The sequence below is a fragment of the Kordiimonas sp. UBA4487 genome (genome assembly GCF_002389025.1).
In the GTDB taxonomy this organism is placed as follows: Bacteria; Pseudomonadota; Alphaproteobacteria; order Sphingomonadales; family Kordiimonadaceae; genus Kordiimonas; species Kordiimonas lacus.
The window spans coordinates 453,750-510,255 of sequence record NZ_DGNR01000015.1; the positions used below are offsets into that span (position 1 = coordinate 453,750).

The 56,506-nt window shown below is 55.6% G+C and carries 59 protein-coding genes and 2 tRNA genes (2 of these 61 only partly in view); 45 read left to right on the plus strand and 16 right to left on the minus strand.

The window, feature by feature from the left end; translation table 11 throughout:
- The 6 genes from der to cutA form a co-directional block, all read left to right on the plus strand.
- Positions 1–223, plus strand: the 3' portion of a protein-coding gene (der, locus tag B3Z17_RS18520; protein WP_068306416.1) for a ribosome biogenesis GTPase Der. The gene continues 1,229 nt to the left of window position 1, outside the view; 223 of the gene's 1,452 nt are visible here — the last part of the coding sequence; its start codon lies beyond the left edge, outside the window; it ends in the stop codon at positions 221–223.
- 74 nt (positions 224–297) lie between these two features.
- Positions 298–1,278 (plus strand): ABC transporter substrate-binding protein, encoded by a 981-nt coding sequence (locus B3Z17_RS18525; protein WP_286831300.1) that lies wholly within the window; start codon positions 298–300, stop codon positions 1,276–1,278.
- Complete coding sequence (locus B3Z17_RS18530) at positions 1,278–2,012, plus strand: ABC transporter ATP-binding protein (RefSeq protein WP_286831302.1); 735 nt, start codon at positions 1,278–1,280, stop codon at positions 2,010–2,012. Before B3Z17_RS18525 ends, B3Z17_RS18530 begins: the two co-directional genes overlap by 1 nt.
- Positions 2,005–2,757: an ABC transporter permease gene (locus B3Z17_RS18535; protein ID WP_286831305.1), complete on the plus strand. Its 753-nt coding sequence runs from the start codon at positions 2,005–2,007 to the stop codon at positions 2,755–2,757. The genes B3Z17_RS18530 and B3Z17_RS18535 overlap by 8 nt, the downstream gene beginning before the upstream one ends.
- A gap of 62 nt (positions 2,758–2,819) precedes the next feature.
- Positions 2,820–3,833 (plus strand): COX15/CtaA family protein, encoded by a 1,014-nt coding sequence (locus tag B3Z17_RS18540; protein WP_286831308.1) that lies wholly within the window; start codon positions 2,820–2,822, stop codon positions 3,831–3,833.
- A gap of 14 nt (positions 3,834–3,847) precedes the next feature.
- Positions 3,848–4,189 (plus strand): divalent-cation tolerance protein CutA, encoded by a 342-nt coding sequence (gene cutA, locus B3Z17_RS18545; RefSeq protein ID WP_286831310.1) that lies wholly within the window; start codon positions 3,848–3,850, stop codon positions 4,187–4,189.
- Here cutA and B3Z17_RS18550 read toward each other — a convergent pair.
- The 3 genes from B3Z17_RS18550 to B3Z17_RS18560 are packed head-to-tail and all read right to left on the minus strand — an operon-like array spanning position 4,186 to position 8,347.
- Positions 4,186–6,135 (minus strand): M48 family metallopeptidase, encoded by a 1,950-nt coding sequence (locus B3Z17_RS18550; RefSeq protein ID WP_286831311.1) that lies wholly within the window; start codon positions 6,133–6,135, stop codon positions 4,186–4,188. The two genes, cutA and B3Z17_RS18550, sit on opposite strands and share 4 nt — an antisense overlap.
- A gap of 48 nt (positions 6,136–6,183) precedes the next feature.
- Positions 6,184–7,323, minus strand: coding sequence for a nitrilase-related carbon-nitrogen hydrolase (locus tag B3Z17_RS18555; RefSeq protein ID WP_286831313.1), 1,140 nt, complete (start codon positions 7,321–7,323; stop codon positions 6,184–6,186).
- 13 nt (positions 7,324–7,336) lie between these two features.
- On the minus strand, positions 7,337–8,347 hold the full coding sequence (locus tag B3Z17_RS18560) for an NADP-dependent oxidoreductase (RefSeq protein ID WP_286831314.1): 1,011 nt from the start codon (positions 8,345–8,347) through the stop codon (positions 7,337–7,339).
- A gap of 280 nt (positions 8,348–8,627) precedes the next feature.
- Between B3Z17_RS18560 and rplM the strand changes: the two genes are divergently transcribed.
- The 4 genes from rplM to B3Z17_RS18580 all read left to right on the plus strand — a co-directional run bounded on the left by rplM (position 8,628) and on the right by B3Z17_RS18580 (position 11,333).
- Complete coding sequence (rplM, locus tag B3Z17_RS18565) at positions 8,628–9,086, plus strand: 50S ribosomal protein L13 (protein ID WP_068306393.1); 459 nt, start codon at positions 8,628–8,630, stop codon at positions 9,084–9,086.
- 5 nt (positions 9,087–9,091) lie between these two features.
- On the plus strand, positions 9,092–9,571 hold the full coding sequence (rpsI, locus tag B3Z17_RS18570; RefSeq protein WP_068306391.1) for a 30S ribosomal protein S9: 480 nt from the start codon (positions 9,092–9,094) through the stop codon (positions 9,569–9,571).
- A gap of 228 nt (positions 9,572–9,799) precedes the next feature.
- The gene (locus B3Z17_RS18575; protein ID WP_068306389.1) at positions 9,800–10,459 is read left to right on the plus strand and encodes an OmpA family protein; all 660 of its coding nucleotides are present in this window, start codon (positions 9,800–9,802) and stop codon (positions 10,457–10,459) included.
- A 250-nt stretch (positions 10,460–10,709) separates the two neighbouring features.
- Positions 10,710–11,333: a hypothetical protein gene (locus B3Z17_RS18580; protein WP_286831319.1), complete on the plus strand. Its 624-nt coding sequence runs from the start codon at positions 10,710–10,712 to the stop codon at positions 11,331–11,333.
- Here B3Z17_RS18580 and def read toward each other — a convergent pair whose 3' ends face one another.
- Positions 11,334–11,879 (minus strand): peptide deformylase, encoded by a 546-nt coding sequence (gene def / locus B3Z17_RS18585; protein ID WP_286831321.1) that lies wholly within the window; start codon positions 11,877–11,879, stop codon positions 11,334–11,336.
- 188 nt (positions 11,880–12,067) lie between these two features.
- On the opposite strand from def, the gene B3Z17_RS18590 reads away from it, so the two are divergent.
- The 4 genes from B3Z17_RS18590 to B3Z17_RS18605 all read left to right on the plus strand — a co-directional run bounded on the left by B3Z17_RS18590 (position 12,068) and on the right by B3Z17_RS18605 (position 14,479).
- Positions 12,068–12,598: a PAS domain-containing protein gene (locus B3Z17_RS18590; RefSeq protein ID WP_286831324.1), complete on the plus strand. Its 531-nt coding sequence runs from the start codon at positions 12,068–12,070 to the stop codon at positions 12,596–12,598.
- Positions 12,599–12,677: 79 nt separating this feature from the next.
- Positions 12,678–13,040 carry a cupin domain-containing protein gene (locus B3Z17_RS18595; RefSeq protein ID WP_068306380.1) on the plus strand — a complete coding sequence of 121 codons (363 nt, stop codon included), beginning with the start codon at positions 12,678–12,680 and terminating at the stop codon, positions 13,038–13,040.
- An 89-nt stretch (positions 13,041–13,129) separates the two neighbouring features.
- Positions 13,130–13,957: a sterol desaturase family protein gene (locus B3Z17_RS18600; RefSeq protein ID WP_286831326.1), complete on the plus strand. Its 828-nt coding sequence runs from the start codon at positions 13,130–13,132 to the stop codon at positions 13,955–13,957.
- A 93-nt stretch (positions 13,958–14,050) separates the two neighbouring features.
- Complete coding sequence (locus tag B3Z17_RS18605) at positions 14,051–14,479, plus strand: DUF4399 domain-containing protein (RefSeq protein WP_286831328.1); 429 nt, start codon at positions 14,051–14,053, stop codon at positions 14,477–14,479.
- A 50-nt stretch (positions 14,480–14,529) separates the two neighbouring features.
- Here the strand turns inward: B3Z17_RS18605 and B3Z17_RS18610 are convergent, their stop codons facing one another.
- Positions 14,530–15,099: a hypothetical protein gene (locus tag B3Z17_RS18610; protein WP_286831331.1), complete on the minus strand. Its 570-nt coding sequence runs from the start codon at positions 15,097–15,099 to the stop codon at positions 14,530–14,532.
- Between the two features lie 183 nt (positions 15,100–15,282).
- Here B3Z17_RS18610 and B3Z17_RS18615 point away from each other — a divergent pair, with 183 nt between their 5' ends.
- The 9 genes from B3Z17_RS18615 to B3Z17_RS18655 all read left to right on the plus strand — a co-directional run bounded on the left by B3Z17_RS18615 (position 15,283) and on the right by B3Z17_RS18655 (position 24,755).
- Positions 15,283–15,624, plus strand: coding sequence for a 5-carboxymethyl-2-hydroxymuconate Delta-isomerase (locus B3Z17_RS18615; RefSeq protein ID WP_286831334.1), 342 nt, complete (start codon positions 15,283–15,285; stop codon positions 15,622–15,624).
- A gap of 19 nt (positions 15,625–15,643) precedes the next feature.
- Positions 15,644–17,047: a M28 family metallopeptidase gene (locus B3Z17_RS18620; RefSeq protein ID WP_286831337.1), complete on the plus strand. Its 1,404-nt coding sequence runs from the start codon at positions 15,644–15,646 to the stop codon at positions 17,045–17,047.
- On the plus strand, positions 17,019–18,305 hold the full coding sequence (locus B3Z17_RS18625) for a glycerate kinase type-2 family protein (RefSeq protein WP_286831340.1): 1,287 nt from the start codon (positions 17,019–17,021) through the stop codon (positions 18,303–18,305). Before B3Z17_RS18620 ends, B3Z17_RS18625 begins: the two co-directional genes overlap by 29 nt.
- A 90-nt stretch (positions 18,306–18,395) precedes the next feature.
- The gene (locus tag B3Z17_RS18630) at positions 18,396–20,480 is read left to right on the plus strand and encodes a protein-disulfide reductase DsbD family protein (protein WP_286831343.1); all 2,085 of its coding nucleotides are present in this window, start codon (positions 18,396–18,398) and stop codon (positions 20,478–20,480) included.
- 13 nt (positions 20,481–20,493) lie between these two features.
- Positions 20,494–21,099: a redoxin domain-containing protein gene (locus B3Z17_RS18635; protein WP_286831346.1), complete on the plus strand. Its 606-nt coding sequence runs from the start codon at positions 20,494–20,496 to the stop codon at positions 21,097–21,099.
- A 186-nt stretch (positions 21,100–21,285) separates the two neighbouring features.
- Positions 21,286–22,155: a flagellar motor stator protein MotA gene (motA, locus tag B3Z17_RS18640; protein WP_068306360.1), complete on the plus strand. Its 870-nt coding sequence runs from the start codon at positions 21,286–21,288 to the stop codon at positions 22,153–22,155.
- Between the two features lie 135 nt (positions 22,156–22,290).
- Positions 22,291–23,418, plus strand: a complete 1,128-nt coding sequence (gene argC, locus B3Z17_RS18645) for an N-acetyl-gamma-glutamyl-phosphate reductase (protein WP_286831348.1) — start codon at positions 22,291–22,293, stop codon at positions 23,416–23,418.
- 13 nt (positions 23,419–23,431) lie between these two features.
- Complete coding sequence (locus B3Z17_RS18650) at positions 23,432–24,025, plus strand: gamma carbonic anhydrase family protein (protein ID WP_286831350.1); 594 nt, start codon at positions 23,432–23,434, stop codon at positions 24,023–24,025.
- A gap of 106 nt (positions 24,026–24,131) precedes the next feature.
- Entirely contained in the window at positions 24,132–24,755 is a 624-nt protein-coding gene (locus B3Z17_RS18655) for a superoxide dismutase (protein ID WP_286831352.1), read from the plus strand.
- A gap of 79 nt (positions 24,756–24,834) precedes the next feature.
- Here B3Z17_RS18655 and B3Z17_RS18660 read toward each other — a convergent pair whose 3' ends face one another.
- Positions 24,835–25,422 carry a urate hydroxylase PuuD gene (locus B3Z17_RS18660; protein ID WP_286831354.1) on the minus strand — a complete coding sequence of 196 codons (588 nt, stop codon included), beginning with the start codon at positions 25,420–25,422 and terminating at the stop codon, positions 24,835–24,837.
- Positions 25,423–25,599: 177 nt separating this feature from the next.
- Between B3Z17_RS18660 and B3Z17_RS18665 the strand changes: the two genes are divergently transcribed.
- Positions 25,600–26,460, plus strand: coding sequence for a squalene/phytoene synthase family protein (locus B3Z17_RS18665; RefSeq protein WP_286831356.1), 861 nt, complete (start codon positions 25,600–25,602; stop codon positions 26,458–26,460).
- A gap of 118 nt (positions 26,461–26,578) precedes the next feature.
- On the opposite strand, the gene B3Z17_RS18670 is transcribed toward B3Z17_RS18665, so the two are convergent.
- Entirely contained in the window at positions 26,579–26,794 is a 216-nt protein-coding gene (locus tag B3Z17_RS18670; RefSeq protein WP_068306345.1) for a hypothetical protein, read from the minus strand.
- Positions 26,795–26,925: 131 nt separating this feature from the next.
- Here B3Z17_RS18670 and B3Z17_RS18675 point away from each other — a divergent pair, with 131 nt between their 5' ends.
- Positions 26,926–27,783, plus strand: a complete 858-nt coding sequence (locus B3Z17_RS18675) for a tetratricopeptide repeat protein (protein ID WP_286831360.1) — start codon at positions 26,926–26,928, stop codon at positions 27,781–27,783.
- Between the two features lie 117 nt (positions 27,784–27,900).
- On the plus strand, positions 27,901–28,206 hold the full coding sequence (locus B3Z17_RS18680) for a chorismate mutase (RefSeq protein ID WP_068306342.1): 306 nt from the start codon (positions 27,901–27,903) through the stop codon (positions 28,204–28,206).
- 3 nt (positions 28,207–28,209) lie between these two features.
- Here B3Z17_RS18680 and B3Z17_RS18685 read toward each other — a convergent pair whose 3' ends face one another.
- The 4 genes from B3Z17_RS18685 to B3Z17_RS18700 form a co-directional block, all read right to left on the minus strand.
- Positions 28,210–28,551: a TraR/DksA family transcriptional regulator gene (locus B3Z17_RS18685; RefSeq protein ID WP_286831364.1), complete on the minus strand. Its 342-nt coding sequence runs from the start codon at positions 28,549–28,551 to the stop codon at positions 28,210–28,212.
- Between the two features lie 312 nt (positions 28,552–28,863).
- A complete protein-coding gene (locus B3Z17_RS18690; RefSeq protein WP_068306338.1) occupies positions 28,864–29,946 on the minus strand; it encodes a ferritin-like domain-containing protein in 1,083 nt (360 codons plus the stop codon).
- 182 nt (positions 29,947–30,128) lie between these two features.
- Complete coding sequence (locus B3Z17_RS18695) at positions 30,129–31,487, minus strand: ammonium transporter (RefSeq protein WP_286831369.1); 1,359 nt, start codon at positions 31,485–31,487, stop codon at positions 30,129–30,131.
- Between the two features lie 13 nt (positions 31,488–31,500).
- Positions 31,501–31,839 (minus strand): P-II family nitrogen regulator, encoded by a 339-nt coding sequence (locus B3Z17_RS18700; protein WP_068306335.1) that lies wholly within the window; start codon positions 31,837–31,839, stop codon positions 31,501–31,503.
- A gap of 259 nt (positions 31,840–32,098) precedes the next feature.
- On the opposite strand from B3Z17_RS18700, the gene B3Z17_RS18705 reads away from it, so the two are divergent.
- Positions 32,099–32,677 carry a glutathione S-transferase family protein gene (locus tag B3Z17_RS18705; RefSeq protein WP_286831372.1) on the plus strand — a complete coding sequence of 193 codons (579 nt, stop codon included), beginning with the start codon at positions 32,099–32,101 and terminating at the stop codon, positions 32,675–32,677.
- 6 nt (positions 32,678–32,683) lie between these two features.
- Here the strand turns inward: B3Z17_RS18705 and B3Z17_RS18710 are convergent, their stop codons facing one another.
- A complete protein-coding gene (locus B3Z17_RS18710; protein ID WP_139167453.1) occupies positions 32,684–33,139 on the minus strand; it encodes a hypothetical protein in 456 nt (151 codons plus the stop codon).
- A gap of 122 nt (positions 33,140–33,261) precedes the next feature.
- Positions 33,262–33,351, minus strand: a tRNA-Ser gene (locus B3Z17_RS18715).
- Between the two features lie 276 nt (positions 33,352–33,627).
- Here B3Z17_RS18715 and gyrA point away from each other — a divergent pair.
- A complete protein-coding gene (gene gyrA / locus B3Z17_RS18720) occupies positions 33,628–36,387 on the plus strand; it encodes a DNA gyrase subunit A (RefSeq protein ID WP_286831375.1) in 2,760 nt (919 codons plus the stop codon).
- Positions 36,388–36,445: 58 nt separating this feature from the next.
- Here gyrA and B3Z17_RS18725 read toward each other — a convergent pair whose 3' ends face one another.
- Positions 36,446–37,081, minus strand: coding sequence for a LysE family translocator (locus tag B3Z17_RS18725; protein ID WP_286831377.1), 636 nt, complete (start codon positions 37,079–37,081; stop codon positions 36,446–36,448).
- Positions 37,082–37,207: 126 nt separating this feature from the next.
- On the opposite strand from B3Z17_RS18725, the gene coaD reads away from it, so the two are divergent.
- From coaD to tgt, 4 genes are all read left to right on the plus strand, one after another.
- On the plus strand, positions 37,208–37,726 hold the full coding sequence (coaD, locus tag B3Z17_RS18730) for a pantetheine-phosphate adenylyltransferase (protein ID WP_068306328.1): 519 nt from the start codon (positions 37,208–37,210) through the stop codon (positions 37,724–37,726).
- Between the two features lie 72 nt (positions 37,727–37,798).
- Positions 37,799–38,287, plus strand: a complete 489-nt coding sequence (locus B3Z17_RS18735) for a peptidylprolyl isomerase (RefSeq protein ID WP_206594922.1) — start codon at positions 37,799–37,801, stop codon at positions 38,285–38,287.
- Between the two features lie 96 nt (positions 38,288–38,383).
- Positions 38,384–39,418, plus strand: a complete 1,035-nt coding sequence (gene queA / locus B3Z17_RS18740; RefSeq protein ID WP_286831382.1) for a tRNA preQ1(34) S-adenosylmethionine ribosyltransferase-isomerase QueA — start codon at positions 38,384–38,386, stop codon at positions 39,416–39,418.
- Positions 39,419–39,421: 3 nt separating this feature from the next.
- Positions 39,422–40,564 carry a tRNA guanosine(34) transglycosylase Tgt gene (gene tgt / locus B3Z17_RS18745; RefSeq protein WP_286831385.1) on the plus strand — a complete coding sequence of 381 codons (1,143 nt, stop codon included), beginning with the start codon at positions 39,422–39,424 and terminating at the stop codon, positions 40,562–40,564.
- On the opposite strand, the gene B3Z17_RS18750 is transcribed toward tgt, so the two are convergent.
- Positions 40,565–42,046, minus strand: a complete 1,482-nt coding sequence (locus tag B3Z17_RS18750) for an alpha/beta hydrolase (RefSeq protein ID WP_286831388.1) — start codon at positions 42,044–42,046, stop codon at positions 40,565–40,567.
- 163 nt (positions 42,047–42,209) lie between these two features.
- Here B3Z17_RS18750 and B3Z17_RS18755 point away from each other — a divergent pair.
- From B3Z17_RS18755 to B3Z17_RS18805, 11 genes are all read left to right on the plus strand, one after another.
- Positions 42,210–42,285: transfer RNA gene (locus B3Z17_RS18755), tRNA-Lys, on the plus strand.
- Positions 42,286–42,467: 182 nt separating this feature from the next.
- Entirely contained in the window at positions 42,468–43,544 is a 1,077-nt protein-coding gene (locus B3Z17_RS18760; RefSeq protein ID WP_286831390.1) for a lytic murein transglycosylase, read from the plus strand.
- Between the two features lie 4 nt (positions 43,545–43,548).
- The gene (locus B3Z17_RS18765) at positions 43,549–44,322 is read left to right on the plus strand and encodes a septal ring lytic transglycosylase RlpA family protein (protein WP_286831392.1); all 774 of its coding nucleotides are present in this window, start codon (positions 43,549–43,551) and stop codon (positions 44,320–44,322) included.
- A gap of 16 nt (positions 44,323–44,338) precedes the next feature.
- Complete coding sequence (locus B3Z17_RS18770) at positions 44,339–45,514, plus strand: D-alanyl-D-alanine carboxypeptidase family protein (protein WP_286831395.1); 1,176 nt, start codon at positions 44,339–44,341, stop codon at positions 45,512–45,514.
- Entirely contained in the window at positions 45,514–46,167 is a 654-nt protein-coding gene (tmk, locus tag B3Z17_RS18775) for a dTMP kinase (RefSeq protein WP_068306311.1), read from the plus strand. The genes B3Z17_RS18770 and tmk overlap by 1 nt, the downstream gene beginning before the upstream one ends.
- Entirely contained in the window at positions 46,164–47,270 is a 1,107-nt protein-coding gene (locus tag B3Z17_RS18780; RefSeq protein WP_286831399.1) for a DNA polymerase III subunit delta', read from the plus strand. Before tmk ends, B3Z17_RS18780 begins: the two co-directional genes overlap by 4 nt.
- Positions 47,271–47,303: 33 nt before the next feature.
- Complete coding sequence (metG, locus tag B3Z17_RS18785) at positions 47,304–48,857, plus strand: methionine--tRNA ligase (RefSeq protein WP_286831401.1); 1,554 nt, start codon at positions 47,304–47,306, stop codon at positions 48,855–48,857.
- Entirely contained in the window at positions 48,857–49,672 is an 816-nt protein-coding gene (locus tag B3Z17_RS18790) for a TatD family hydrolase (RefSeq protein WP_286831403.1), read from the plus strand. Before metG ends, B3Z17_RS18790 begins: the two co-directional genes overlap by 1 nt.
- Positions 49,669–50,424 (plus strand): MBL fold metallo-hydrolase, encoded by a 756-nt coding sequence (locus B3Z17_RS18795; protein ID WP_286831406.1) that lies wholly within the window; start codon positions 49,669–49,671, stop codon positions 50,422–50,424. Before B3Z17_RS18790 ends, B3Z17_RS18795 begins: the two co-directional genes overlap by 4 nt.
- Before the next feature lie 61 nt (positions 50,425–50,485).
- Positions 50,486–51,229, plus strand: a complete 744-nt coding sequence (locus B3Z17_RS18800) for a retropepsin-like aspartic protease family protein (RefSeq protein ID WP_286831409.1) — start codon at positions 50,486–50,488, stop codon at positions 51,227–51,229.
- 125 nt (positions 51,230–51,354) lie between these two features.
- Positions 51,355–53,202, plus strand: coding sequence for an ABCB family ABC transporter ATP-binding protein/permease (locus B3Z17_RS18805; RefSeq protein WP_286831412.1), 1,848 nt, complete (start codon positions 51,355–51,357; stop codon positions 53,200–53,202).
- 242 nt (positions 53,203–53,444) lie between these two features.
- On the opposite strand, the gene B3Z17_RS18810 is transcribed toward B3Z17_RS18805, so the two are convergent.
- Positions 53,445–55,028, minus strand: coding sequence for an ABC-F family ATP-binding cassette domain-containing protein (locus B3Z17_RS18810; protein ID WP_286831414.1), 1,584 nt, complete (start codon positions 55,026–55,028; stop codon positions 53,445–53,447).
- A gap of 200 nt (positions 55,029–55,228) precedes the next feature.
- Here B3Z17_RS18810 and B3Z17_RS18815 point away from each other — a divergent pair, with 200 nt between their 5' ends.
- Together B3Z17_RS18815 and B3Z17_RS18820 are read left to right on the plus strand one after the other, a co-directional pair.
- Positions 55,229–56,023, plus strand: coding sequence for an ImuA family protein (locus B3Z17_RS18815; RefSeq protein WP_286831417.1), 795 nt, complete (start codon positions 55,229–55,231; stop codon positions 56,021–56,023).
- Positions 55,935–56,506, plus strand: the beginning of a protein-coding gene (locus tag B3Z17_RS18820; protein WP_286831419.1) for a Y-family DNA polymerase. 1,015 nt of this gene lie beyond the right edge of the window; 572 of the gene's 1,587 nt are visible here — the first part of the coding sequence; it begins with the start codon at positions 55,935–55,937; its stop codon lies off the right edge, out of view. The genes B3Z17_RS18815 and B3Z17_RS18820 overlap by 89 nt, the downstream gene beginning before the upstream one ends.

Genomic DNA, 56,506 nt, shown 5'->3' on the forward strand with positions numbered 1-56,506 from the left:
CGTTGGCGGTCGTCGCATCAAGATTCGCTATGGGGCCCAGATCAAGACACGGCCACCGACCTTCCTGATGTTCTGTAACCGTCCGGACGACCTGCCGGATAGCTACAAACGCTATCTGGAGAATGAGCTGCGGCGCGATTTTGATCTGCCGGGCACGCCAATCCGGATTATCATGAAGAAGGGTGCCAACCCTTATGAGAGCCGCCGCAAGAAACGCCGCTAGGCTTTCACCTTTCAAAACCAGAATGGGGCTGCTTTCCTTTTGACGCGGCCCCAGTTCCCCCTATAGTTAAGCCCATGAAACGGAACCTTTTCATCGGCTTTCTGAGCATTCTGTTCTGTGCATCGGCTGTGGCGGCACAGAACCCCGATACATTGACCAAAATCACCTTCGCGACTGACTGGAAGGCCCAGGCGGAGCATGGCGGCTTCTATCAGGCGCTGGCCAAGGGCTATTATCGGGCACGTGGGCTTGATGTGACCATCCGTTCGGGCGGTCCGCAGCTGGATAATCCGCGTCTGATGGCCGCGGGCGCGCTGGATATCGCCATGGCGTCCAACAGCTTCCAGCCAATCAATCTGATGGCAGCGGGCGCTGACGTGAAGGTGGTTATGGCCGCATTCCAGAAAGATCCGCAGGTGATGATGGTGCACCCTCATGTTGAGGCTACAGGCCTCGCTGACCTCAAGGGGCGGCCCGTGTTTCTGGCCGATAGTGCCATTGCGACTGTCTGGCCGTGGCTGAAGGCCCGCTTTGGCTATGAAGATCGCAACATCCGTAAATATACCTATTCACTGGCGCCGTGGCTCGCGAATCCGGAAACCGTGCAGGAAGGCTATGTTTCGTCAGAACCCTTCACAGCCACCCAGGCTGGCGTCGAGCCCAAAGTCTTCCTCCTGTCTGATGAAGGGTATCCCGGCTATTCGGCCATGGTGATGGTACGCGGTAGCTATATGGCGGAAAACCGGCAGGTGGTGGCAGACTTCGTCGCGGCGTCCATTGAGGGCTGGCAGGACTATCTGTGGGGTGACCCTGCGCCAGGTAATACCCTGATTTTGAAGGATAACCCTGAAATGACGGCGGAGCTTATCGCCAACGGCATCAAGGTCATGCTTGCCAACCAGATGGTGGGCGACAAAAGCGAAGTTGGCATGATGACCCACGCGCGCTGGCAGCAGTTCTATGATGAAATGTCTGCGCTGGGCATCCTCGCCAAGGGTCTTGATGTTGGGGAAGCTTACACGCTGGATTTTGTCGCCCGGGAAGACCGCGACTGATGCTTAAGGTCCGCGATCTCTCCTTCGCCTACGATGGTGGCGCGGCCGTGCTGGACAACATCAGCATCTCGCTACAAGACGGTGAACTGGTTTCGCTGGTTGGGCCCAGCGGATGCGGAAAATCGACGGTTCTCAGGCTTGTCGCCGGCCTTTTGACGCCCATAGGCGGGGAGATTACCTGGAAAACCGGCCAAGCCCCTGAAACCGGCTTCGTGTTTCAGGATGCGGCCCTGATGCCTTGGGCAGATGTGTCCACGAACATCAGTTTGCCTTTGAGCCTGCGCGGGCAGGCGCTGGACGCAAAGCGGCTGGAGGAAATTCTTGGCTTTGTCGGGCTCAAGGGCCTTGAAAAGCGGTACCCTCAGGCCTTGTCAGGCGGCCAGCAGATGCGGGTTTCCATCGCCCGGGCACTGGCTGCGGACGCAAAACTGCTGTTGATGGATGAACCCTTTGGGGCGCTTGACGAAATCCTGCGCTTTCGCATGAATGACTTGATGCTTGCCTTGAAGGCAGAGCAGGGCTGGTCCGGCCTGTTTGTCACCCACAGTATCTATGAAGCGGTTTACCTGTCTGACCGGGTTCTGGTGATGGATGCCGGGCGTATCGCGGGCGAAGTAACACCAGGCCTCGACCGGACGCTTGCCGCTGCGGACCAACGAGCGTCAAAGTCTTTCATCGAAGCTACCAGAAAGGTAGCGACGATTCTTGAGGCAGGGAGCATGGTCGATGCGTAAGGTCCTGCTGCCGTCTGCTGCATTTCTGTTGATGATCTTTTTGTGGAAGGTATCCATAGAAGTATTTGAAATACCTAAGTTTATACTTCCGATCCCAGAGGCGGTCTGGGCGGCCTTCTTCGCCAACTTCGGCAGCCTTGTGGAAGCCTTGGGGGCCACCCTGAAGGTTACCTTCATCGCCTTGTCTGCCGCTGTTTTCAGTGGTGTGATGCTGGCGCTACTGTTCTCGCTATCAAGATCTTTTGAGATGACCTTCTACCCCTTCGCCGTGGTTCTGCAGGTGACGCCAATTGTCTCGGTCGCTCCGCTGGTGCTGATCTGGGTCGGCATTGACCATGTGGACCGGGCGCTGGTGATCATTGCCTGGCTCGCCGCCTTTTTCCCGATCCTGGCCAACATGTCAGCGGGCCTCAGAAGCGTGGACCGGCATCTGGACGATCTGTTTACACTCTACGGTGCCAGCCGCTGGCAGCGGTTCTGGCGGCTGTCGTGGCCCACAGCCATGCCGTATTTGCTCGCAAGCCTCAAGATCAGCGGCGGGCTGGCGCTTATTGGTGCTGTGGTCGCCGAGTTCGTTGCAGGCTCCGGCGGCGCAACAGGTCTTGCCTGGCGCATCCTGGAGGCTGGCAACAGGCTACAGGTTGAGAAAATGTTCGCAGGCCTCGTGCTTCTGAGCATCGCGGGTGTGGCGATCTTCTATTTCTTTACCGCGCTGGAGTGGTTCATTCTGAAGCGAAGGCGCTAGGGCGTGGCTTATGCGGCACAATGTCTCTTGCCCTTTAGCCCCAATGGCGCTAGCAAACCGGCATGATGTTTCAAACGCAGGATAGGGACCGCCGCGCGGTCGGATATTGGTTGCTGTTCATGGCCTTCATGGTGTTCGCCATGGTGGTTGTGGGTGGTGCGACACGGCTGACGGAATCGGGCCTGTCGATGGTTGACTGGCGCCCGGTAACCGGCGTGCTGCCACCCATCGGGGAAGACGCCTGGCAGGCTGAGTTTGCCAAGTACCAGCAAAGCCCGGAGTATAAGCTCAAGAACTATCATATGAGCGTCGATGACTTTAAGGGCATCTTCTATTGGGAATGGGGCCACCGGCTGCTGGGCCGCCTCATCGGCCTGTTCTTCTTTGTACCAATGGTATGGTTCTGGGCCAAGGACCGTATTCCGCAGGGGTATAAACCCCGTCTGGTGGGGCTCTTTGTCCTGGGTGGCCTGCAGGGTCTTATGGGTTGGTATATGGTGATGTCCGGCTTGGTGGACGAACCTGCCGTCAGTCACTACCGCCTGACAGCGCACCTCTCGCTGGCGCTCTTGATCTTTGGCGCGATCTTCTGGACGGCTTTATCGCTTCTCAATCCCAAGCCAGTGGGCGGGCCTGCCGTTCTGAAGCGGGTGACCCACACAGCCATGCTTGTCTTGGTGCTGCAGCTGGTGATGGGGGCATTGGTGGCGGGCCTGAAGGCTGGGCATATCTTCAACAGCTGGCCGCTGATGGGCGACACATTCGTGCCGGAGGGCCTGTGGTTCATGGAACCTTGGTGGCTCAACATGCTGGACAATGCCGTTACCGTGCAGTTCGACCACCGGATCGGCGCTTATGTGCTGACTTTGCTGGTCATTGCCGCCGGATTTGTTGCGCGAAAGGCACCGGTTGAGACAAAAAATGCCGCCTACCTCTTGATCGGGACGGTCGGCGTGCAGATGTTATTAGGCATCATAATGCTTCTGAAAGAAGTACCGGTCAGCTGGGGTACGGCCCACCAGGGTGGAGGCGTGCTTGTGCTGGCCGCAATAATAAATCTGATGCATAAACAGTGAGGGAGGATCGCCAAATGAGCGACCAACAAATAGACCAGCAATCAGACTATGTTACCATTTATGTGATGGCCGAAAGCGAAGACGTGGCCGTTCACCTGTCGACCGCACTTGTAAAAGAGCGGATTGTGGCCTGTGCCAACGTCAATTCGGGCACCCGGTCCATCTATGAATGGGACGGTATCATCCAGCTTGAAAATGAAGTGACTGTCTTCTTGAAAACGGCCCGCCGCAACGTCGAGGCCGCTGTTGCGCGCATCAAGGAACTTCACAGCTATGAAGTGCCCTGCATCACCGTGATGCCTATCATTGGTGGCAACGCAGACTATATGGCCTGGATCGAGCGCCAGATTGACTAGAAAAAGAGGCTTCCACCACTTGGCGTGCCAATGGAGGCGTTTTTCAACTCCAGTATCTTGGTGCGGATATGCTTTTTTTGGTCCAACACAACGAAAAGCTCGAGGTCCAGGTCTCCCAGTTCTCGGCTTGCCCGGTCCAAAAGGTTGATTGAACCGGCTTGCTGCATTGCGGGTGGCACTTTGTCGAAAGCAAGGATATTGATCGGCCTGTCGGGAAACTCGACAGGCTCTTTGCCGAACAGGTAGCACCGAATACCGTTGCCAAGGCTGTTGCAAAACGCCTCAACCTTATTGGTCTGAACGGCGTCCAGGGTGTGATCGCAAAAGGTATCGCTATATGAAATCTGTGATCGTTCCTTTTGGGCTTCCAGCAGTTTGTCATAGGCCTTGTTTGCCAGGTCAGTAAATTTCTTGGCTTTTTCTTCATTCTCTGAAGCACTGAAATGATCAGCAAGGGCCCGATAACCGCCACTGGCCAAGATTGGGTCCTGCAAAACCAGCTTTACAATGGTTCCCACAGCCTGTTCATCGCCGGAATTCAACGCCGAGCATGCCAGATGATATTGGCTTTCCGTACAGGCGGGATCCAGTTCCAGGGCACGATGGTAATATTCATTCGCGGCCTCAACCCCTTCAAGCTCCCGCTCAATATTAGCAAGTTCCAATAGCGCTTTTTTGCCGACTTCGGTTTCGGCTGAAAGCAACTCGGCTTTGCGTGCCTCGAGTTCCTTGAAGTGTTTGTAAGAAGCCCGCCATTGACCGCCGAATTGATTGTACCAACTGTAATCGAATTCCTTGACGACCTTGTCCAGCGCATCCCCTAGCCAGCTTTCAGCATAGTTCTTACGCGTCTGCGGCGGCAGTTGTTTTCCATGTTCCAGCGCTATAAGCCGCTCATTCAAACATGGATGCTCGTGCCAGGTTTCCGTTTTTGCCTCAAGAGCTTCAATTAGCTTCTCTTGACGCTCAGTTTCGTCAAGGACCAGCGGATACTTTGCGACAAGCCAACGGCTTGGCAGCATTTCTGGTTTTTCTCGATGGCGTGCACCCTGATAGAACTCGGCATCGAAAGCTGCATAACTTAAAGGGAAATCCACCTCGAGCTTTAAAAGCGCGTCTCCGGCGGTCTTGCCGTAGATCCTGCCTGCGGCGCCATCGGCAACAATCTCGCCCGCCCGGTTCAACGGTACCATCAGTTCGGAAATCGGCCGGCTGAGCGTTCCCATTATTTGAGCCAGGAACAGGGTTGGAATTGCATAACTGCCAGCGCCCTCAGATAAGCTATCGGCATCGCTGGCGAAGGCAGTGAAATAGGCAGATACATAATTGGCTATTCGTAACAGCCTTGGACATTCAGACGATGTGTGACCCATTTCATGGGCGATAACGGTTTCAAGCTCTTCCGGATCAAGCAAAGCCAGAAGTGGCAACCCAACCGACATGCTGCGCCGCAGCCAGAATGGGCCAAACAGCGGGAAACTGGTCATGGAAGCATTTGCTTCTGAAATTATGTAGATTTCATTGATCCGCGCCGTCGAGAGCTTTTTGCGAACATTGTCAGCCGCCGCCCAAAGCTGCGGCGCCTGCTTGCGCGAAACTCTTGCGCCCTTCATTTCAGGCTTGGATGGAAAGTAAGACCCAAACGCAACTGCCGTAAGAAGAAGGGAAGGGACCACCACCAGAAGAATAAACCAGATGATACCGCGTATGCCGGCACCATTAACCGAATCGAAATTTTCCCAAATCGCTGCACCCACCTTAGAAATCAGAAGATAGGCGAGCAAAACGCAAGCTGGAGCTACAGAAACAGAGAATATCAGAAGCAGGGCTAGCTTCAGATTGACCCACCATGGCGCGGATAAATACTGTGCATGATATTTTTCAAGTCGCTGTTGCAACAAAGCATGATCGTCGTGCAGGGCACTCAGCATTGGCGTGTCAGACATCTCTTCCCCCCCATAGAGCTACTGACTTTCTCTAGACCCGCGATAGTGTTAGTTCAACCATAAATTATAGAGGGCGGCGTCGTCATCGCCGCCTTCACCTATATGGAGCGTGCCATCCTCAAGGATCAGGGCACGCCCTGAGCCCTTCTGGCCCCACAAATCCCCCTTGAGGAACACATTCATGCCCCAGCGAAGGCCATGGCGTTCAGCCTGGGCGGGTAGGGCGTACTGCACCCAGGCATCGCCTTCGGTGATAGTGCCGATGTCTGCCTTCCAGGCGTCACCTGTCGGCGCGTCATTCAGATAGCCCTGCCAGGGAGCATCCCATGTGGTGCCGGTTAGGAAACTGGGCACCAACAGCAGCTCAACTCCTTCGTTGGCCAGATACCCTGTGGTGTCATCAAACCAGCTGTCCGCACAAATGAGAACGCCAAAGCGGCGGGCCGCGGACTGAAAGGTTGGAAGAAAAACAGCCTTTGATGCCTTGGTAAAACCGACCTCAGACGGGATAGGGTGGACTTTTCGGATCGCGTCTTCCTGTGGTTTGCCGTCCGGGCCAAACACAAACCCTGCATTGAAGATGGGGCCATGGCCGTATGATAGGCTGTCAGGGTACACGCCAGGCGTCATGAGGGCGCTTGAGCCTGCGACCAGGGTGATGCCGTATTTTGACGCCAGAGCACTATAGACCTTCAGCTGCGCATCAGCCGATGCCCGCGTTCGCGCGCGGATAAGGGCGGCTGAAGTACTGTCCGGATCATCGAAGATGAAAAGGTTCTTGAGAAACTGGGGCAGGTTATGGGTGATGATCGTCAGCATGGCATCCGTCGAGCTGGAGGCCTCATAAACGTGGCTGCCTTGATCGGTGGCCAACAGCCAAGTCCCGATATGCTCCGGCAGCAGCACGATTGTGCCGGGGTGCAGCCACCCTTTGGCTTCGGCTGCCGAAAGGTACCCGTCGATTTTTGCCTGGAATCGGTCAGCCGAGGCATAATCGAGAGGCTCCATGTATGGCTCAATCCCTAGTACATTGCTGTGGCCACTATCAGTCCCATAACTGGCTGTTACCGTCAGGTGCAGCGTTGGCGGGGACGAGAGGTCAGGTTTGAACCCCGGCCAGAACAAATAAACGCCAGCGACCGCAAGGACCGCCAGCGCAATGATCTTCTTTTTATGACGCTTGAGCATGAGCCCGAGCCTATCAGTCGCCAGCGAGGCGTACCACCTGTTTACCGAAATTGCGGCCCTTCAGGACATCCATGAAAGCAGTTGGGGCATTTTCAATGCCTTCTGCCACGCTTTCGCGGTACTTCAGCTTGCCTTCCTTGAGCCAGCCAGCCCCAACCTGGATCCATTCCTTGCACAGGTCAGGATAGTTGAAGACGATAAAGCCCTGCATCTTGACACTGCGTCCCACAAGCACCGCAAGATTGCGGGGGCCGGGAGGCATATCTTCCAGCTTGTTGTCATAAACGGCGATCATGCCGCACAGGGCCACCCGAGCGTTGAAGTTGAGGTTGTTAATCACGGCCTCGAGCTGCGGGCCGCCAACATTCTCGAAATAGACATCGATGCCTTTGGGGTTGGCATCGCGAGTGGCCTTGTGGATGTCCTGGGTCTTGTAGTTGAAGGCTTCGTCGAAACCGAGGTCATCCTTCAGGTAGGCTATCTTGTCGTCGGAGCCTGCGCTACCGGCCACATGGCAGCCCATGTTCTTGCCGATCTGGCCCACGACCTGGCCCACGGCGCCGGAGGCGGCGGACACAAACAGTTGGTCCCCTTCCTTAAGTTCAGCAACGCCCTTAAGGCCCACATATGCTGTCATGCCCGGCATGCCAAGAACGCCAAGATAATAGGATAGGGGCGCGAGGTCCGGGTCTACCGGCTGGAAGCCTTCACCGTTGGTGACCATATAGTTGGCCCAAAGGCCCATACCGGTCAGATAGGTGCCTTCTGGATACTTACCGCCATTGGACTTGACCACTTTGCCCACAATGCCCGCCTGCAGCAGTTCGCCGATCTGGAACGGGGGGACATAACTTTTGACGTCATTCATGCGGCCGCGCATGTAGGGGTCTACCGACATATAAATAGTCTGCAGCAGCATCTCCCCTTTGCTGGGCTCCGGCACGGCGGCTGTTGCCAGCTTAAAGTTCTCAGGTACCACGACGCCGTTCGGGCGACTTGCTAGAAGGATTTGCTTGTTTTCCATGACTTTGCTGTCCCCAAGTTTGGATGTTTGACTTGTCAATGATATGGGGCAGCGTTCAAAAGGGACAAGGATGCTACCGAAAACGATGGGGTATTTAATTACCGTTTTATTAACTAATTGTTTTTAATGATAAAAATTGAAAACAGCCCAGAAAATAGCTGTTGACTAGCTGTGAAATCCGCATATATTGCGCGCCACGAACCAAGAAGCGGGGATTTTCCCTGCCATTCAGGTATTGAGAGTTTAACACCGGTTTACCGGTAACCGAGGCAAAATTGCGATGAAAACTTATTCCGCAAAACCTTCGGAGATCGAAAAGAAGTGGCTCGTTGTTGACGCAGAAGACGTAGTTCTGGGTCGTCTGGCACAAGCCGTTGCTGTTGTTCTCCGTGGCAAGCACAAGCCAACTTACACGCCGCACATGGATTGCGGTGACAATGTAATCGTCATCAACGCTGAAAAAGTGAAGCTGACAGGCAAGAAGCTTGCTGACAAAGTTTACTACCGTCACACGGGTCACCCAGGTGGTATCAAGTCTGCAACCGCAGGCGAGATCCTGACTGGCCGTTTCCCGGAGCGTGTTGTTGAGAAAGCCATTGAGCGCATGATCCCGAAGGGTCCGCTTGGTCGCCAGCAGCTGCGCAACCTGCGTGTATACGCCGGTACTGAGCATCCACATGCCGCACAAGAGCCTCAGGTTCTCGACGTTGCTGCAATGAACCCGAAGAATAAGAGGTAAGCGACATGGCCGATCTTCAGGACCTTAAAGAACTGACCGGCGAAGCAGCAGCTGTTGCCGCCGAAGTTACCGAAGAGCGTACGCCGGTTGTTGACGACCTTGGCCGCTCCTATGCCACTGGTAAGCGTAAAGATGCTATCGCCCGCGTTTGGGTTAAGCCTGGCTCCGGTAAAGTGACTGTAAACGGTCGCGATCAGGAAACTTACTTCGCACGTCCAACGCTGCGCCTGATCGTTAACCAGCCTTTCCAGGTTGTTGGTCGCGAAAACCAATATGATGTTGTTGCTACCGTTAAAGGCGGCGGTCTTTCTGGCCAAGCTGGCGCGGTTAAGCACGGCATCTCCAAAGCGCTTCAGCAGGCTGAGCCTGAGCTGCGTGCTGCCCTCAAGGCTGCAGGCTTCCTCACGCGCGACAGCCGTGTTGTTGAACGTAAGAAATACGGTAAAGCAAAAGCTCGCCGTTCCTTCCAGTTCTCCAAGCGTTAAGCGCCACGAGTTTCTGTTTCGAGTACCAGTTACGAGTACCAAACAATATTGTTCAGAGTTCAAAAGGCTGCCCCACGGGGCGGCCTTTTTTGTTGGGCCAAACCAAAACTTATGACGCCTTTATCATTTGCCATGGCTTGCACATGGTTCGCTTATGCTATGGTGTCCTAGAGTTTTTCGAAGCGCGCTGTTCAAAGTCATTTACTTTTCAATCACGAAAGACTGATCATGAAAAAGATACCACAGATTGGCTTGCTGCTGAGCACCGCAATATTGCTGCAGGCTTGCTCAACGGACCCCTATACAGGCGAGAAGAAAGTGTCGAATACGGCCATTGGTGCCATGATTGGTGCAGCCGCTGGTGCTGTTGGCGGGGCAATTGTCGGCGGATCCAACAAACGTAAGTCTGTGCTCATCGGTGCCGGTATTGGCGCAATTGCAGGCGGCAGCGTGGGCTTCTACATGGACCGGCAGGAAACCAAACTCCGGGAAAAGCTGCAAGGTACCGGGGTCCAGATCGTTCGCGATGGTGACAATATCATCCTCAATATGCCCGATAACATTACGTTCGACACCAATCAGGCGTATGTGAAGCCAGAGTTTATGTCAGTTCTGGAATCCGTCGCGATCGTCCTTGACGAGTATGACAAGACTTATGTCGATATTCTTGGACACACAGATTCAACAGGGTCTGCAGACTATAACCGGACCTTGTCACAGAACCGGGCACAGGCGGTCGCACAGATACTCGTCACCCAGAATGTACAGCGTGAACGCCTGGTGGTACGTGGTTTGGGCGAGGCCTACCCGATTGCCCCAAACGATACAGAAGAGGGTCGCCGACAAAACCGCCGTGTTGAGATTGCCCTGTCGCCTTTGGTGGAGTAGGGCGTCTTATCCCTAAGGCCCGGCGCGCACCGCTGGCAGGACAAATGCACTTCCTGAGACCCAGAGAAACCTTGTTTAGGTAAGATCGTGGTTTAGGGATGATCATGGCAGCAATGCCGATCACCGCAAGCATGGTCCTGCTTGAGGTACTCCTGCATTTACAGCATTGAGGTCGTAGGTGCTGTGGTAACCAATCATTAAAATTGTAGGCATTATAATCCGGCTGATTGGGGCGAAAGGAGGAACATGGGTGTCACAAACAGGCGACATCTGGCCCGAAGCTGAGTATTTCGGCCCCAACATGAAAGTGCTGACCAGCCTTTGGCTCGCCGCAAGGGCTTCCGATAGCTCCGTGCCTAGCACCCACCACCTATTGACTGACGACCTTGATCTGCATAGCCGGACGCTGTTGTTAATGGATTTCCCTTCGGAAAACGAGGTCGGTGCCTATTTTGCCTATGGTGGGATGTTTGACTGGCATCGCCATACGCAGGAGGCTGAGGACTATCTCGGTTTGTTTGAACCGCATGTTCAACGGGACGTTCTCAGGTTCATTACATTGATCCGCCAGCAACCTTGTGGCTTCTTTGGCACGGTCGAGCATCATTCAATCGTAAAAAAACAGGTGTACCAGAGGTCTTTTCTGTCTCTGCCGACCGTCGACAACACTGGCGCCGTAGAATATATCGTCAACCTGGATGACAGGGCGGATGTTCGCCGACCCTTTCAGGTGACGACCGAGGCCGAACGGGGCCCTTTACCACTAGGCAGAACCCGATTTGTCGAAGTTGAATATCTGGATCTCGGCTTTGGTGTGCCGTCCTGGCAGCTGCCGCTTTACAAGATGCAACAGGGGATCGCTGAAGCGTCCTGATCAGTGGTGGTCGTGCCCGCAATGAGGGTCACCGCATGCGTGCCCCTGCTTGAGGTATTTCTGCATTTTCTTCAGCAGCCTGTCGCGTTTCATCTTGGATAGATGGTCCAGGTACGTTCGCCCGTCCAGATAGTCCATTTCATGCTGAATCACGATGGCGAGGAAGCCCTCGGCATCCAGCTCTTGTTTTTCACCCTGCTGGTCAAGGTACGTCAGCTTGATGGCGTTTGGGCGAGTGATATCTGCTGAAATGCCTGGAAAGCTGAGGGACGCTTCTTCGTTAGTAGAGGTCTCATCCGAGGCCCAGGTGATTTCCGGGTTGATGCACACAAGCGGGTCGCGATTTCCGTCAGGCTGAATGTCCACAACGATTATTCTGTGCAACAGCCCAACCATGTTGGCTGCAATGCCAATACCGCGGTTTTCATACATAACGTCCAGCATCTGCCCCGCAAGCGCTTTTATACCGTCGTCGACATCTACGACAGGCAACGCTTTTTGGCGAAAGATCGGGTTAGGGGCTGTGACGATGTGAAGGTGGGCCATGCTGATTTATCCGCTATAGCTAAAGTTCTTTGGCTTTCCAATAGCCTGAACCCTCCGGTGCGCAAAGAGAAATCGAGCCAAATTTGCTTTTCACGACAATTCTTAACCCAAAATTTAGACAAAGCGCAGACAGATAGGATACTGAAACTTAAGGGTGATGGCCTTCGGGTCTATGTTGAGAGTAAAGCATGTCTTCGTTTCCAAGAGATATTTCGGCCAAAATCCAACATTCGTTGGCAGAATTTTCCGTTTCCGATGTGAACAGCGGGAACAGAGACCTACTGGGCCCAGAGGCAAGCTGGTTGTATGACTATGCCTATCGTAACGTATCCACGGGCGGCGTTCCTATGCGGGCAGACCTGGAACCCAACGACATGAAGCATCTGCTTCCCGATGTCATGATCCTCGAGCCGGAGATTGAAAACGGGTCCTTGGCAGACATCAAGATACGGTTGGCCGGATCGCGTATGACCAGCTTTTATGGGCCTGTGAGTGGCACCAGCCTTCGGTCACTGAACAATGCCACGGTAGTAGATCGCGGTTTCAAGTGTGTTGCAGCTGTCCTGGCGTCGGGGCAGCCAGTGCTGGGACACTCGGTCAAAATGTCTGCTGACCTGCCGTATTTTCAAGTGACGTTGCTGTTCATTCCACTTGTCGATGAAAACGGTAAGATCGACCAGATATTTGCACATTTTTCTGCTGCACCCGAGCGAGACTAAAATGTGATCACATTTTTGTTGCGTTGAGATATACCTTCCGCCAAAGTAGCGCCCAGACGCCCGAAAAGGAGGATTTCTCATGGCAACCCCATCCATTGTGTCATTCGATTCTGTTAGCCCTGAGCGGGAAGAAAGCCTGCCAGCCGCAGAAAAGCTGATTTCCGGTACGCCACATCAGCTGACAGAAAATATCTACGAAGGCGCGTCCGGTAAATTCTTTACCGGCTTCTGGTCGTCTGACATTGGCAAATGGCACGTCAATTACGATGGTGAAGAAGAATTCTGCCATATCCTTGAAGGTGAAATCATCCTGACAAGCACGGAAGGCGAGGCGCAGGAATTCAGGGCTGGAGACCGCTTTGTTGTACCGGCTGGTTTCACCGGCACATGGGAAACAGTAGTTCCCTGCAAGAAACTGTATGTGATTTCATTGGTTGGGTAGGGCAGCCCTTGCGACAGTTCAACTTATCACCACGAAACAAGACACTGTTAACGCAAACGGACTAGGATACGCCCTGGAGGGCGAATTCATTGTTTGAACGACTTGCTGCTGGAATAACAGAATTCATTGTGTTGTCGATTGTCTTTGGCAGCGCAGCATTCCTGTTGCACGGATGGAAATCGCTGGTCCCTGATGAGCGGCAGAAACGCAACTGGCGGGTCAACGGCAGCTATTTCGCGTTTGACCTGATGGTCACGGCACCGCTGCTTCTGATTGTGTCGGTGGAGATCAGAACAGCGATTGAGGAGGGTGGCAGATCAACTGGCGCCTCCCTTTTTGACAGCATGCCAAGTTGGGCTGTCGCTATTGCGGCCGTAATGGTGTCAGACTTTATCGGCTATTGGCGACACCGCCTGATGCATCTCGCGCCATTGTGGCCCGTCCATGCCGCCCACCATAGTGACGAAGACCTGACATGGTTCACTTTGGTCAGGTTTCACCCGATAAACCGCCTCATCTCGGTGTGCCTGGATGCGGTTATTCTATCCGCGCTCGGGATGCCTGTTTGGGCGGTAATATTCAGCAATCGGGTCAGGCACTATTATGGCTATATGATACATAGTGACCTGAACTGGCGGTTCGGGCCGTTGAAGTATCTTTTCGTCAGCCCGTTCCTGCATCGTTGGCATCATGCAACCGATGAAGCCGCCCGAGACACCAACTTCGCAACGGTGTTTTCGATTTATGATGTCATGTTTGGCACCTTCTACTGCCCCAAACATCGCGCCAAGGATTTGGGCGTAAATGGCCCCGATTATCCCACGAGCTTCATTGGTCAGCTTTGGTATCCCTTCGATCACTGGGGCAGGTTGGTCTTTGCGCCACTAATACGTGGCCGCCGCCGCGAACACCTGTGATCACAATTGTTTGTTTTGGGCCTTGATGGTGGTGGCCGATTTGCGCCAACTGTGAAATAGTGCGGTCAAACAGTCAGCAACGGAGAATTTAGGATGACAATTCGTGCATTTACAGCTGCAGTCGGGCTGGCATTTACAGTCGCGGCAGCACCGTCTGCAATGGCTTTTGGCCATGCCGATAATCACGCTGAAGTCTATATCATCAGCCCGATCGATGGTGCGGAAGTATCAAGCCCTGTAACCGTGGTTTTTGGGCTGAAGGGTATGGGCGTTGCGCCGGCGGGCACTGACAAAGCAAACACTGGCCACCATCATCTGCTGATCGACACAGATCTGCCGCCACTTGATGAAAACATCCCGGCAGACGAAAATCATGTGCATTTTGGTGGGGGGCAGACCGAAGTCACATTGGATCTGAAGCCAGGCACGCATACGCTTCAGCTGCTGTTGGGCGATATGAACCATATCCCCCATGATCCTGCGGTTTATTCCAAAAAGATAACCGTCACCGTGAAGGAATAGTAATGAAAAAGGCCAGCGTTTGCTGGCCTTTCTTGCGTCTATTTCCGATTTTAACCGCTGAACTGTAAGGGCTCTACGGGCTCCCAGTTCAATAAATCTCGAGACGGATCGTGAATTGGGCGGTTGACGTCAGTTCGATAGGTAATTTTTTTCACTTTCCGCAACAATACATTGGCTTGGCTGTTACTGTAACCAACGCCTGAGCTGCTGACAGCCGGCCTTACTGGCCGAACCTCCCAAGTGAGCCGGTAATTCACACGCCTTGCCAATATACGTGTCTGATCATTCAGTTCAGCATATTGCGCACGGAAATCCTTGTTCAGGTGCTCAACCAAAGCCTCGCGCTGTCCGTCATCCTGCATCCCATTCACCAACTGCTGAATACGGACATATTTCTCTGCAGCACAATCAAGCCAGTCGTTAGTATCCTGGATGAAGCTTTTCACCTCAGGGCGCACGGGACGGTGGATCGAATTGCCGCGAACCTTGGTTGGCGCCTCGGGAACAGCACCGCACAAATCTGTCAAAGTCGGTACGCGGCTGAGGGCTTGCTCAAGGCTGGGATTGGCAAACGCGGGAAATGAAGCGGCAGCCAAAGCACAAATTGCGAAATATCTCATAAGACCCCCATCTAATGTCCAACTATCCTCAAAGTGGGCTGGTCACCATCAAAGTGCAAAGTTAACACTAATGGGTGTGTTTGCCAAGTGTGCCCCGTCAAGTCCATAGGACGCTTTCCATTGCACAGGGTTCCAAGTAGGATCCATCAATCATCAAAAGAGAGCAGTTCAGAGGGAGCTAAGGTGCCACATTTTATTGTTGAATACAGCCGCAGCCTTGAAACAGATGCCAAGCATGCCGACCTCATGGCGGCTGCGCATGAAGTAGCAGTCGCGTCTGGCCAGTTCGGCGAAGCAGACATCAAGGTTCGCCTTTATCCCGTTGATCACGCGCTTGTGGCTGGAAATGCTGCTGCAACACTGCATATTACCATCTACCTGCTTTCCGGGCGGGATCAGCCGACCAAAAAAGCACTGACATCGGCACTGGTAAAGAGATTTGAGAGGCTCGTGCCTTCAGCAAAGTCGATCAGTGCCAACGCGATCGATATGGACCGGGAAACCTATTCCAAGATATCGCGCTGAAATACCAAGGGAGGGTTATATGAAACGATCGACACTGGGACTTGTAGCAGGCGCAGCCATACTGCTGACGACAGCCACCTCTGCGGATCACCACGAGGGGCCCCAAGGCGAAGTACAGCGCCTTCACAAAATGGTCTCTGATGTTTCAGCCGAACGGATCAAAACCGATATCACCAAGCTTGTCGGGTTCGGCACCCGTCACACGCTTTCGGAAACCAAATCAGAGACCCGCGGCATTGGTGCGGCAAGGCGCTGGATTGAAGCGGAATTCAAGCGCATCGCAGAAGGCTGCGAGGCAGACCTTGAGGTCTATACCGTTTCTGATGTCGTCAGCGGCGCCCGTATCCCCAACCCGACTGAGGTGGTGAGTGTGATTGCCGTTCAGCGTGGGATTCTGGACCCCGACCGGGTCGTGATCATGTCTGGCGATATCGACAGCCGGGTTTCCGATCCCCTGGACGGCACGAGCGATTCTCCCGGCGCTAACGACAACGCCTCAGGCATGGCGGGCACCATGGAAGCGGCTCGTGTTCTGTGCCAAACAAAATTCCCGGGCACGATCGTCTATGCTGGCCTGTCAGGGGAAGAGCAGGGCCTTTATGGCGGTGCAATCCTTGCCAACCATATCAAGGAGAAAGGCTGGCGCCTAATGGGTGTGCTGAACAATGACATGATCGGTAACATCGAAGGCGTGAACGGCGTGATCGATAACACGACAGCCCGCGTTTTCTCTGAGGGTACGCGGGTTACAGAAACAGCGGAAGAAGCCCGACAGCGCCGTTTTTGGGGCGGCGAAGTAGACAGCCCAAGCCGCAATATTGCGCGCCTGGTTGACCGCTTGGCCAATGATTATATCCCGAACCTTGACGTGATGATGGTCTACCGGCTGGACCGTTTCCGCCGCGGCGGACACCACCGGCCATTTAACGAAGCAGGCTGGCCGGGTGTCCGCATCATGGAAACAAATGAGAATTATAACCGTCAACATCAGGACCTGCGCACCGAAAATGGTATCAAATATGGTGATACACTGGACGGTGTGAACTTTGATTATGCAGCCAAGCTGACAGCCCTCAATGTGGTGACCCTGGCATCCATGGCCGGTGCGCCGCCATTTCCTGCGGACGTAACCCTTGAAGGTGCCGTATCGCCCTCGACCACCATCAAATGGAACGTGTCGGGTGATGAGCGGGAAACCGCCAACCTACGTGGCTTCAAGGTCTATTGGCGCCTGACGACCGACCCGCAATGGCGCTGGAGCCATTTTGTCGGCCCTGAGGCGCGATCCTACACCTTAGAGAATGTCGTTATTGACAATTATTTCTTCGGCGTGGCCTCGGTTGCCAATGACGGCCTCGAGAGCCCTGTTGTGTTCCCTGGCTCCATGGGAGCATTTGAGCGGACCGTCGGTGGTGACGACTGACCAGAGCGATACGTGGCGGGCCTTCTGCAGCGGTATGTTTGCCGCCGCTATCAGGCCTGTCCTGCCTGAAAACTGCCTGCCCAAACATTTGCCGGACCCAACTGACTATAGCGCTGTCAAGTTGATCGCCCTTGGCAAAGGGGCAGCTGCGATGGCCCGTGTCGTTGAAGAATCCTGGCCTGACGTGAACCTGTCTGGCATTGCGGTGTGCCGCGATGGCTACGGTCAGCCATGCAATCGTATTGAGGTCATTGAAAGCGCCCATCCGGTACCGGATGAACGCAGTCTCAAGGCTGCAGAACGCGCGCTGGATATTGCCCGCAGTACCCTTGAGGGCGTACTGCTTTTGGTGTTGCTTTCAGGCGGCGGGTCCGCGCTCGCCTGTCTGCCGGCGGACGGGGTTAGCCTCAAGGAAAAACAGCAACTGGTCAGGGCCCTGATGCATGCGGGGGCCGATATTCGTGAGTTGAATACGGTGCGCAAGCAACTGTCCCGCATAAAAGGCGGAAGGCTGGCCGCAGCGGCTGCGAGAGCAGGGCATATTTTCACGCTCGCTATCTCAGACGTTGTGGGTGATGACCCAAGCCTGATTGCGTCTGGTCCGACTGTTTCTGACAGCACTACACGGACTGACGCCATAGCAGTCCTTGACAAATACGGTATCAGCCATCCTTCACGATGGGCAGGGTGGTGCGGTCCTGTTCCAGGGGACAGAACAAGCTTCCAGATTGTTGCCAGCGGCGCCCATATGCTGACTGCTGCGCAGGCATATGCCGAGAAGGCAGGGTTTTCAGTACAGTTTCTGGGCGATGACATTGTCGGCGAGGCGCGTGATGTGGCTCGAAACCATGCCTCGATGGTAACAGAGCGGCTTAAGGAAGTGAGCGACAAGCCAGTGCTGCTGCTATCAGGCGGTGAATTGACATCTACAGTCACGGGCACTGGCAAAGGCGGCCCCAATCAGGAATATGTATTGGCTCTGGCTACTGCTTTGCAGACCGACGCTGGCGTTTATGCTTTCGCGGCCGATACTGACGGCATGGACGGTGTCGGTGGCGCTGCTGGTGCCTTTATGACACCTGAAGATAGAAAGCGGGCAGCAACGGCTGGCACTGCCCCAACCGCAATGCTTAAAAACAACAATAGTCATCAATATTTCAAAGATTTGGACTGTTTATTTAAAGTTAAACCTACGGGAACAAATGTGAATGACCTTCGCGTCATTGCCGTCGCACCCAAGGGCCTCCCGCAAGATTGACGAACATGTGAGGTGTTTCAGGCCCTCATCGTGTTATACGGCAATAATCAGGACAAAACTTTAGATTACGGACCCAAAAGGGGTGAAGAAGTGAAGAGTTTGCTGCAGGGACTGATCACGATCTGTCTGGCGCTTGGGCTTACCAGCCTTGCCAACGCTAAAGAGCTTGCCCGAGTTGAGGAAAGCCACAGCACGCTGGTGATCGACGCTGACATGCAATCCGTCTCACCCGGGCAGTCCTTCTGGCTGGCCATTACCATCACGCCGCGCAGTGGGTGGCACAGCTATTGGAAAAACGCAGGAGACAGCGGCGCAAGCCCGGCGTTTGACTGGAGGCTGGACGGTGATGCAACAATTGGTGAGCCGCAATTTCCCGTGCCTAGACAACTGCCCCTGGGGCCTTTGACCAATTATGGTTACGACGCCCCGGTTACGCTTCTACTTCCTGCCAAGGCCCCAGTGAGCGGTAGTAGCCTCACGGCTTCGCTTGAGGCCGAATGGCTGATCTGTGAGGTCGAGTGTGTCCCGCAAGTGACTGAACTGTCCCTGACGCTGCCGGTTGGCGAAGCAAAGCCAGACGGTGAAGCACAGGCAATATTCAACGCTGCTCGCGCAGCCATGCCAGATCCAAGCTTCTGGAGCTCTGATCTGACGGTGGGGGCAAAAGATACCTCCCTGACAGTTTACATGGCACCATCTGAGGCCGAAGAGGTCGCTGACGCTTACTTCTTCCCTGAAGGCGTTGGCGTATTGGATTATGCCGCCGCACAAAGCCTGGAACGGGCATCTGATGGCATCAAAGTGCATGCCAAACGCCCTTCTGGCGCGCCAACGGCTGAAACTGCAGCCGGTGTACTGCTATTGACCTATCATGACGGTACGACTGACGCTTTCGCCATGGAACCGATGCTGAAGGTCACTGTGGATCAAACCGCCCCGCAGGTAGCGGAAGCGGCGCCGGTGGTATCCCTGCCGCTTTGGGAGGCCGCCGTCTTTGCCCTGATCGGCGGCGTCATCCTTAACCTGATGCCCTGCGTGTTCCCGATCCTGTCGCTAAAAGCTTTTGCCTTTGTGTCAGCCAATTATAAAACTGCTGCAAACCGCCAAAAGGAGGGCTGGGCCTATACCCTGGGTATCTGGCTCAGTTTCATGGTAATTGTTGCGTCGCTTCTGGTCCTGCGAGCGGGGGGTACAGCTGTCGGCTGGGGCTTTCAACTGCAGGAGCCCGTTTTCGTTGGCCTAATGACGCTTCTGATGCTCGTGGTCGCGCTTTCGCTGTCCGGTATGTTCAATATCCAATTCGGCATTGAAGGGGCAGGGCAGTCCCTGGCGGCCCGTGAAGGGGTCCGTGGAGCTTTCTTCAAGGGCATTCTGGCGGCACTCGTTGCGACCCCGTGCACAGCACCCTTTATGGCACCTGCCATCGGATTTGCCCTGACACAGCCGGTTTTGATCGTCCTCATGGTGTTCAGCTTCCTGGCTTTAGGTTTGGCGCTGCCATTCCTTGCGCTGTCTTACAGCCCGGCATTGGCCCGAGCCATGCCGCGCCCGGGCCCCTGGATGGAAAAGGTCAAGGAAGGCCTGGCGTTTCCAATGTATCTGACAGCGGCGTGGCTTCTGTATGTTTTCACCCGTGAAACCGGCGCCGTGGCAATGCTTGTGCTGCTCGCAGCAATCATTGGCATTGTCTTCGCGATCTGGATCGGGAAGCAGTCCGGTGGACGGCTACCGGTGCGCATTCTGGCCTGGGCTATCGCCGCCTTTTCGGTTTACAGCATTATCTCCAAACCTTGGCAGGAGCCTGCCCATACCGCAGCCGAAGGCTATGTGGAAGAAATCGCCTACAGCGGGGCGGAACTCGCCACGATACTGGAAAGCGGCAAGCCTGTGTTTGTCTATTTCACGGCCGACTGGTGCATCACCTGCAAGGTGAACGAACGGATTGCAGTTCTGACGGATACGACCCAACAGGTGTTTCGTGAAACCGGCACAGTGGTGATGAAGGGCGACTGGACCAACAGAAATGCTGAAATTGCCGCCGTGTTGGCAAAGCATGGTCGGGCCGGGGTGCCGCTATATCTATATTACCCCGCCGGAGCGTCTGCCCCGATCGTGTTGCCCGAAATCTTGGGGCCCAGTAGTATTTCAAACCTGATCGCCAACCAAAAAGGCTAAAGGGAGGCTAGAAATGAAGCTGTTTCTTGTTGTTTCCATTATGCTCAGTCTGAACACTGCAGTAGCGGACGAGGGCCCAGCGCCCGGCAAACCAGCGCCTGATTTCACCGGTGTGTTGACCACGGGTGAAACCGTCACTCTGTCCGACCTGCGCGGTAAACCTGTCATGCTGGAATGGACGAACCATGATTGTCCGTATGTCCGCAAACATTATTCCAGTGGCAATATGCAGCAGACCCAGCGAGCCTTGACCGAGGCAGGCGTAACCTGGATTTCCATTATTTCGTCCGCACCCGGGAAACAGGGTCATGTGACGGCTGAAAAAGCCGACCAACTGAGCGAGAGCCGGGGTACGTATAACGATATGCTGGTGCTGGACCCGTCCGGCGAGATTGGCAGGCTTTATGATGCCAAGACCACCCCGCAAATGTTCCTGATCGACGCTGAAGGCACGCTGCAATATATGGGGGCAATTGATGATCGCCCGTCCACACGGGCTTCGTCGCTCGAAGGCGCCACCAATTATGCGCTGCAGGCCTGGCAGCAGCTCGCGGCAGGAGAGGCAGTGACGCCAAATTCAACCCAGCCTTATGGTTGCTCGGTAAAATACGGCAAGTAACAGGGGAAAATCTTCAAAAGACGGGGCCGCAATCCCGCCTTTTTTATTGATTCTCAGTATGATAGCGGGAATTAAAGGTGTGTTAAGCCTATTGATCAACACTGGCGAAACTGTAAAGATGCAAAAAACGGGTACTGATAATTGTTTACCCGGCAGGCAAGTTAACCACAGAAGGCAGGCGCCCTTATGTTTCTAATCATCGGTCTAATCGTGGTCCTTGTGATGGTGTTCGGAGGCTTCGCTCTATCGGGCGGCAGCTTCGGCATTATCCTGAAGGCCCTGCCGTTCGAGTTGATGATCATTTTTGGCGGGGCCATTGGCGCCTATATCAGTGCCAACTCCACCAGCGTCATCACCGGGTCGATGAAAGGCGTCGGCAAGGTCATGAAGGGGCCGCACTGGAAGTCGGAAGACTATCGGGACCTTTTGTGCCTCTTGTTCCTCTTGTGTAAGACCATGCGAACCAAGGGTGTCGTGGCCATTGAGGCGCACGTGGAAAACCCTGAAGAATCCAAGATTTTCCAGAACTTCCCGCGCATTGTTGAAGACCATCACGTGGTTGAATTCATCTGTGACTATATCCGCATGATGACCATGAACTTCGATGATCCGATGCAGATGGAAGACGCCATGAATGCAGACCTTGAGAAGCATCATGCCGAGCTTCATGAACCACAGCATGCGCTGCAAACCATGGCGGACGGTCTGCCAGCTATTGGTATTGTGGCCGCGGTTCTTGGTATCGTGAAAACCATGGGCGCCATCGCAGAACCGGTTGAGGTTCTGGGCGGCATGGTCGGGGGTGCCCTTGTGGGTACATTCCTGGGGATTTTCCTGTCCTATCTGATGGTGGCGCCGATCGCTGGTCGCCTGGGCCAGATTTTGGCGGAAGAAGGTCAATTCATGAACCTGATCAAAATCGTGCTGGTATCGCACCTGCAGGGTAACCCGCCACAGATTTCAGTGGAAATTGGCCGACGCAATGTCCCGAGCCTCCATATGCCTGGCTTTATCGAGCTCGAGGAAGCCATTGCCGAGATGCCGCCTGACATTTGATCATAAGCCTGCTTAATGTCGACCAGATAAAAATCTTCTCGGCCTGGGCACAGAAATTCAATGACTTATGGAATGCCATGTCGCAAAATAGGACATGGCATTTTCTTTTCCTAATCATGAAATAGAGGCTTCACTATGTCTGTCACACCTAAATTTCGGGTCGGTATCCTGGGCGCCAGCGGTTACACGGGCGCGGATCTGGTGCGCCTTCTGCTGACGCACCCGAACGTTGAAATTGCCCTGATGACAGCAGAGCGTAAGGCCGGCATGCCGATTGGCGACGTTTTCCCACACCTGGCAGGATATGACCTGCCTGACCTTATTGGCCTTGATGAAGTTGAGTGGCCGGCTGTCGAACTGGACGTAGTGTTCTGTGCGCTGCCGCATGCCACCAGCCAGGAAGTCATCAAAGGATTGTTGCATGCGACCGGGCACAGCCTGCTTGATGAAATGGTTGTTGAAACCGCGGGTGACCTGGCTGATTCCATTTCGGGTGAGGTAAAGGTCGTTGACCTTTCAGCGGATTTCAGGCTTCGCGACACCGATGTCTATGCCCAGTGGTATGACCGCGAGCATTCTGCTGTAAACTTGCAGCCCAAGGCCGTTTACGGCCTGCCTGAGGTCAACCGCGATCAGGTACGGAAGGCGCATCTTGTCGCGTGCCCGGGATGTTACCCGACAGCCGCTCTTCTTGCGCTCATTCCGCTCCTGAGGGCCGGGCAGATATCCGCCGAGGATATCATCATCGACGCCAAATCAGGCGTTTCCGGTGCCGGGCGGTCGCTCAAGGAAGCCAATCTGTTCGTTGAAGTGGCTGAGGCCATGCATCCATACGCAGTTGGCCAACACCGTCATATGCCGGAGATTGAGCAGGAGTTGACGCTGGCGGCGGGTGAGGATGTCCGCATCAGCTTTACCCCGCACCTGGTTCCTATGAACCGGGGCGAACTTGAAACCATCTATGTCCGCCTGAAGGAAGGCACTACAGTTGGTGATCTGAAGGACCAGCTTGTAGATGCTTATGCTGACGAACCCTTTGTGTCCATCCTGGAAGAGGGCGTTGTGCCGGCAACCCGCATGGTGCGGGGGTCCAACCGCTGCGTGCTCAATGTTTTCCAGGACCGTATCCCCGGGCGGGCGATTGTGGTGTCGGCGATTGACAATCTGGTGAAAGGGTCGTCTGGCCAGGCCATTCAGAATATGAACCTGATGCTAGGCCTGGATGAAACGACGGGCCTCATGCAGGCACCCATGTTCCCATAAGGCGGGCAGCACGATGACAGCTACGGACGACGCACCGCTTTACCGCGAAACCCATCTGGGTGGCCGCCTGACCCCCTTCAAGGGCAAGTGGCCCATCCTTGGCGAAGGCAGCTTTGTTTTCCATGGTGCGCAGATTGTCGGTGACGTGGAGATCGGGGAGGGGGCCAGCATCTGGCACAATTGCGTACTGCGGGGCGATGTGAACCATATCCGTGTGGGTGCCCGCAGTAACATTCAGGACGGCACCGTTGTGCATGTTTCCACCCGAACCTACCCGACCACCATTGGCCGGGACGTGTTGGTGGCACATAAAGCCATGCTGCATGGCTGCCAACTGATGGACAACGCCTTTGTCGGCATGGGCGCTATCGTTATGGACAACGCCGTGATCGAAAGCGATGGCATGTTGGCTGCGGGCGCCATGCTGACCCCCGGCAAGACTGTCAGGTCTGGCGAGTTGTGGGCCGGGTCGCCCGCCAAATTTATGCGCAAGCTGACGGAAGCTGAAATTGCCAAGAACCGCAGCATGGCTGAACATTACCGCCTGCTGGCCGTTCAGCATGAAATTGACGCGCATGGCGGGCAAGCAGACCGCCCCTATCCGTAAAGAAAAATTCACTCCACCCCCCATTGAAATGAGGCTTGGTTTGCATTAGCTAAGCCATGCAACTCTTTATGTTTTAACGTAATTCTGATGAAACGAGGTATCCCCCATGAGCTTTGAACTCCCCGCACTGCCATATGCCCAGGACGCCCTTGAGCCGCACATTTCGGCCGAGACCCTTGGCTTCCACCACGGCAAGCACCACAATGCCTACGTTACCAACCTGAATAATCTGGTAGCCGGCACCGAGTTTGAAGGCAGAAGCCTTGAAGACATAATGGTGGCCACAGCGGGTGACGCCTCAAAAGCAGGCATTTTCAATAATGCTGCCCAAATCTGGAACCATACCTTCTACTGGCATTCCATGGCACCAAATGGTGGCGGCAAGCCAGAAGGCGCACTAGCTGAAAAGATCAACGCCGACTTCGGTAGCTTTGATGCTTTTGCGGATGCATTCAAAACCGCCGGCGCAACCCAATTCGGTTCCGGTTGGGCCTGGCTTGTGCTCGATAAGGACGGCAGCCTGAAGGTTGTCAAAACCCTGAACGCGGAATGCCCGCTGACAGACGGCCAGACGCCATTGCTGACCATGGATGTTTGGGAACATGCTTACTATCTGGATTTCCAAAACCGCCGTCCTGACTATATCGCTACATTCCTCTCCAGCCTTGTAAACTGGGCATTTGCTGCCGAGAATTTCGAGGCGGCAAAACAGCGGAAAGCTGCTGAATAGGCAGTAGCCGATCTGATTTGAACAATAAAAAAGGGCCGGTTTTCCGGCCCTTTTCTGTATCTGACTGTCAGTGACAGGCTTACCAGCCTGCGCCACCATTCTGGCCACTGACCATGCAATAAAGCATTGGGATGGACAGCAGGGTGTTTGTGCGGCTGAAGAGCATGGCTTTCCGTGCAGCTGCCGGCTTGGCATCAGCGTCTGCTTCAACGATACCGAGTGCGATTTTCTGGTTTGGCCAGATAACGAACCAAACGTTGAACCACATGATGATTGCCATCCACATGCCGAGGCCGATGGAACGCGTGCCTTCAGCAAGCGTCAGGGCATCAACAATATAGCCATTGGCGGACGCGAGCCACAAGCCGCTCAGCAGCGTGAACATGGCACCCCAACGGAACCACCAAAGGGCCTTGGGTGCGATATGCTTGCCGATCGCGGGCTTCTGCTCGTCCGGGATGGACGGCATGGTCGGGATCTGCACAAAGTTGAAGTACCAAAGAAGACCGATCCACATCACGCCTGCCAGAACGTGAATGTAGCGGGCGAAGAAGGCTGGGTCGAAGTCAACTCCAGCGAAACCTTTAGTCATGATCGCGATCACAACAACCACAAGCACGAAGCCCGCAATCACTGTGTTCTGTAACGATTCGAGAATTTTTCCCATTTCCTAGCTCCCCTTATTATCGAGCGATTTTAAAGTCGTCCCACCTAAATCTTACCGTTTGAGTAAAGGTTTCACAAGAAAAACAATGGGATGGGGTTTATTGGCGACCGTAGCACCCGATATTTGGGCCAGTAAATTCTGTTGCAAAACGGCACTGCTAACGCCATGGTGCGCGCCATGGAAACCAAGCTGCAAAATATCGATTATTGCCGTCAACAGGCGCGGGAACATGATGCCGACCGCTATTATATGAGCCTGTTCGCACCAGCCGCCAAGCGCCCTGCGTTATGGGCCCTGATTGCCTTTAACCTGGAAGTCAGCAAGACACGGGCCGTGGTCTCTGAGACGATGTTGGGCGAAATTCGGCTGCAGTGGTGGCGCGAAGCCCTTGATAGCATTGCCGCAGGGACACCTCGCGCCCATCCGGTGGTTGAAGCTCTGGCTGCAGAACTTCTCGATTTTGCCGCTGTGCTTCCATTCTTGGATGAAGTTATAGACACCTGGTCCGACGACTTTGGTGGCGCACAGGTTACCCTCGCTAGCCTGGAGGGCCATGCCCACGGAACGGGTGGCGCGCTGAATGCCGCGATGCTGCTTGCCTTGAACCCGGATGCCGACACAACCCAAATCGACGTTGCGCGCAGGGCAGGTCAAGCATGGAGCTTGATGGGAACCATCCGGGGCCTGCCGCATGAACTCGCCAATCCCTCGAGTGATTGGCAGGACCTGCTGGCACAAAGCAGTAATACCGCAGCGCAGGAGGAAACGGACAAGCGTGATCAACTGGTCAGTGCGATCCAGCCAACGGTACAGCGGCTGCTCGGTTCAATTGGGGATAGCGTCGAAAGCCTCAAGCAGCATCTTTCCGAGGTAAGAGGGGATGCTGCACTCCGATTTGCGCTTGGCCTGATGCCCCTGATTATGCTTGAGTTTCGCGCAGTCAGACGTGTCGGTGACGACTTGATGGCTTTGGATAAGCATTTGCCCGGTAATGCCAGGAAGCTGCTGGCCCTGATGAAGTATCACTTTTTCGGTTAACCAGCTGGTGTCGTGCGCCAGAATCCACATTAGATTCAAAATTTACAAGCACTAAAAGCCCGCAAAATCAATTGCAGGCTCATACCATGTTCAATAGAAGTCCGGCGTTCTGCCTAAACTACGCTTGAATGTCTACCTTTTCGCCAACGCCAGCACCAGTATCGGAAGGTTCAACTTCTTTCCGTTCAATTTCGGAATCTTCCGCACTTTTGCGTTCGGTGGCAGCAGACTCAAGCGCTCCAGACCGACCTTGCCCCGCAATCGCGGCTGCACTGGTATTGGCTGTTCCTTGAATGTCCATTTTTTTCTGCTCCAACTGCGCGTGAATACCCATGACACGCGCTTTCTCAGCGTTTATGACTATACAGCAATTGACCGTAATCGACAAATAAATCGGGATTTGACCGGGTTAACAGCCCAAATCCGTGTTTTTCTGTCGATGAACGGCCCAAAACCGGGGGCATAATGCTTAAAATTTTATCCAACCGAATCAAATTCATACCTTTACTGTTACTGGCGGCTTGCGCAGCTGGCGGACCGGAAAAGCGGGTTAACCACGGCGAAGGGCCTGTATCGGCACGAGCAAGAAACACACTGGCCAGTGAAGACCCTGCCGGCCTGGTTACGGTGGCAGAAGGATTTGAGCGGGCAGGAAACCTGGAGGGCGCTTATAACCTCTACAGCCAGGCAGCAGCCGCTGACCCCAACCTGATGGCCGCCAAGCTTGGCATTTCTCGAGTGCTTGCCAAAACCGGACGTCTGGATCAGGCCCAGGCCATTCTTGACAACCTTGGCCAACAGTTTCCTGACGCATTAGAGCTAAAGCTGACGCAGGTGGACGTCGCCATCATGCGGGCCGACTATGCGGTCGCTGACGCGGAACTGTCGACTGTAATAACCCCTGACACCACTGACCTGACGCAACTGATACTGGCCGGCCAGCTGGCCCAGGTTACTGGTAACGCCCGCCGGGCCCGCATCATGTTTGACCGGGCCCTGGTTGTTGCACCCAGTCATCCTGGCGTCATACGCAATATGGCACTTTCGTTCGCACTGGAAGGTGAATTTGAGACCGCCGTTGCGTTGCTGCAGAAGACGCTGGACATGCCCGCCAGCGTGACACCCAGCAAGCGATCACTGGCGCTCGTTTATGCCTTATCAGGCCAGAAGAAGGCTGCACAGGTCATTGCCGGCGGGGCGACTGACGAGTCTGAATTCCAGCGCATGAGCGTGGCGTTCGATCTGTTACCGCGGCTGAACAAGAGTGAGCAGGCTGCCCTTCTGATGTTTGACCATCTGCCGCGGGACATCATGCAGCGCTAATGCTGGCCCCAATGAGGCAAAATGTCCCCTTGAATGATGACGCGTTGCCCGCTAATGAAGCCTGCAGATACACATGGCCCTGCAGCCAAACGTGCAAGAGTATAAAAAGGAAGTGCGGTGAAACAGTGCAATGACATGAAAGAAGTTCGTGAGGAAATCGACCGGGTAGACCGTTTGATCGTGCCACTGCTTCTTGAGCGACTGGAGTATATTGCACAGGCGGGGCACATCAAGCCGGACCGCGATACCGTGCGCGACAATTGGCGGGTTGAGGATGTCGTGTCAAAAGCCAAGGCGACGGCCGCCAACATGGGCGGCAACGAGGCTTATATTGAAGATGTTTACCGGCATCTGATCGAATGGAGCATCAACCACGAGTTCGATGTATGGGATAGCGCCAACAAGGACACCAAGCAGGCGTAGTCACTATTTGATGCAAGCCGTGCAGGTGCAGACTGTCGGGTCCAGCTCCAGCCGCTTTTCAGCAATTTCTTCACCACAGAGGGTGCAATAGCCGAATTCGTCTTCCTCGAGCCGGGCGAGGGCCGCTTCGATACGTGCCAATGTCGCGCGTCGCCGTTCGGCTATGGCATTATTCATCGCCTGTCCCTGAAGCGCATCCATGCGTGACAGACGCCCGACACGGGACTGATCAAGCTCCACGGCCTGACGGCCTTCAAGGGCTTCCTTGTCGAGGTTCTCAAGCTCCTGCCGCAGTCGAAGCAGCTTCCCGGACCAATATGAGGATTTTTTTTCGTTTTTCGCCATGAAATTGATGATAGGCGGAAGTCGAATATCATTTCTAGTTCAAATTGAAGAAGGTGATTTCTCAAGGGCCGTATGGTTGCATTTTCATTCATATTTCACGGCCAATGCATACTTGGCCAATCGGTCAGGATCGTTTTCCAGCTATGTTCTTGAATGATCGATGAAATATTTGTCTTTGAAAAGGGCTGAACCCTAATATAATATGGTTATGTAACGTTCATAAACGGCTATTTGCCGGAGCGTTACCTAACCCAGAGGGCTTACCCCCATCGCCCTCTGGGTTTCTTATTGTCCAAATGTCATGACAAGCTGTTATTCGGCCGCGGACTGTCCCACAGCGATTGTTTCATCCACATGCTTGCGGCGTGCGTCATGTTCGTCCGCCACAGCCATATCGTTTGCCTGCATGGCGTCGATGTCGAGATTGGCAAACCCGAGGATACCCATCTGGCCGTATGCGTGCTGGATCTTGTCTCCCCACAGCCCAATGTCTTTGACAATAGGAACGATCCGGCTGAACAGGTTTGTCCGGAACATTTTCATGCCCTGGCTGTTCTCAAGGAACTCCAGACACTCTTTCATTGGATAGCCCAGGTTTTCCCATACTTCCTTGTTCTGGAAGCGGTCACGCATCAGGTAGCAGGCCTCAATCAGGAATTCTTCCCGCTCGTCGCGCTCCGACTGGGTCAGTTCAGGGTAATAGTCCCTAAGCGCGAGACGCCCGAAAGCCACATGCCTGGCTTCATCCTGCATGACATAGGCATTGACAGCCGACGCGAGGGGGTCTGTGCTATGGTCGCGAATGTTGGAAAAGGCGGCAAGGGCCAGCCCCTCGATCACCACCTGCATGCCCAGATAGGTCATATCCCAGCGGCTATCGCGCAGCACTTGATCCAGCAGGGTTTTAAGCGGCCCGGTGATCGGATAGGCGAGACCGATCTTTTCCACCAGTTTCTTATAGGTTTCAACGTGCCTGGCCTCGTCCATCACCTGGGTAGAGGCATAGAATTTGGCTTCCATGTCCGGAACGTTGGTGACGATCTTGGCGCTGCATATCAGCGCGCCTTGCTCGCCGTGCAGGAACTGGCTGTTGCTCCAGGCTGCCTGGTGGAGCCGCGCTTCACCTTGTTCCTTCGGCGACATTTTCATGAAGAAGTCGGCACCATAAAGCGGGAACAGTTCAATTGGGATGCCCAGTGGGTTGCTTGGGTCCAACTCATGTGACCAGTCAATGCGGGATTCAGTATCCCACTGCATGCTCTTGCCCTTATTATAAAGGCCAAGCAGGTCTTTGCGGTCATCGCCATAGTTCCAGTTGAACAGGGCTTCAAAATCCTGGGGAACCTCCCAGGAGCAGTCCTCTAATGCTGTCGCGTACAGTGGATCCAGTGCCATCGAATTCATCCCTCCATCTTCCCGTACATTTGTAGACGAGACAGTCTAGTAAAGAAACAAAAACCCCGCAACCATAATGACAATATTGTCAATAGGTTCACCATAAAAAAGGCAGCCGCGAAAACTCGCGACTGCCGAGGTTACCAGGGAGAGAAGGGCTCCGAGGTTAAAGAGGTAGGCCTTTAGAAGCTGAGCTTCTGCGAGCCTTTGCCGAATTCCGGATAAGCTTCCAGACCGAGTTCGGCGAGGTCAGAACCAAGCTCTTCATCAGCTTCAGCAAGACGGATGCCAATGGTGTACTTGAGCGCAAGCCATACGATCGCGCTTGCAACAACCACAAAGGCACCGATTGACAGAACGCCGACAAGCTGAGCCATGAAGGTGATGTCTGGGTTCGTGATGGCAACAGCCAGCGTGCCCCAAATACCGCACACGAGGTGAACGGACACAGCACCAACAACGTCATCAATCTTGAGCTTGTCAAAGAACGGTACCGCGAACACCACCAAGACACCGCCAACAGCACCGATCAGCGTAGCTTCAAGCGGAAGCGGCGTGTCTGGACCTGCAGTGATGGATACCAGGCCTGCGAGAGCACCGTTCAGCACCATGGAAAGGTCGACTTTCTTGTAAACAAGCTTGGTCGTAACCATTGCCGCGAATGCACCACCAGCGGCAGCCATGTTGGTATTCACAAAGATGTTGGAAATGGCGATGCCGTCAGCCGCTGAACCCATAGCAAGTTGGGAAGCGCCGTTAAAGCCGAACCAGCCGAACCACAGGATGAAGGTACCCAGTGTGGCAAGCGGCAGGCTTGAACCAGGCATTGGGCGAACCTTGCCTTCAGCCGAATAACGACCAAGGCGCGGACCCAGGATCAGGGCACCGACAAGGGCTGCCCAGCCACCAGTGGAATGCACAAGCGTGGAGCCGGCAAAATCTGCGAACTCTGAGCCAAAGGTTTCAACGAAACCGTCAGAGTTCAGCCAGCCGCCACCCCATTCCCAGGACCCCTGGATCGGGTAAATCAGGCCGGCCAGAACAGCCGTAAAGATAAAGAAGGGGAACAGCTTGATGCGTTCGGCCACTGTACCGGACACGATCGAAGCCGTGGTCGCCACAAACACCATCTGGAAGAAGAAGTCAGAGCCTGCGGCATAGCCCGCCGGGTCATGCTCAGCGGCCTCAGCGAGTGCAGCTGCATCATCAGGCGACCAGAGTGAGAAGAAGGTACCGAAATAGCCGGATACATCCATATACATCAGATTGTAGCCCATCAGCATCCACATGATGCAGGCGATAGCATAGAGCGATACGTTCTTGACGCAGATGTCAGCAACGTTCTTGGAGCGAACAAGGCCTGCCTCAAGCATTGCAAAGCCAGCCGCCATCCACATAACCAGGAAGCCGCCGATCAGGAACAGAAGTGTATTAAAGATATAAGCGGTCTCGCCTGAGACTTCAGCCCTAACAGGAACTGTCATCAGCGTCGCGCCGAGGCCAGCGAGAGCCAGCTTTTTGAGTGTCGATTTTTCAAACATTGATAATGCTCCCTTAAAGCGCAGCCGAATCTGTTTCGCCGGTCCGGATACGGATCACCTGATTCAGGTCGAGCACGAAAATCTTGCCGTCGCCGATCTGGCCCGTATGGCCGCTTTGCTGAATGGCCTCGATGGCTTGCGCCGCCACACCGTCATCGGTGGCAACTTCGAGTTTTACTTTGGGCAGAAAATGAACTTCATATTCGGCACCACGATAAATTTCCTTCTGGCCGCGCTGGCGCCCATAGCCCTGAACCTCGGTTACGGTCATGCCGTTGATGCCGATTTCCGCCAGGGCATCCCGAACTGGATCAAGCCGGTGCGGCTTAATGATCGCGATGATGTATTTCATGACAACTCCCTATGGTTGGTCTCGTTCGGGAGCCTTAACAGCATGTTCCGTGCCAGTTGTTGAAATATAAGGATAGCAACGGTTTCAGGAGCTTTACGAAAATTGCTGATGTGAATTTATGCACAAAAAATGTCGATTGCACAAAATTTAATCAGTTAGATGAGCTTAACGGAGGCAGGGCGAAATATCGCGTTATGCACGGAAAACGGAGTGGTATGCTGCGCACTAACAAAAAGCCAACTTCGACAGGTGGAAAAACATGAAAATCTATGGCGATAGCCGCTCGGGCAACTGCCTCAAAGTCAAATATGTCTGCGACTTTCTGAAGCTCCCATATGAATGGGAAGAGCTGGATGTCCTCTCTGGCGTCACCCGCACGCGCGAGTTCCTGGCGAAGAACCCGGCCGGGCAAATTCCCACGGTTCTGTTTGATGACGGACGGATGCTGGCCCAGTCGAATGCCATCATGCGCTATTTGGCGCGCGGTAGCAGCCTGATCCCCTCTGACGAGTGGGAACAGGCCAAGATGGATGAATGGTTGTTTTGGGAGCAATATAGCCATGAGCCGGCCATTGCGGTGGTGCGCTTCCTGGTGGCACTCAAAGGCACGCCCCTGAAAGAAATTGACCCAAACCTCATCAAAAAAGGCGATGCTGCGCTGGACCGCCTGGAAAAGCGGCTCAGCAAGCATGACTATCTGGTTGGGGATGCACTCTCGCTCGCAGATATCGCGCTTCTAGCCTATACGCAGTTCGCGGAAGAGGGCGGCTTTTCCCTGGACGGTCGGCCGGCAATCAAACGCTGGCTGGCGCGCGTCAAGGCTGGCCTTACAGGCTAGGCCCTCTTAATTGTTGTCCGGCGCCTGCAGGGCGCGGGCACGGCGCTGGGCTTCGATGATGGCATCGGGGCCCGCTTCCATGCAGCGGCTGGCAAGCATGCCGAAAACTTCCTGCCCGTCCGTGGCCTGGCCGGTCATGACTAACTGGAAGCCGTGCAGCCCCGCCGCTTCGCCCATCAGCTCAAGGCTGCCGTCACCCATACTGCGGATCGCCTTTTTGACATCGGCGCTGCCTTTCCGCTCAACTGCCTTGGACATGCGCTCAAGCAGATCCTTATTTTTGCCGGACACCATTTCCACAACTTCAGCGAAGGTCAACGGCATCAAAAAGTCGATCGCGGCTGCCCCGACATTGCCATAGTAGCTGCAGACTTCCTGCTTGTCGGCTGCCTGTGTCGCCGGCCCGGTAAGGCTGGCAGCCAGCCCAATCACCAAACCTGCTGTCGTCAATTTCTTCTTCATTGGCTTTCTCACACTTGGTTTCATTGCAGCCATGATGGCAAAGCTGCCTGAACCCGGGCTGAATGGAAGTGTCATCATTTCAGAGCGCAATAAAAAAGGCCACCCGAAGGTGACCTTTTTAATGGCGGGCAGGGTGGGATTCGAACCCACGAAGGGCTTGCACCCTTGCCGGTTTTCAAGACCGGTGCATTCAACCGCTCTGCCACCTGCCCAGATGGTGATAAGTCGAAAACTGGGGAGCTTTTTAGCGACTGTTTTCCTGTCCGTCCAGCCCAATTATCGGGAAAATTCATCTATATGGAAAAAGCCTGTGGAAAAGGGGCCTTCCCGCCTTGCACACGGGCCTCTTACTTGTTAGACAAGTTTGTTCAGTCACACCATATATCGGGGGTACCCGTGCGCGTGTTGACTATATATTTGAGTTTTTATTTGTTTCGGGGACCGCGGTGTCATGATCTGGACGCCGCACAAGCAAGGGGCTGAAGCTGGTGAGCGATAACACACCCATTACGCCGGAAGAGCGGAATATCCAGCCAATCACCATCGAAGATGAGATGAAGGCGTCGTACCTCGATTACGCCATGAGCGTGATTGTATCGAGGGCATTGCCGGACGTGCGGGACGGCCTGAAGCCGGTGCACCGCCGCATTCTCTTCTCCATGCACGAGCAGGGCTATGAGTGGAACAAGCCGTTCCGCAAGTCGGCGCGTATCGTCGGTGACGTGATGGGTAAATATCACCCGCACGGCGACAGCGCGATTTACGACGCCTTGGTGCGGATGGCGCAGGACTTCTCCATGCGCGCACCACTTGTTGACGGCCAGGGTAACTTCGGTTCCATGGACGGCGACAGTGCGGCAGCCATGCGTTACACCGAAGCCCGGATGGACAAGGTTTCCTCGATGATCCTCGCGGACATCGACAAGGATACCGTCAACTTCCAGCCGAACTATGACGAAAGCGAGCATGAGCCGATTGTTCTGCCTGCGCGTTTCCCGAACCTTCTGGTAAACGGTGGCACCGGTATTGCTGTTGGTATGGCCACAAACATCCCGCCGCACAGCCTTCGGGAAGTGATCGACGGCGTCTTCGCGGTTATCGACAATCCTGAAATTGACGCCATGGGCCTGATGGAACACATCAAGGGCCCTGATTTCCCAACCGGCGGCATTATCATGGGTGTTGGCGGTATTCGCCAGGCCTATGAAACCGGCAAGGGCTCGATCACGATCCGCAGTCGCACGCATGTTGAAGAAATCCGCAAGGACCGCTGGGCTATCGTGATTACCGAGATCCCGTTCCAGGTGAACAAGTCCTCAATGATCGAAAAGATCGCCGAGTGCGTTCAGCAGAAGCGGATCGAAGGCATTTCTGACATCCGCGACGAAAGTGACCGCGACGGCGTTCGCGTTGTGATCGAGCTGAAGCGCGACGGTGTGGCCGACGTGATTCTCAACCAGCTGTATCGTTTCACCCCAGTTCAGACCAGTTTCGGCATCAATATGCTGGCGCTTGATGGCGGCCGACCTGAGCAGCTCTCACTCAAGCGCGTGCTGCAGGCCTTCATCGACTTCCGTGAGGAAGTGATCACCCGCCGCACCAAATTCGAACTGGCAAAAGCACGTGACCGCGCGCACATCATGCTTGGCCTCGTGACGGCTGTCGCGAATATCGATGAAGTGGTCGCTACCATCCGGACGGCGCCATCGCCGGCTGCGGCGCGCGAAGCGCTTGCTGCCCGCAAGTGGGACGCCACGGAAATCCTGCCGTATCTTGAGCTGATCAATGAGATGAGCCACCTGAATGACGACGGCACCTATCAGCTGTCTGAAGCCCAGATCAAAGCCATTCTCGACCTGCGCCTGCACCGCCTCACAGCGCTTGGCCGTGATGAGATCGGCGGCGAGCTCGAGGAACTGGCACTCAAGATCCGCGAATACCTTGAAATCCTTCAGTCCCGCGTAAAACTTTACGAAGTGCTGCGCGGCGAGCTTGAGGCTGTACGCGCCGAGTTTGGCGACGACCGCCGCACCGAGATCGACATGAACGCCATCACAGGCTTCGATGACGAAGACCTGATCGCACGAGAAGACATGGTGGTGACAGTAACGCAAAGCGGTTACATCAAACGTGTACCACTGTCGACTTACCGGGCGCAGCGCCGTGGCGGTAAAGGCCGGTCCGGCATGCAAACGAAGGATGAGGATTTCCTCTCCACCGTCTTTGTTGCCGACACCCATACGCCGGTGCTGTTCTTCTCGAACCTCGGCCAGGTCTACAAGATGAAAGTGTGGAAGCTGCCGCTTGGCACGCCGCAGTCCAAAGGCAAGGCGGTGATTAACCTGTTGCCGCTGAAGCAGGGCGAAACCATCGCAACCATCCTGCCGCTGCCGGAAGACGAGGACAGCTGGGGTGACCTGCAGGTTATGTTCGCGACCGCACACGGTAACGTCCGCCGTAATAAACTGTCTGATTTCTCCAACGTCATGTCGAACGGCAAGATCGCCATCCGCTTCTCTGAGGAAGACGATAAGCTGATTGGCGTTGATGTATGCACCGAAGACGATCATGTGCTGCTGGCGGCTAAGAAAGGCCGTGCGATCCGCTTCAAAGCTACTGACGTGCGCCTGTTCGCGGGCCGGACATCCACCGGCGTGCGCGGCATGAAATTCGGTGCGGGCGACGAAGTGGTATCCATGCGCGTGATCAACGGCACGGATGCTTCGACAGAAGAACGTGATGCCTACCTCAAGGCTGCCCCCTGGAAAGCAGAACCGGGCGAGCGAACGCTGTCTGATGAGCGTATGGCGGAACTTGAAGCCTGTGAACAGTTTATCCTCACAGTGACGGACCAGGGCTTCGGTAAGCGCACATCCAGCCATGAATACCGCCTGACGAACCGTGGCGGGCAGGGCATCTGGAACGTGCCATCTGACGAGCGCTTGCGCCAACAGATCGGTGACGTTGTGATGGCATCGCCAATCACGGCTGACGAGCAGATCATGATGGTAACAGATCACGGTAAGCTGATCCGGACGCCTGTTCATGACGTTCGCATCGCATCGCGCAACACCAAAGGCGTGACCCTCTTCAAGGTAGCAGAAGGCGAACACATCGTGTCTGTCGCCAAGCTTCAGGAAACTGAAGAAGATGAAGAGGGTGAAGAAGGTGCAGTTGAGGGCGAAGCTACTGAAGCAGTAGAGGCGCCAGCAACCGAAGATGGGCCTGATGCTCCAGAAACCGAATAGAGCAATCTTCAGTTAAATTAATACTTTAGCGCCCGGCCTTCATCCTGTAGGTCGGGCGTTATTTATTGATCAGGAGAAGAGCGCAGGCGCCAACCGCCAGTATGGTGCCGGAGATCTTGCCAATCAGGGAAACCGAGCCTTTGCGCCGCAGGATTTCCCGCGCGCCGGTAGCAGCCAGCACCCAGACACAGTCGAGGATCGGGGCCAGAACGGCAAACACAATGGATAGCGTGATCAACTGCGGCATGGCAGGCATATCAGGCGAGATAAACTGCGGGAAGAATGCTGCGAAAAACAGAATGGCCTTGGGATTGGTTGCTGCTACAGCAATGGCTGCCTTGAAGGCTTTTGCCGGCGTGCGCTCGACCACAATCCTTTTAGGGTCGTCTCCGCTGTCATTTTTTCTGAAAGATTTGAAGGCCAGATAAGCAAGGTAGGCAGCGCCGCCATAGCGCACAGCAGTCAAGACGTCATCTGACAGAAACTCGATGATGGCGGAAAATCCAAGCAGATACACAGCAAGCATCACAATACCGACAACTTCGGCACCAGCCACGACGGCAAACCCATGCTTGGGGCTCTCGTTCAGCGTTTCGGCGATAATCAGACTGACAATCGGGCCCGGAGTGAGTACCAGGAGCGTCACAGCACCAACAAACAGCCAGAAAAGAAGGGGGTCAACAGGCAAAGCCATAACAAAAAGTTCCTCGACAGCGTCTGAATGTGCTCTAAATGGCACTTGGCCCTTGTTTTTTTGGGCAGTTTCGGGAATGTTGCTGGCAAGCAACGATATTGCAAGACTTTTTCTTGGGGAGTAGCTGTGACCAAACAGCGAATAGGCGTATATCCAGGCACGTTTGATCCAATCACCAATGGGCATCTTGATATCATCAAGCGCGGTTTGCGCCTTGTGGACAAGATGGTTATCGGTGTCGCAACCAACCCCAGCAAGGACCCGCTCTTCACGCTTGAAGAGCGCGTTGAGATGGTGGATTGCGGTGCACGACCACTGGCGGAAGAGGCTGGTGTGGACTTTGAAGTCGTTCAGTTTGACGAACTTCTGATGCATTTTGCCGAGCGCGTGAACGCTTCCATCATCATCCGCGGCTTGCGCGCCGTGGCTGACTTTGAATATGAATTCCAGATGACGGGCATGAACTATCAGATCAACCCGGACATCGAGACCGTATTCCTGATGGCAGACCCGCGCTACCAGACAATTGCCTCACGCCTTGTCAAGGAAGTCGCGCGTTATGGCGGCAAGATCGAAAGCTTTGTTCCCGCTGATGTGGCTGCAGCCGTTGTGAAACGGGTTGCCGAATCCAAGCGGGCGCAATAGGTCAGGTTTCAGCGAATAGAAGTATCTAAAATGAAACGTATTCTTATTTTACTAGCAATGATGGTGGGCTTCATGAGCGACTCAAATGCAATGGAACTGGATAAAGAAAACACCCTTTATCTTGATTTGGAATCCGGTCGTGTGGTGATTGCCATGCGCCCCGACAAAGCCCCGAAACATGTGGAACGGATCAAGCAGCTGGTGCGTGAAGGCTTCTATGACGGCCTCATTTTCCACCGTGTGATCGAAGGTTTCATGGCCCAGGGCGGTGACCCGCTTGGCACCGGCACAGGTGGTTCCGGCCAGAACATTCAAGCCGAATTCAACGACCTACCACATATGCGCGGTACGGTTTCCATGGCCCGCGCCGCATCACCAGACAGCGCCGACAGCCAGTTCTTTATCTGTTTCAACCGCTCTTCCTTCCTGGATGGTGAATATACCGCCTGGGGCCGCGTTGTTGCCGGCATGGAGCATGTTGATGCAATCAACCGGGGTGAGCCACCGGCCAACCCAAGCAAGATCGTTCGCATGCAGGTCGCGGCTGACGTCAAAGAATAAGTATAGCCATATGGCACGCAGGGAAGGCACCTCATTGGGGGTGCCTTTTTTGTTGCCGCTTGTCCTTTGTCTCGACTTCCGATAAAAGCCCGCCCCATGGATGTAGATGTTTTTGATTTTGACCTGCCGAAGGAACGGATCGCGCTTAGGCCTGTAGAGCCGCGCGATGCCGCACGCATGCTATTGGTCAACAACGGCACGCTTGTTGACGCGGGCGTCCGTGACCTGATCGACCAACTGACCGAAAAGGACGTGCTGGTCACCAATGACACACGGGTCATCCCCGGGCGTCTCACCGGAAAGCGCGGCGAAGCCAAGGTCGAGGTAACGCTCCATAAGCGGGAAGACGCCACCACCTGGCGCGTGTTTGCCAAGAACGCAAAGAAATGTCGTCTCGGCGACACGCTTGATTTCGCAGGCCTTCAGGCAGAAGTGGTCCATGTCGGTGAAGACGGCGAGCGTACGCTGAAGTTCAACGTGGACCCGGCCGCCATGACGGCGGCGCTCGAGACCCACGGCGTGATGCCGCTGCCGCCCTATATCGCATCCCAGCGCGGCGTGGATGAGCGCGACAAATCTGATTACCAGACTGTGTTTGCCCGCGAAGATGGCGCCGTGGCCGCGCCAACAGCAGGCCTGCATTTCACGCCTGCGATGTTGGCGGCCCTGGACGCAAAAGGCATCAAGCACCACACAGTCACGCTGCATGTCGGGGCAGGGACCTTCCTGCCCGTGAAGGCCGAGCGCACAGAAGATCACAAGATGCACAGTGAATGGGGCGAAATCACCCCCGAGGTTGCAGCGGCGCTTAATGACGCACGTGCGAACGGCGGCCGGATTGTTGCAGTGGGCACCACATCGCTCCGGCTTCTTGAAAGTGCGGCAACCGACGACGGTGTCATACATCCGTTCTCCAACGACACAGATATTTTCATCACGCCAGGATACCACTTCAAAGGCGTGGACCTCTTGATGACCAATTTCCATCTGCCAAAATCCACGCTTTTCATGCTTGTATCGGCCTTTGCTGGCCTTGAGACCATGAAAGCAGCCTATCAGCACGCGATTGCGGCCGAATACAGATTCTATTCCTATGGCGACAGCAGCTTGCTGTATCCCGAGAAAAGGTGATCCATGCGCGAACGCTTCAAATATGACATCCACGCCACCGATGGCACGGCCCGGACCGGCACCATCCAGATGATGCGCGGCGACATCCGCACGCCCGCCTTCATGCCAGTGGGGACGGCGGGGACGGTTAAGGCCATGATGCCCGAAAGTGTCCGGTCCACCGGCGCGGATATCCTGCTTGGCAACACCTACCATCTGATGCTGCGCCCAACGGCTGAGCGCGTACACAAGCTGGGCGGCCTGCACAAGTTCATGAACTGGGACCGGCCGATACTGACTGACAGTGGTGGGTTCCAGGTGATGTCCCTGACGCAGCTGAGGAAAATGAGCGAAGAGGGCGTGACCTTCCAGTCGCACCTGGACGGCAGCAAGATCTTGCTGACGCCTGAGCGGTCCATGGAAATCCAGCGCCTGCTGGGGTCCGACATCGTGATGTGCTTCGATGAATGCACACCGTACCCCGCGACCGAAGACCAGGCCAGGCAGTCCATGGAACTGTCCATGCGCTGGGCGCAGCGATCCCGTGACGGGTTCGATAGCGGCGCAGACCATGCAGCCCACTCTGCACTCTTTGGTATTGTCCAGGGTAGCGTCTATGAAGATTTGCGCTTCCGTTCGATCGACGCGCTGCAGGAAATCGGTTTCGACGGCTATGCTGTTGGTGGCCTGGCCGTAGGTGAAGGCCAGGAAATGATGTTCCGGGTGCTTGATTTCACCATGCCGCGCATGCCGAAAGAGACACCGCGCTACCTGATGGGTGTTGGCAAGCCAGACGACATTGTGGGTGCGGTTGAACGCGGCATCGATATGTTCGACTGCGTGATGCCAACCCGGTCAGGGCGCACAGGACAGGGCTTTACCTGGCGCGGTGCCGTCAACATGAAGAACGCCCGCCACAAGGACGATATGCGTCCCATTCAGGAAGGCTGTGCCTGCCCGGCCTGTACGCAGTACAGTCGGGCTTATGTGCATCACTTGATCCGCGCGGGCGAAATCCTGGGTGCCATGCTGCTCACGTGGCATAACCTGCAATTCTATCAGGACCTGATGGCCGGCCTGAGGCAGGCAATCAGCGACGGCCGTTTGACCGAGCATGGAAACAATTTCCGCGAGACCTATGCCCTTGGGGATATTGACCCGCTTTAACTAGCGGACGACGACCGGTGAGTAGAATCTGAGCGACAAGTCATCGCTGCCGCATGCCGTCCGGGCCATGCGGGCCTTTGGTGCATCCCAGAAACTGATGACATCTTTAAGCACACACGCTTTCTGGGCATGGGTAACGTGCCCAAGGGACCTGTAACGGCGCATTGCGTACTTTGACTTGGTCGCGAACGCAGCCTGGACCACATCTGGTGGCGTCACGGGGTCAAGCTCCCCACTTAAAACCAATGTCGGCACATCGGGCAGCGAAGGCGTGTCGAAACGCGCAGGTGGCGTTACCCCCAATGATCGGCATGCATAGTCCTGGCGCCACGCCAGGTAGCTGAGGAACGGTGCCATATCCGGATGCCTGAGCTTGTCATCCTCCAGCGCCCTGTACATTTGCTGCATGGGAAGCTCGCGGCAGCGGATCAGGTGGTGCATCCCGGTGTTCAGGCCATCCCCTGGGTACAGAAGCCGATCCAAGAGCAGGCCGAAGCGTTCCCGCATATGGTCGGGGGACGCAACGATATAGGGCAGTATAGCGGCGCGGGCAGGAGACCTCAGCGCATGGAAACTACTGATCAGGAGCTGTTCCCGGGTTGGTCGGGCATAGGCATCAATCTGACCGGTCCTGATGTCCTTAAGCGCAACAGGCTCTCCCGTCACAGCGTTCTGGTTGGCAATGCCTTTCAGGAGGTCGCGCTCCAAACGCGTTCTTTTGCCCGGGCAATAAAAATGATCCCTGCAATAGCCGCTCAATGTCTTGAGCGCCGCATGAAAGTTCTCACCGGTGTGCCAGAAGCCCTCAACCCATGGCGTCTCTGGCGAATCTAACGTCTGTGTCAGTGTGGCGGCCGTATCGCGTGCGGCCAAGGCAAGCGCGACCCTGGCGCCATACGATTCGGCAAACAGATGCCAGGCCCCAATGCCCATATCTTGCCGCAGGCGCTGCAGTTGGATTGCGATGCTGTCAGTCCCGAGGGTATCAGCCACACCGGATGACAAGGTTTCCTGTATTTGCCCGAAACAGCGCGCCATTTTTTCGGCATGCTGTTCACGGCCGTAAATGACCGCGTCATCTGGGTCGGGGGCGATGCCCCAAACTGCTTCTGCAGCATTGTCGCTGTGGCAGTCCAATTGTTGCAGGCCGTCCGCAACTGCAGGTACCAGAATCACGCGACCGGTGGATTTCGCCAAGGCCGTAAATCTTTTCCTCTGGGGCGCCACCAGGCTTCCAGGTCCACCCATCAGGTAAAGAACGGGCGCTTTTATAGTGTCGGTCGCTGTGTCCGGTTTGAAGAGATAGACATCAAGGAAGGATCCGGCGAACCTACATAACGCTTCTTCTGCGCTTTCTGCCAGAAAGCTACCGTCACATATCGTCGGTTCTGAACTTTCCTTTATGAGGGACGCGTTCGCTGGGCTGTAGAAAGCGCCTAGGAAAAACGTGATCGCTGCTGCTGTCGTTATAAATTTCTTCATGAAATTCAGCTTATCCTGCCTTTGAAATCGGCGCAATTCCGGGGTGCATAGAAGGGCTGTCAGAAAAATTTCATTTTAGGTGACACTTTTGCTTGACGGTCCGGAATGATGCCCCTATGTTCCGCCGCGTTCCCGGGGAAACACCTCGAGAGCGAATTTGTGAGGGCCCGTAGCTCAGCTGGTAGAGCAACTGACTTTTAATCAGTAGGCCACAGGTTCGAACCCTGTCGGGCTCACCAATTCCGAAAGGCTAGCGTGAAATATCGCTAGCCTTTTTTCGTTTCCGCCGTCACCACCTTCTTTCCCACGAAATAATTGAAACTGCCTCGAAAAAGCCGCCTTTCTCGACTTGTATTTCAGGGGCAGGACAGCCTAAAGTCTAGACACACTTAATCACTCGGAAAAGGGAGCGGTATCACCGATGCAAACACGGCGTGTTTTGAAGTCTGTCCTGGGAATTTTCCTGTCCTTATCTGTTTCACATGCCTGCCTCGCATCAGACGAAGCCGCACCGACCACCGTTACAGAACCGGAACCTGCGCAGGATGCCGCCTTCAAGTCCTGGCTTGACGGTGTTCGCACCGAAGCGCTGGAACGCGGCATCAAATCTGAAACACTTGACCAGGTACTGCCTACTATCGTGCCGGTTGAACGGGTTATCAAGCGCGACCGCAACCAGCCGGAAGTCAAGCAGACTTACGCCCTGTACCTCAAAAGCCGAGTCAGTGACTGGCGCAAGGAAAAGGGTGCGCTGATGATGAAGGAGCACGCGGACGCGCTGCGGTCCGCGGGCGAGCGTTTCGGCGTCCAGCCACGCTTTATTGCAGCCATCTGGGGTATTGAGACCAATTATGGCACCGTGCCGCTGAGCTATTCAGTATTCGACGCAGTGGCGACACTGGCATACGACAAGCGCCGTGCCGCACGGTTCCGCCGTGAGCTTTTTGCTGCGCTGGAAATCCTTGATAAAGGCTACGCCGATTTTGATCTGATGAAGGGGTCCTGGGCCGGTGCAATGGGTCAACCCCAGTTCATGCCGGAAAATTACCTGAAATATGCCGTCGACCATGACGGCGACGGCCACAGGGACATCTGGACCAGCAAATCGGATGTGTTTGCATCCATTGCCCATTACCTGAAGTCATACGGCTGGCAGGATGACCAGACCTGGGGACGCAAAGTCAAGCTGCCAAAAGGCGGTGAAGCCAGCCTGCAGGGCACCCAGGCCGATGGCATCCAGCCTGACCGGTGGTGTGCCGCTTATAAAAGCATGGGCGTATGGCGTGACCTGCAGGAATGGCAGGAGCTGGGTGTCCGCCGCCTGAACGGCAAGGATTTGCCGCCGAGGTCTATCCCCGCTGCCTTGATTGTCGGCGACGAAGGGGATGATGAAGGTTATTTGGTGTACCGCAACTTCTGTTCGGTCATGCGCTATAACCCGTCCTTCAAATACGCTTTGGCTGTCGGGCTTTTGTCTGACGTAATCGCGAAGGACTAGCCACATGCGCAATCTTGTCCTTCTGATGATCCTGAGTGCTTTCCTGGCAGCTTGTTCTTCGTCCATGCGCCCGATCGGTCGCATGCCTCAGAACGACGAACTCCCACGCGGCAGCCAGGGAGTAGAGCGCAAGGTTGGCAAGCCATATAAGATTGCCGGTGTCTGGTACACGCCCGCTGAACAGCCGAATTATGACGAAGTCGGTTATGCGTCCTGGTATGGCCGGGATTTTCACGGCAAGAAAACGGCAAATGGCGAAATCTACAACATGAATGCGCTGACAGCGGCCCACAAGACGTTGCCACTGCCAACCTATGTTAAGGTCACGAACCTGGAAAACGGCCGAACGATCCTGCTGCGCGTCAACGACCGTGGACCTTTTGTCAAAGGCAGGATCATTGATATCTCCCGACGCGGGGCTCAGCTTCTGGGCTTCGACAAGCAGGGCGTCACGAAGGTCCGGGTTCAAGCCGTTGATGAGCACGGGCGCGTGCCAAAGCTGCCGAGAACCCAGACGGCCCGGAGTGCCCCCCCGGGAGACGCCCACTATATTCAGGTTGGTGCCTACAGCCAGCGAGAGAATGCCGAAATTCAGGCTGGGCGCCTGAAAGGCCGCGGCCATGACGCCCGGATTGAACAATCGGCGTCAAACGGGCGCATGCTTTGGCGTGTGCGGGTAGGGCCCTTTATTGAAATGCTTCTCGCGGAAGAGAAGCTTGACCGAATTGTAGCTGATGGGTTTTATGAGGCCCGAATTTTCACTGAATCGACGCGATGAGAGACAAGGGAAGGCAATGTTTAAAATGAAACTGGCACTAATCGGATTGACCATTTCAGCGCTACTGGCTTTTGCTTTGCCGGTATCTGCCCAGCAAATGGCGACCCCGGCAAAGCATGCCATCCTTCTTGATGCCTCGACCGGCAGCATCCTGTTTGAAAAAGACGCAGATGAACCTTTCCCACCTGCGTCCATGAGCAAGCTGATGACAGTCTATCTGGCGTTTGACGCCATCAAGCAGGGCACCATGCGTCTTGATGACAAGGTTGTGGTGTCAGACGAAGCCTGGCGCAACTGGAATAACCGTGGGTCCACCATGTTCCTGCGTGCCCGTGATGAAGTGACGGTTGCTGACCTGCTTCGCGGTATCATTGTGCTGTCAGGAAACGATGCATGTGTCGTTCTGGCTGAACATATGGCTGGCTCGCAAGAGGTCTTTGCCGACTGGCTGAACGCCAAAGCCACAGAGATGGGGCTCACGGGTAGCCATTTCGTCAACTCAAACGGTTGGCCGGCAGAAGGCCATGTGATGACCGCGCGCGATTTGGCGACCCTTTCAATGCATCTGGTTAATGACTTTCCGGACCTCTACCCAATGTTTGCCGAGCGCGAGTTTCTTTATAAAAACTTCGACAGCAACAAATATAACCGCAATCCGCTGCTGGGCCGCTTTGCCGGCGCTGATGGCCTGAAGACCGGCCACACGGAAGAAGCCGGCTACGGCTTGGCGGCATCTGCTGAACGTGATGGCCGCCGTCTGGTTCTGGTTGTTGCGGGTCTCAGCTCCATGAACGAGCGGATGCGCGAAAGCTCGCGCCTTATGCAATATGGTTTCCGCAATTTCAGCCACTATCCGCTGTTCAAGGCTGGTGAAACCGTTGACTATGCCGAGGTTTGGCTGGGCGAAGACAAAACCGTCCCAATGGTTGTGGCGGAAGACGTAGCCCTGACCATGTCCCGCCTGCAGCGGGCCCAGATGAAGGTCAGCGTGGAATATACCAACCCAGCGCCCGCGCCGATCACGACGGGCGATAAACTGGGCGAGTTGGTTATCGAAATGCCTAACCGCCCGGGCCTGCGGGTACCGCTGCTTGCCGGACAGTCGGTTGAAGAAGTTGGTGGCCTTGGCAAGATCGGTGCAGCCTTTGAATATCTGATCTTTGGATCAGCTGGCGCGGAGCCCGGTAATTGATGGACGATATTTCGCCGAAATTTATCAGTTTCGAGGGCGGCGAAGGCGCAGGCAAGTCGACGCAGATCAAGCTGCTGGCCAAATGGCTGACCGGCAGGGGCGTTGAAGTTGTCATGACCCGCGAGCCAGGCGGTTCCACTGGCGCCGAAGAGATACGTGAGCTACTGGTAAAAGGCGAGACTGATCGCTGGACACCCATGAGCGAAGCGCTGTTGATGACCGCTGCCCGTGCCGAACACGTGGAACGGACCATCAAGCCGGCGCTCAAACGCGGCGTTTGGGTACTGTGCGACCGCTTCTTTGATAGCACCATTGCCTATCAGGGCGGTGCCCGCGGCCTTGGCATCGACAAGATGCGGGAATTGCAGGATATGGCCCTGCATGGCCTGACGCCTGACCTGACCTTCATCCTGGACCTTCCTGTGGATGTTGGCCTGGCACGCGCTTGTGGCCGCGAGGCGTTGCGCGAAGACCGGGAAGACCGGTTCGAGCGCATGAATTTTGCGTTTCATGAAAATATCAGGGATGCGTACCTCAAGATTGCAGAATCTGAACCAGATCGCTGCGTGGTGATTGATGCCAACCGGGATATTACGACGCTGCAGAATGATCTGCGGGCCGAAGTGAACCACAGGCTTGTGGGCATGAAATGAGCGAAGAAGCCGCCATATCGCGCCATCCACGCGAAACCACAGCAGTTTTCGGGCACGAGGCCGCAGAACGAGGGTTCCTGTCTGCCTTCAACGCGGACCGTCTGCACCATGCGTGGCTGATTACCGGGCCAAAGGGCATTGGCAAGGCCACGCTGGCCTGGAAATTCGCCAAGTTTCTGCTGACACAGGCCAATGCAGATGCTGGGCCGGGCCTGTTCGGTGACGATCTCCCTCAAGAAGCCACCACATTGGATGTGGACCCGGAAAACCCTGCTATTCAACGTATTCTGTCCGGTGGGCACGGGGGTGTCGCCATTGCGGAACGGACAGAGAATGAGAAAACCGGCAAGCTGCGCAACGATATCGTCATCGACGATGTTCGCAAGCTGACTAGCTTCTATTCTCAAACCTCCAGTGAGGGCGGGTGGCGTGTCGCGATTGTCGACGCGGCCGACGAAATGAATGCCAATGCGGCGAATGCGCTTCTGAAACTTCTTGAGGAACCACCTGCCAAATCCATATTGCTTCTGGTCGCCCATTCACCCGGCAAACTGTTGCCGACAATCCGGAGCCGCTGCCGCACCCTGAAGCTGAAGGCACTTGGGGAAGAAAGCGTGAAGGCTGTTCTGGTATCCCGCTACCCGACGCTGGGGAGTGAAGACCTGAACGCGTTGGCGCGGCTCTCGGGCGGGGCGCCAGGCAAGGCGATCGAACTGGCTGAGCTGGGCGGCGTGGGCCTATACCGCGATATGGCTTCACAATTGGTGCGCCTGCCGCGTCTCAATATCCCGGATGTTCATGCGCTGGCGACCCGCCTGGCCAACCCAAAGGCGGACGCAGAATACCGCCTGTTTGTCGAGATGTTGCTCGGCTGGGTGGAGCGCCTTGTGCGCCAAAGTGCAAGCGGCGTTGGCATAAATGACATCATGCAGGGTGAAAGCGCTGAAATGGCCCGAATTTCTGCTACTGCCGGGCTTGATAACTGGCTTGACCTGTGGGAAAAGATGGGCCGTTTGGTAAGTCGGGCTGACGCCGTAAACCTTGACCGCAAGCAGGTGATTGTAAACCTGTTCACGTCTATCGGCGCTTTGGCACGCGGCTAAGCCGATTTTATTTTATTCAGATACGAGAATGATATGACCGACAGGCCGTCCTATTACGTTACGACGCCAATCTATTATGTGAATGACGTTCCACATATTGGCCACGCTTATACGACCCTTGCTTGCGACATGCTGGCGCGGTTCAAGCGGCTGGACGGCTATGATGTCATGTTCCTGACCGGCACGGACGAACACGGCCAGAAGATCGAACGCTCTGCGGAAAAAGCAGGTGTTGACCCACAGGCTTTCTGCGACAGGGTCTCGGATCGGTTCAAAGAACTCGCGGCCGCCATGAATTTCTCGAACGACCAATTCATCCGCACCACAGAAGACCGCCACAAGAAAGCCGTGCAGCACCTTTGGAAGGTCCTTGAGGAAAAAGGCTTCATCTATGAAGACAGCTATTCCGGCTGGTATTCCGTGCGTGACGAGGCTTTCTACGCCGAAAAGGAACTGACAGTCGGGGAGGGCGGCGAGAAGCTTGCGCCCACCGGCGCGCCGGTTGAGTGGGTTGAAGAGCCCAGCTATTTCTTCAAGCTTTCCGCTTTTGAAGACAAGCTCCTGGAGCTTTACGATACCCAGGAAGATTTCGTCATGCCGAAATCGCGCCTCAATGAAGTGCGCAGCTTCGTTAAAGGCGGCCTTGAGGACCTTTCGATCTCCCGTTCCAGCTTCAAGTGGGGCGTGCCCGTCCCGGGTCATGAAGGCCATGTGATGTATGTCTGGATTGACGCGCTGGCCAACTATCTGACGGCTGTGGGCTACCCGGACGAGGGCGCTGAGGCCTACAAGACCTATTGGCCGGCAAATGTTCATATGGTGGGCAAGGATATCCTGCGCTTCCACGCCGTATACTGGCCCGCCTTCCTGATGGCGGCTGACCTGCCGCTGCCAAAGCGGGTGTTCGCACACGGCTGGTGGACCAACGAAGGGCAGAAGATTTCCAAGTCTCTCGGCAATGTCATCGATCCGTTTGAGTTGATCGACACCTATGGCCTCGATCCCGTGCGCTTCTTCCTGATGCGGGAAGTGCCCTTCGGCAATGATGGCGATTTCTCCCGCAAGTCCTTTGTGCTGCGCTGCAACTCGGAACTGGCGAACGGTATTGGCAACCTCAGCCAACGCACGCTGTCCATGATCCATAAAAACTGTGATGGCGCCATTCCAACTCCAGGTGAATTAACCAGTGAAGATAAGAAGTTGCTGAGTGATATTGAAGCAACACTTGATATTGTTCGCGGTCATATGGACAAGCAGGCATTCAACTTTGCGCTGGAGGCCATCTTCGCCCAGGCAAGCGCGGCCGACAGCTATATTTCCGTGCAGGAGCCCTGGAAACTGAAGAAGACCGACCCAGAGCGCATGAACACGGTTCTTTACGTGCTGGCAGACGCCATCCGCCAGATCGCCATTATGGCGCAGGCCATCATGCCGGAAAGCATGGACAAGCTCCTGAGCCAGATGAATGTGACTGAGCGCGGCTTTGACCAGATCGGCAGCACGCACCGGATTGCGCCTGGCACCGAAATTCCGAAACCAGAGGGCGTTTTCCCGCGCTTTGATCTGCCGGAAGAGGATGCAGCCTGATGGCTGACTATGGATATATTGTCGATAGCCATTGCCACCTGAACTACAAGCAGCTTCGCGAAGACGAAACTGGCGCCGTAAATCGCGCCCGTGAAGCCGGCGTGGGCTGCATGCTGGCGATCAACACCAAACTGCGCGAGTTTGACGAGATCCGCGAGATTGCTGAGAAGTATCACGATGTGTATGGCACCGTGGGCATTCACCCGCATGAGGCGGAGAACGAACCGGATGTTGCCGTAGCAGCGCTTGTGGAGCGTGCCCAGCATCCAAAAATCGTGGGTATCGGCGAAACCGGCCTTGACTATTATTACGACAATGCGCCACGCGATATGCAGCAGGTGAACTTCCGCGCCCACATCACAGCCGCGCGTGAAACCGGGCTGCCGGTGATCATCCACACCCGCGATGCGGACGAAGACTGTGTGGCAATACTCAAGGAAGAGATGGCCAAAGGCCCGTTCAAGGGCGTGATCCACTGCTTTACCGCCAGCCAGATGCTGGCAGACGCGGTTTTGGAGATGGGCCTTTATATCTCGATTTCGGGTATTGCAACGTTCCGCAGCGCCAAAGACCTGCAGGAAACGGTGAAAACCGTTCCGCTGGACCGCTTGCTGGTGGAAACAGACGCGCCGTTCCTGGCCCCTGTGCCACATCGCGGCAAACCCTGTGAGCCCGCCTATGTGATGGATACAGCACGCTTTGTAGCAGAGCTGCGGGGCGATAGCTTCGAGGAGTTGCAGGAAGCCACTACGGCCAATTTCTTCAAGCTGTTCGATAAAGCCACGCCGCCAGAGCTGGCCCAGAGCGCGGCATGAAGCTGACCATTCTTGGCTGCGGCACGTCGGGCGGTGTCCCCAAGATGCCAGAATATTGGGGCGCCTGCGACCCCAAGAACCCGAAGAACCGCCGCCGCCGCGCCAGCATCCTGGTGGAGGAGGGCGACACAAGCATCCTCATCGATACCACACCAGACCTTCGGGAACAGGCGCTGTCGGCGGGCATGAAGCATGTCAGCGGCGTGTTCTATACTCACGATCATGCCGACCATACCCACGGCATTGACGACCTGCGCGGTTTCTTCCAGTCAACACGCCAGAAGGTGCCGGTTTATGGCGACGCCCAGACCATCGACACCCTGAAGCTGCGGTTCGACTATATTTTCAAAAGCCAGAACGGCTATCCCGCCATCTGTGCTGCAAAGGCCATCTCGGGCCCCACGAAAGTCGGCGACATTACCATGACGCCCTTTGAACAGGGCCACGGTGCTGGCATCAGCCTGGGCTACCGGTTCGGCGATATGGCTTATTCCACCGACCTGGACCGCATGCCCGAATCCGCCTTCGAGGCTCTTGATGGCGTGAAGGTATGGGTGGTAGATGCGCTCAGGTATGACCCTCACCCAACCCACAGCCATCTGGCCCAAACCCTGAAATGGATCGACCGGGTAAAACCGGAACTCGCCATCCTCACACATATGACCTGGGACATGGACTATGACGCCCTCAAGGCAGAACTGCCTGACGGCGTCGTGCCTGCATATGACGGTATGGTGATCGAACGCCCTTAATCAGCGCTTGGCGCGGGCTCGCGCTTTCCGTATCCTTGAAGGTGTAGCGGAGCCAGAAAAGATGACCCAAAACCCCTGGCAGGTGCCAGACCACGATAAAGAGCAGCCACCCGGAAACCGCCGCCCGAAGGGCCAGCCGTCGCCGGTGTTGCGTCTGCTTGTGTTTCTGGCAGGGATGGCACTCTTGCTATTTGGTCTGTCGCTGGCGTTCCCAACGACTAGCATGGTTGACCCTTATCTGATCCGCGGGCTTATCATCATCCTGATTTTTGGTGGGGCGGCCGCTTTCTGGAGCCGCTCCAGCATCCTGCGGATCGCCAAAATGGCAGGCCTATGGGCCTTGATTATCGCTGGCATTGCTATCTTCTACCTTTACAGGTCAGATCTCGGCAGCCGCTTCATGAGCGCGATCGATCCATCAGGCGTTGTCAGCACGGAGGAGGGACTGATGGTACACCGGTCCCGTGATGGCCATTTCTGGATGAAAGCGCGTCTCAATGGCGTTGAGGTCCGTTTCATGGTTGATACCGGCGCCAGCAACGTGGTCCTGAGCCCGGATGACGCCCAGCGCGTGGGCATCAACACCGGAATCCTGGACTATAGCGGCCGGGCGACAACGGCCAACGGCGTTGTATCCTACGCCCGTGCCACCATCAGTACGCTCGGCTTGGGGGAGGAGACATTCTATGACGTGCCCGTCACCATCAACGGCGCGGATATGGACGGCTCGCTTCTCGGCATGACCGTGCTGAAGGAATTTTCCAGCATCGAGTTCCGTGGTGACATGATGATCCTTCGGCCCTGACGGCCGAATATCAGGGTAACATTTCCGCAAGGCAGCTATACATTGGTTGAAACATCGGGCGCGCCGCCCATATGCTGTTGTCTTGCTTAACGCCTCACGCCTTGCCCAGTCTGGAACATATCTCTATGACCAACCATCAAAAGTCCGATAACCATTGGTCCACTGTCAAAAGCATCTTGCCGTACCTGTGGGCTGATGGGCGCTGGGACCTGCGCTTCAGAGTGATCCTTGCGCTTTCCTTCCTGGTGCTGGCTAAACTGATCGGCGTTTATGTGCCGTTCCTCTTCAAGGACGCGGTTGACGCCATTGCGGGTGGCGGTAAGGTAACCGCAGAAACGATGGCGGTTGCGGTTCCTACGGGCCTGATCCTGGGCTACGGTACAGCGCGCGTGCTGGCGCTTCTGTTTGGGGAACTCAGGGACGCGGTGTTCGTCCGCGTGGGCCAGCACGCCCTGAGGGCCGTGGCGCTCAACACCTTCAGGCATCTGCATGCGCTCAGCCTCAAGTTCCACCTTGAGCGCCGCACCGGTGGCCTTAGCCGCGTGATCGAGCGCGGTACGCGCGGCATTGATTTCCTGCTCAGGTTCATGCTGTTCAACATCCTGCCGACGCTGCTTGAAATCCTGCTGATTTCTGCTGTTTTCTGGACCAAATTCGGCTTCTGGTACGCCGCCATCACTTTTGTGGCGCTTGTCAGCTATATCCTGTTCACCATTTATGTGACCGATTGGCGTCTCAAGTTCCGCCGCGAAATGAATGCGCAGGACACCAAAGCCAACACCAAGGCGGTCGACAGCCTGTTGAATTTCGAGACGGTGAAATATTTCACCAACGAAGAACATGAAAGCAGCCGCTACGACCAGGCGCTGGCCGGGTTTGAATCCGCGTCCGTACGCAGCCAGCTGTCGCTGACGCTCCTTAACGTCGGGCAGGGCATCATCATTTCCCTTGGGCTTGTGATTGTGCTTTATATGGCCGCACAGGGCGTTGTGGGTGGCCAGTTCACCATTGGTGAGTTCGTGCTCGTCAACTCGCTCCTGATCCAGATCTATATGCCGCTCAATTTCCTCGGGTTTGTCTACCGCGAAATCAAGCAGTCGCTGGTGGATATGGAAAAAATGTTCGATATCATTCGCATGAGTTCTGACATTAAAGATTCACCCGATTCAATTGATTTAAAAACAGAAAAACCTGATGTTGAATTCAAAGATGTGCACTTCGGCTATACCGACACACGGGAAATCCTCAAAGGCTTGTCGTTCACGGTCCCAAGCGGCACGACGACCGCGATTGTGGGTGCAAGCGGCGCCGGAAAATCAACGATTTCGCGGCTTTTGTTCCGTTTTTACGATGTCACGGACGGCCAGATCTGCGTTGGCGGCCAGGATATCCGCGATGTCGCACAAAAGAGCCTCAGGGCCCAGATCGGCGTCGTGCCGCAGGATACGGTGCTGTTCAATGACACCATCGGCTATAATATCCGTTACGGCAGGCCCGACGCCACGGACGCAGAGGTTTATGAGGCTGCCAGGCTCGCGCAAATCCATGACTTTATTGACCATTTGCCGGAAGGCTATGAAACAGAGGTTGGCGAACGCGGGCTGAAGCTGTCGGGCGGTGAAAAGCAACGCGTGGCCATAGCGCGCACGATCCTCAAAAACCCGTCGATCTTGCTGCTGGATGAAGCCACATCCGCGCTGGATAGCCACACAGAGCGTGATATCCAGTCAGCGCTTGAGGAAATCGCCGAAGGCCGTACATCACTGATTATTGCGCACAGACTGTCCACCGTGGTGAATGCGGATGAGATCCTGGTGATGGACGCCGGACAGATCGTTGAACGCGGCCGTCATGACGACTTGCTGGCCAAGGACGGCCTCTATGCCCAGATGTGGGCGAAGCAGCAGGAAGTCAGCGAAGCCTTCAAGAAGCTCGAGGCTGCAGGCGAAGAGGTCGCGGTGCCGGCGGAATAGACGCTCACGTTTTGCCAGCAGGCGCCATATGGACGGGCTTGACGTGCGCCAACAAGGCGTCAGAGACGTTAATTCGCCATAACTATCTGATCTGTCTGATCTAAATATTTCCCATAATATAAATTATGCGCATGAAGTGGTGCTTCATAAATTGAGCCAATGACACCCTTAGCACTGACGGAGTTGGTCAAGTCCCCCACTTAGTAAACTGGGCTTCTCGTCTGCTTCACCATCCTTGGAAGTTATGCGGCGTTACGGTTCGCTTGCGCGCGGTAACGCTTATAGTCCATCAGGTCGCCGTCGAACGGTGTAACCGTACCGTTGTCGATAAGCCAATATGAATCCACCACGGTTTCTATAAGCGCCGTGTCGTGCGACACCAGCACCACGGCCCCGGTAAATTCCTGTAGCGCCAGCGTCAGTGCCGAGCGGACTTCAAGGTCCAAATGGTTCGTTGGTTCGTCAAGCAGCAACAGGTTTGGCCTGTCCCAGATGATCATCGCCAGAACAAGGCGCGATTTTTCGCCGCCTGACATTGTCCCGGTTTCCTGAAACACGGTTTTGTCGGAAAAATCGAAGGTACCCAGATAGGTCCTGAGCTCTTGTTCCCGCGCATTGGGTGCCTTTTGTTTCATGTGCCAAAGCGGCGACTGCTCTGGATCAAGCGTTTCCAGCTGGTGCTGGGCGAAATAGCCAATATTGATGCGGCGATCCCGTGTTATGTCACCCTGCCCGCTGGTAATCTCACCAGCGATCAGCTTAATGAGCGTTGACTTGCCGGCGCCATTGCGCCCCAAAAGCCCCACCCGGCTGCCTTCACCAACATGAACGGTCACGTCCGACAGGATCTGCTTTTCGCCGTATCCTGCGCCCGCATTTTCTGACGACCACAGCGTGCTGGCCATGGCGTCCGGTTCGCGGAACTTGAAGGTGAAAGGCGTATCGATATGGGCAGCGGCCACCCGTTCCAGCTTTGCCAGTGCCTTTATACGGCTTTGCGCCTGCCGCGCTTTTGATGCCTGGGCGCGGAAACGCTCGATAAAGGAAGAAATATGGGCGACCTGCCGTTGCTGCTTTTCAAACATCGCCTGTTGCAGTGTCAATTTCTCCGCACGCATGTTTTCATAGTCTGAATAGCCGCCGGTATAGAGCGTCAGCGTGCTGTTGGCCAATTCGAGAATACGGTCCACCGTGTTGTCCAAGAAGTTCCGGTCATGCGAAATCATCAGGACGGTGCCCTCAAACGCTTTCAACCAGTCCTGCAGCCAGATGATGGCCTCCAGGTCCAGGTGGTTGGTGGGCTCGTCGAGGAGCAGCAAGTCAGAGCGGCACATCAGGGCCCGCGCGAGGTTAAGCCGCATCCGCCAGCCACCAGAGAAGGACGAAACAGGGTTTTCGTGCGTCTCCAGGTCGAACCCCAGGCCAATCAACAGTTCTGCGGCCCGGCGGTCTACTGAATAGGCGTCAATGCGCATGAACTCTTCATGGATTCGCGCCATTTCAAACCCGTCCCCGGCGTCTTCGGCCTTCGCAAGTTCGGCTTCAAGGGCACGGAGTTCGGTATCGCCATCGATCGTGAATTGCAAGGCAGACAGTGGGCTGCCTTCGGTTTCCTGTGCCACATGGGCAATGCGCCAGCGGTTTGGAAAGTCCACAGTTCCAGCTTCTGCGATCAGTTCCCCGCGCAGCAAAGCAAACAGTGAGGATTTTCCTGCACCGTTCCCGCCCACGAGACCCATCTTCTCCCCGGCGTTCAGATTGAAGCTGCCTTTTTCAAACAGCAACTTGGCGCCGCGCCGAAGCGCCACGTCGGAGAAAGTAATCATTTGTAACTGGTCCTGTGTTTTGCCATGAGCCGCGCTTATACAGGTATCCGCGTCCTATGCCATCAAAATCGTTGATTAAAGGCCGATCTCCAACACGCCCGCTTATAGCCCACATCTATTTCACCTTGACTTTTATGGCTTAAAATGAGAACAAATAGAGAACAAAAAAGGTCGAGTTGCGAGAGTGAGGATAGAAGCCTGTGTTGCCTGTGGCGGAAAATGACAATCATGACAGAACGCCTGCTTGTGCGAGCAAGCAGGCGAAACTGAAGGGGTTGCTGGCCCGCATGGGCGGTGCGGGTGTGATGCTCCCTGCTCTTGGTGCTGAAGCTGGCGCGCGGGACCGCACGCAGATGCTGACGTCCCTGCCGTTTGGCGAAGTGCATGAGCTGTGGGCTGAAACGATGGCTGACTATACCGCCGCCATGGCCTGCCTGCTGACGGCGGTGAAGGACAGCGACAAGCCCATCCTGTGGGTCACCAGCCGGGCTGCGATGCTGGATCACGGCCTACCTTATGGCCCGGGCCTTCGCCAGCACGGCATCGCGCCCGAGCGCATCATATTGGTGCAGGCGCACAAACCCATCGACGCCCTGTGGGCCGTGGAGGAAGGCCTCAAAACCGATGCTTTCGCAAGCGTCGTGGGCGAATGCGGTCCGGTGGACCTGACAGCCAGCCGCCGCCTGACACTGGCGGCCCAAACCCACGGCAGCCGCTGCCTGCTGCTTGTGCGCTCAACCGAAGCGCCGTCAAGCGCGGCCCACAGCCGCTTCCGCATCGCGCCCACAGCCAGCCATGACGCGTTTTTTGACGCCAAAGCCCCAGGCGATGCCCGCGGCACGGTGAGCCTTGTCAAACACAGGGGCGGTGAACGCCCTTTCTCTTTCACGATGGAGTGGCCCTCTCATGCGCAGGATTATCTCTCTATGGCTCCCACGCTGGCCGATCGACCGGCGGCGCCGCGCGCAGGCGAGCCCGTGCACGCCACCGGATAGCCTGACGGAGAGCCCGGCGGAGAGCCCGCTTGTCCTGACGGAAACCGAGAACCAGACCCAGAAGCTGTATGCCGTGTGCCCTGCTGCGGCCGCCCTTGGCCTCACGCCAGGCATGACGCTGGCGGAAGCCCGTGCCATCAAGCCGGATATCGAGGTCCGGCAGGCCAACCGCGAGAGTGACGCCGAAAGCCTGGAAAGCCTGGCCCGCTGGCTGGTGCGCTATAGCCCTTTGGTGGCGCTGGACGGCCCGGACGGCATCCTTCTGGACGTTACAGGCTGCCCGCACCTGTTCGGCGGCGAACGCGCCATGATGGATGATATCCAGCGTCGGCTTGAAAGTGCAGGCATGTGCGCGCAGCTGGCCATGGCAGAAAACCAGGCCACCGCCTGGGCGCTGGCACACTTCCGGCCCGGCACCATCAGCCGGGACGCGGCCGATACACGATTGAGGCTGGCGCCCCTGCCCGTATCAGCCCTTCGACT

Coding starts and splice junctions, on each gene's coding strand:
- B3Z17_RS18525 (WP_286831300.1), top strand. CDS start 298: ATGAAACGGAACCTTTTCATCGGCTTTCTGAGCATTCTGTTCTGTGCA.
- B3Z17_RS18530 (WP_286831302.1), top strand. CDS start 1,278: ATGCTTAAGGTCCGCGATCTCTCCTTCGCCTACGATGGTGGCGCGGCC.
- B3Z17_RS18535 (WP_286831305.1), top strand. CDS start 2,005: ATGCGTAAGGTCCTGCTGCCGTCTGCTGCATTTCTGTTGATGATCTTT.
- B3Z17_RS18540 (WP_286831308.1), top strand. CDS start 2,820: ATGATGTTTCAAACGCAGGATAGGGACCGCCGCGCGGTCGGATATTGG.
- cutA (WP_286831310.1), top strand. CDS start 3,848: ATGAGCGACCAACAAATAGACCAGCAATCAGACTATGTTACCATTTAT.
- B3Z17_RS18550 (WP_286831311.1), bottom strand. CDS start 6,135: ATGTCTGACACGCCAATGCTGAGTGCCCTGCACGACGATCATGCTTTG.
- B3Z17_RS18555 (WP_286831313.1), bottom strand. CDS start 7,323: ATGCTCAAGCGTCATAAAAAGAAGATCATTGCGCTGGCGGTCCTTGCG.
- B3Z17_RS18560 (WP_286831314.1), bottom strand. CDS start 8,347: ATGGAAAACAAGCAAATCCTTCTAGCAAGTCGCCCGAACGGCGTCGTG.
- rplM (WP_068306393.1), top strand. CDS start 8,628: ATGAAAACTTATTCCGCAAAACCTTCGGAGATCGAAAAGAAGTGGCTC.
- rpsI (WP_068306391.1), top strand. CDS start 9,092: ATGGCCGATCTTCAGGACCTTAAAGAACTGACCGGCGAAGCAGCAGCT.
- B3Z17_RS18575 (WP_068306389.1), top strand. CDS start 9,800: ATGAAAAAGATACCACAGATTGGCTTGCTGCTGAGCACCGCAATATTG.
- def (WP_286831321.1), bottom strand. CDS start 11,879: ATGGCCCACCTTCACATCGTCACAGCCCCTAACCCGATCTTTCGCCAA.
- B3Z17_RS18590 (WP_286831324.1), top strand. CDS start 12,068: ATGTCTTCGTTTCCAAGAGATATTTCGGCCAAAATCCAACATTCGTTG.
- B3Z17_RS18595 (WP_068306380.1), top strand. CDS start 12,678: ATGGCAACCCCATCCATTGTGTCATTCGATTCTGTTAGCCCTGAGCGG.
- B3Z17_RS18605 (WP_286831328.1), top strand. CDS start 14,051: ATGACAATTCGTGCATTTACAGCTGCAGTCGGGCTGGCATTTACAGTC.
- B3Z17_RS18610 (WP_286831331.1), bottom strand. CDS start 15,099: ATGAGATATTTCGCAATTTGTGCTTTGGCTGCCGCTTCATTTCCCGCG.
- B3Z17_RS18620 (WP_286831337.1), top strand. CDS start 15,644: ATGAAACGATCGACACTGGGACTTGTAGCAGGCGCAGCCATACTGCTG.
- B3Z17_RS18635 (WP_286831346.1), top strand. CDS start 20,494: ATGAAGCTGTTTCTTGTTGTTTCCATTATGCTCAGTCTGAACACTGCA.
- motA (WP_068306360.1), top strand. CDS start 21,286: ATGTTTCTAATCATCGGTCTAATCGTGGTCCTTGTGATGGTGTTCGGA.
- argC (WP_286831348.1), top strand. CDS start 22,291: ATGTCTGTCACACCTAAATTTCGGGTCGGTATCCTGGGCGCCAGCGGT.
- B3Z17_RS18650 (WP_286831350.1), top strand. CDS start 23,432: ATGACAGCTACGGACGACGCACCGCTTTACCGCGAAACCCATCTGGGT.
- B3Z17_RS18655 (WP_286831352.1), top strand. CDS start 24,132: ATGAGCTTTGAACTCCCCGCACTGCCATATGCCCAGGACGCCCTTGAG.
- B3Z17_RS18660 (WP_286831354.1), bottom strand. CDS start 25,422: ATGGGAAAAATTCTCGAATCGTTACAGAACACAGTGATTGCGGGCTTC.
- B3Z17_RS18665 (WP_286831356.1), top strand. CDS start 25,600: ATGGAAACCAAGCTGCAAAATATCGATTATTGCCGTCAACAGGCGCGG.
- B3Z17_RS18670 (WP_068306345.1), bottom strand. CDS start 26,794: ATGGGTATTCACGCGCAGTTGGAGCAGAAAAAAATGGACATTCAAGGA.
- B3Z17_RS18675 (WP_286831360.1), top strand. CDS start 26,926: ATGCTTAAAATTTTATCCAACCGAATCAAATTCATACCTTTACTGTTA.
- B3Z17_RS18685 (WP_286831364.1), bottom strand. CDS start 28,551: ATGGCGAAAAACGAAAAAAAATCCTCATATTGGTCCGGGAAGCTGCTT.
- B3Z17_RS18690 (WP_068306338.1), bottom strand. CDS start 29,946: ATGGCACTGGATCCACTGTACGCGACAGCATTAGAGGACTGCTCCTGG.
- B3Z17_RS18695 (WP_286831369.1), bottom strand. CDS start 31,487: ATGTTTGAAAAATCGACACTCAAAAAGCTGGCTCTCGCTGGCCTCGGC.
- B3Z17_RS18700 (WP_068306335.1), bottom strand. CDS start 31,839: ATGAAATACATCATCGCGATCATTAAGCCGCACCGGCTTGATCCAGTT.
- B3Z17_RS18705 (WP_286831372.1), top strand. CDS start 32,099: ATGAAAATCTATGGCGATAGCCGCTCGGGCAACTGCCTCAAAGTCAAA.
- B3Z17_RS18710 (WP_139167453.1), bottom strand. CDS start 33,139: ATGAAGAAGAAATTGACGACAGCAGGTTTGGTGATTGGGCTGGCTGCC.
- B3Z17_RS18725 (WP_286831377.1), bottom strand. CDS start 37,081: ATGGCTTTGCCTGTTGACCCCCTTCTTTTCTGGCTGTTTGTTGGTGCT.
- B3Z17_RS18735 (WP_206594922.1), top strand. CDS start 37,799: ATGAGCGACTCAAATGCAATGGAACTGGATAAAGAAAACACCCTTTAT.
- queA (WP_286831382.1), top strand. CDS start 38,384: ATGGATGTAGATGTTTTTGATTTTGACCTGCCGAAGGAACGGATCGCG.
- tgt (WP_286831385.1), top strand. CDS start 39,422: ATGCGCGAACGCTTCAAATATGACATCCACGCCACCGATGGCACGGCC.
- B3Z17_RS18750 (WP_286831388.1), bottom strand. CDS start 42,046: ATGAAGAAATTTATAACGACAGCAGCAGCGATCACGTTTTTCCTAGGC.
- B3Z17_RS18760 (WP_286831390.1), top strand. CDS start 42,468: ATGCAAACACGGCGTGTTTTGAAGTCTGTCCTGGGAATTTTCCTGTCC.
- B3Z17_RS18765 (WP_286831392.1), top strand. CDS start 43,549: ATGCGCAATCTTGTCCTTCTGATGATCCTGAGTGCTTTCCTGGCAGCT.
- B3Z17_RS18770 (WP_286831395.1), top strand. CDS start 44,339: ATGTTTAAAATGAAACTGGCACTAATCGGATTGACCATTTCAGCGCTA.
- tmk (WP_068306311.1), top strand. CDS start 45,514: ATGGACGATATTTCGCCGAAATTTATCAGTTTCGAGGGCGGCGAAGGC.
- B3Z17_RS18780 (WP_286831399.1), top strand. CDS start 46,164: ATGAGCGAAGAAGCCGCCATATCGCGCCATCCACGCGAAACCACAGCA.
- metG (WP_286831401.1), top strand. CDS start 47,304: ATGACCGACAGGCCGTCCTATTACGTTACGACGCCAATCTATTATGTG.
- B3Z17_RS18790 (WP_286831403.1), top strand. CDS start 48,857: ATGGCTGACTATGGATATATTGTCGATAGCCATTGCCACCTGAACTAC.
- B3Z17_RS18795 (WP_286831406.1), top strand. CDS start 49,669: ATGAAGCTGACCATTCTTGGCTGCGGCACGTCGGGCGGTGTCCCCAAG.
- B3Z17_RS18800 (WP_286831409.1), top strand. CDS start 50,486: ATGACCCAAAACCCCTGGCAGGTGCCAGACCACGATAAAGAGCAGCCA.
- B3Z17_RS18805 (WP_286831412.1), top strand. CDS start 51,355: ATGACCAACCATCAAAAGTCCGATAACCATTGGTCCACTGTCAAAAGC.
- B3Z17_RS18810 (WP_286831414.1), bottom strand. CDS start 55,028: ATGATTACTTTCTCCGACGTGGCGCTTCGGCGCGGCGCCAAGTTGCTG.